This window comes from Glutamicibacter sp. Je.9.36 (assembly GCF_051129975.1).
Lineage (GTDB): Bacteria > Actinomycetota > Actinomycetes > Actinomycetales > Micrococcaceae > Glutamicibacter.
The window spans coordinates 168,581-224,616 of record NZ_JBCPSN010000005.1 but is presented as its reverse complement, the minus strand read 5'-3'; the positions used below and the strand labels follow the sequence as shown (position 1 = coordinate 224,616).

The following is a 56,036-nucleotide window of genomic DNA, read 5'->3' as shown; positions in this document are numbered from 1 at the left end:
GCGGGAGACCTTGCGCATGATGCTCTCCGGAGTTTTCACCCGGGAAGTGACGTGCTCAATTGGATTGTAATTGTGCAAATACAAGAACTCTTCACGCAAGATCGAGACCTTGGTCAGCACCTCGTCCACCGCAAACTGGTACTCCATCATGAAACGCTGGAAATCATGGCGGAAAGCCTGCGTCAATCGCTGCAGCTCGGCCGGCGAAGGGGCGGTCTCGGCAGCTGCGATGGCCACTGCACGAGTCTTGTCATCAAATGGGACAGAAATCCTGGATCACCTCAGCAGATTATGGCCCGGCCCGCGGTACGGTTCCGGTGCAGTTCCAGCCTAAGGGCTTCTCCTAGGAATTAGGCCAGAACGAATCGGGAATTCGTCCAGCAAACTTTCGGGCTGCAGGCTCCGGCCAACCTGCCTTGCAGGAGCTAGCCATGTCCGGTGAACTATCGTTGAAGAGGTAACTTCGAGGAAGGCATCGATGGAATTCGCCAGCGACCACCGGCAGCTCTGCCATGGCATCAGCTTCTCAGAGCATGAACGCGCCCCCATTCTCCGGCTTCGGCAAGCGGAAAAATGGAGCACCGAATACTTGGAATCCAACCGTTCACTAAGCTTGCGCATTGGCGAATTGAAATTCTGCCTGGGCTACATCACGATGAACAGCGATGGCTCCCGGAACACCTTGCCTTGCCCGAAGAACAAAGCGCTGCGTACCGGAACCCAGTGCGAACGCTGCCGGCGGCTGGATCATTCGAAGTTCATGCATCATTTCCACAAGACCGGCGAAGCCCCGGAGGGCATGCGCAAGTACCTGGAGCAGCCGCACTTCTTGTATGTCGCAAGCTTCGCCCATGGGGCGACCAAGGTCGGCACCACCTCGACCCAGAGCAAATGGACTCGCTTGGCGCAGCAGGGAGCGGTCATTGCCCGCTATGTTGCCCGCGCCGCTGATGGAGCCGCTATTCGAGTGCTCGAAGACCTGGTCACTGAACACGTGGGCCTGAGCCAGCAAGTCCGGCAGAAGTCCAAGATCAAGGGACTGGCCAGCTGGGAGCTGGACTACGCCCAGCTGGACCTGATCAACTCCGAAGCGGCAAGCCGGGCCCGGGCCTTCCTTGGCGCCCAGCGGGGCCTTGAGACCTACGGTGTGCAGCTGCGCGACGAGCTGTGGGAACAACCAGCCTTCGCCCGCCCGGTCGTTGACGCCTGGGATGCCCATGCGCTGCATGCCTGGAATACCGCGCTGGGCGGCAACACCGTGAATCTGCGCATTCGCGGCGTGCTGGGGCAAAGCATCCTCGCAGACAGCGGCGAAGGCACCACCGTGCGCCTGCTGGATGCCGCCGAGTTGAAGACCCGCGAGGTCGCCATCGTGGAGAACCGCGCAGATTTCAAGGAAGAGCAATCCGCCCTGTTCTGATGCAGGCCCAGCGTTGTCGGGGGAGTCACGGGGAAATGCCCCGGCTGCAATGAGCGGACACAGCCGGAGCTGAACTAGACTTGAACCATGACCAACACTCCTTGGGAATCGGCCTCACCACGCTATAAGAAGCTCGTCTTCGCTGCCATGGGCATCATGGGCGCAGGCATCATCTTGGCCATCATCGGCGCCAACATTCCATCGCTGCCAACGGTCTACACAGCAATCGGCATCATGGTCATCGGCATGCTCTGCCACATCGCCGGACTGGTTGTCCGCGCCAGGGATGCGCGCCAGTGGCGTATTGCCAATGGCCTGGCGGCCCCACGAGCCAAGAAGCGCCCGGCCGACGGGCAGGACTAGGGCTCCGCAAGAATTCCACCGTGTGACCGCTTGGCTGCGCCCGGGTCCCGTATCCGGCGGCAGCCTCGCCTGGCCACTTCCAACAACGTTCAGGAGAATCCATGGGCATCAACCCCGACCTGGTAGGGCGCATCTACCCTGCCGGCGAGTCCTACCAGGTAGGCCGCGAAAAGATCCGCGAATTCGCCAAGGCCACCAAGGCCGCCAACCAGGCGCACTACGATGTGCAGGCCGCTCGCGAGCTGGGCTATAGCGATGTCGTTGCCCCTCCGACCTTCGCGATCATCATCGCCCAGCGCGCTGACGCGCAGCTGATTGCCGACCCGGCCAGCGGCATCGACTTCTCCCGCGTGGTGCACGCCGACCAGCGCTTCACCCATCACCGTCCAATCGTTGCCGGCGATGAACTGCTTGCCGAGCTCTACGTGGACCAGGTCCGTGAAATGGGTGCCGGTGCCATGATCACCACCCGCGCGGAAATAACCACCGTGGCTGGCGAGAAGATCGCAACCACCGTTTCATCGCTACTGGTACGAGCTGAGGACTAAGCATGATTGAATTCGAAAGCCTCGAAAAGGGCCAGGTCATTGGCTCGCACACGGTGCAGGTCAACCGCGCGGACCTCGTCCGCTATGCAGGTGCCTCGGGCGATTTCAACCCGATTCACTGGAATGAGCGCTTCGCCAAAGAAGTGGAACTGCCATCGGTAATCGCCCACGGCATGTTCACCATGGGATCGGTCATCGACCTGGTCTCCCAGTGGGTCGGCAACCCGGGGGCCATCATCGACTACCAGACCCGCTTCACCAAGCCGGTAGTCGTCGAAGATCCCGAAGGAACCAATCCGGCGAATCACGAAGGTACCACCATTTCGGTGGAGGGCAAGGTCGGCGCCTTGGACTCCGAAGCCCGCACCGCCCGCATCGATTTGGCAGTCTCGGCCCATGACAGCAAGGTACTGCTCAAGTGCCAGGCCGTGGTGCAGCTCTAGGCATGCAACTTCCCGGTGAAGCGCAGAGGCCTGTAACCCAGTGGCGCAACGCGCTGATGGCCGCCTACCTGGCCAGTGGCCTGCTGATCTCGGCCCTGGTTTCGCGCTTGCCCGCAGTGCGTGATGCCCTGCAGCTGGACCACGCCAGCGTTGGACTGCTGTTGCTGTGCATGAGTGCAGGATCCTTCCTGTCCGTCTCGGTCTCAGGGCAACTGGTTCTGCGCCTTGGGGCCACCCGCGTCATGCGCATCGCCGCGACAATAGCCGGCTGTTCACTCATTCTTGTAGGCGTCGGCGCCGGAATCTTTGGCAGCGCCCTGATCTGCGGCATCTTCCTCTTCGCCCAGGGCCTGGGGACCGCATCATGGAATGTGGCCTCCAATGTCCAAGGCGCGGCCATGGAACGGGCCTTGGGCAAGAGCATCATGCCTGCCCTGCACGGTTTCTTCTCCATCGGCACCGTGATCGGTGCCGGCGCTGGTGCGCTAGGTGCCCGTCTGCAGATCCCGTTGCAGTACCACTACGGCTTCATGGGCCTGGTTATCGTCTTCACCGTGCTCTACAGTGCCCGATTCTACGGAGAAGACTACAGCCGGACCCCGCGCACCAGCAGCGGGACCTCGCTGAAGAAGGCATGGACCGAACCGCAGACCGTCCTCTTGGGCGTTCTGGTTCTGGGCATGGCCCTGGCTGAAGGCGCAGCCGGCGACTGGGTGGCCATGGCACTGGTGGATGGATACCACACGAAGGAAGGCGTGGGAGCCATCGGCTATGGCGTCTTCGTTACCGCCATGACCCTGACCCGGCTGCTGTCCGGCGATCTGATCTTGCGCCTGGGCCGCGTCGTCATGATCCGGGCCAGCGCCATCAGCGCCCTGGTCGGGGTACTGCTCTTCGCCTTTGGCAACAACCTGCCGCTGGCCTTCGTGGCCCTGGCCATCTGGGGCATGGGAGTGGCCCTGACCTTCCCGCTGGCCATGAGCGCGGCATCGGATGATCCTGTTCATGCCGCGACCCGCGTCTCGGTAGTGTCCACCATCGGCTACGGCGCCTTCCTCGGCGGCCCGCCGCTTCTGGGACTGCTGGCTGAAGTCATCGGCCTGCTACCTGCTTTGGGTTCCATTTCCATCCTGGTGGTCGTGGCCTTCTGCTTGTCCTCTAATGCCGCCGGAAACCGTACCGGCGGCGCAGGCAAAGCGTAGAACGCCGGCCGGCCGCACCCATTCGTTCCCATACGGAAAGTAAATTGAAGCAATGCTGAAGAATCTGACTACGACCCACGTTGGTGGGCCAGCCCAGCAATTGGTGACCGCTACCAGCGAAGCTGAACTGGCTCAAGCCGTTGCGGCAGCAGACGCCGCAGGGCACGACGTTCTGCTCATTGGCGGGGGTTCCAACCTGGTGATCTCCGACGAGGGGTACCCGGGCGTCGCAGTGCAGATCGCCACCCGCGGACTGCACCTGGACGAGCAGCCTAATGGCAAGGTGCTGCTGCGTGCTGCTGCCGGCGAGAACTGGGACACGACCGTTGAGTACAGCCTGGCTGAGGGCCTGAGCGGACTGGAAGCGCTCTCGGGCATCCCCGGGTGCACCGGTGCCACCCCGGTGCAGAACGTCGGGGCCTACGGGGCAGACATTTCCCAGACCCTGGCGTGGGTTCGTGCCTACGACCGCCAGAGCAACCAGGTACTCAAGCTGGATAACTCCGAGCTTGGTTTCGCCTACCGCGATTCGGTCATCAAGCGCACGAGCACCAACGGATCCCCACGCTACGTGGTCCTGGAAGTGGCCTTCCTGCTGACCCGTGAAAATGAATCGGCTCCTATCCGCTATGCAGAGCTGGCCCGCCGGCTCGGAGTTGAAGCTGGCGAACGCGCCGACGCGCTCGAAGTGCGCCAGACCGTTCTGGACTTGCGTCGTTCCAAGGGCATGGTCTTCGATGCCAGGGACGCCGACTCGCACTCCACCGGTTCCTTCTTCACCAACCCCATCGTTGAATCCAGCGTCATGGGCAAGCTTCCCGAGAACGCTCCGAGCTACCCGGCGGAACAAGCTGGCTTCCTCAAGCTGTCCGCCGCGTGGCTCATCGACCAGGCCGGTTTCGGCAAGGGCTACGGCTTGGAGGGGACCGAGGGGTTCGCGCTCGCTGGCGGCCGAGCTTCCCTGTCCACCAAGCACACACTGGCCATCACCAACCGCGGGGAAGCCACCGCCCAGGACATTGTGGCCATTGCCCGGGCAGTTCGTGCCGGCGTGCAGCAGCGTTTTGGCATTGAACTGGTCAATGAGCCGCTGCTGATCGGCGTAGCTCTCTAAGCGAGCAGCATGCCAGCCATCGCCGGAACACGGGGGGAAAACAAGGGTGCACTTGTCATTGCGAAAGCTCGGGCTGGAGGATATCGACCTGCTGGAAGCGAACTTCCAATCCGTGCAGGGTGCCGGTGAAGCCCAGTGGTTCGGCTTCTGGGATACGAATAAGCTGCGTGCCCGTGTCGGCCAGGACCAGTTGATCGGCAACGCCGATGGCGCGCTGGCGGTCTGCTTGGGGGAGCAGGTAATCGGCAAAGTCGATTGGTTCACCGTTTCGTCGTGGGGCCGGGCCAACACCTCGGCCTGCTGGGAAGTCGCCATCGGCATCTTTGCCCAGTACCGCGGCCAGGGCCATGGCACGCAGGCGCAGAAGATGCTCGTCGACTACTTGTTCACCCACTACCCCCGTCATCGGATCCAGGCTACGACGGCCGCAGAAAATGCGGCTGAGCAGAAGTGCCTGGAGAAGCTGGGGTTCACCCGCGAGGGGGTCATCCGCCAAGCGCAGTGGCGCGCCGGTGCGTGGCATGACCAGCTGATCTATTCGGTACTCCGGGATGAGTGGGCCCACTAGAGCTCATCCGCAGGGGAAATGGCCAAGCCCAGAACAGAAATTTCTGTTCTGGACTTGGCCATGGCTTTGCCTCGGAGGTGCCTAGAGGCGGCCCTGGGCGATAGCGAGCATGCGGCGCAGCGGCTCGGCAGCGCCCCACAGCAGCTGGTCTCCAACGGTGAAGGCCGAGATGTACTCCGGACCCATTTCCAGCTTGCGGATACGGCCGACCGGGATATCCAAGGTACCGGAAGCCGCGACCGGAGTCAGCTGGTCCATGGTGGCTTCCTTCTCGTTGGGAACGACCTTGGCCCACTGGTTGTCAGCTGAGAGCAGCGACTCGATTTCGGAGACCGGCAGGTCTTCCTTCAGCTTCAGCGTCAGTGCCTGCGAGTGCGAGCGCATGGCACCAATGCGGACGCACAGGCCGTCCATGATGATCTGCTTGTCGCCGGGGGTCTGCAGGATCTTGTTGGTCTCGACGCCTGCCTTCCACTCTTCGCGGGACTGGCCGTTGCCCAAATCAGCGTCGATCCATGGGATCAGCGAGCCGCCCAGTGGTACGCCGAATTGCGCGGCATCCAGGTTTCCGCGCTGGGTTTCCAGGACCTTGCGGTCGATTTCCAGGATGGCGCTGGCTGGATCAGCCAACTCGCTGCCCACCGACGCATTGATGTCGCCGAACTGGGTGAGCAGTTCGCGCATATGGCGTGCGCCGCCACCGGAAGCGGCCTGGTAGGTCATCGCGGTGCCCCACTCGACCAAGTTGTTCTTGAACAGCCCGCCCAAGCCCATGAGCATGCACGAGACGGTGCAGTTGCCGCCGATGTAGTCCTTGACGCCAGAGGCCAGGGATTCATCGATCACGGCTCGGTTGACCGGGTCCAGGACGATGACCGAATCATCATTCATGCGCAGCGAGGACGCCGCATCGATCCACAGGCCGTCCCAGCCGGACTTGCGAAGCTCGGTGTGGACCTTGGTCGTGTAGTCCCCGCCCTGGGCAGTGACGATGATCGGCAACTTGGACAGCGTTTCAATATCGAACGCGTCCTGCAGCGGCCCAGCACCCTCAGCGAATGCCGGGGCGTTGCCGCCGGCATTGGAAGTCGAGAAAAATACCGGGTCAATTTGGGCGAAATCGCCCTCGTCGAGCATGCGCTGCATCAGCACGGAACCAACCATGCCTCGGTAACCTACAAAACCAACAGATGAAGTCATGTCTCCATGGTAGGGGCGTTTATCCGGCAGAGCCCGGTTCGTTACACCAGTTAAAGCAGAATCACACCCAAGCCCCAGCAGGGTTCAGGTGTGATTCGGTGCAGCGAAAGATTTACTTTTCCTCAAGCAGCAGCTTGCGGTTCTTGATCGCCCACATGGCGGAGAAGATAAAGATCTGCGTCGGGACCAGCAGCATGATCAGGCCGAATGCCTTGTGGCCGCCGAGAACCATGAAGAAGCCGAGTACGGCCACCACCAAGGCCAGCAGCGGGAAGAGCATGTATCCGAGAATGAAGAGTGCTTCGGGGTGCTGCTTGAGCTCTCCGATGTATTTTTTCATGGTCGTTCTAGTCCTTTTGGCGAAGCCAGGTTTCAAAGCGGTAGCGGGTACCGGTGGAGGAAGTGTGCCAGTGGGCAGCTTCCGAATCTAGGGACGGATCGGATGCGCCCAGAGCGAAGCCAGTGGTGAGCTTCGGTGCGGAGGTATCTCCAGCAGGGGAGGCATCGAGCTTGGTAATCACCGCGACGTCCAGCAGCGCCAGTGCCTGGGCATAGACCTTTCCGCCGCCAATGATCCATACTTCTTCGCCGCCGGCGCTGCGCTGTGCCAACGCGATGGCTTCTTCCAAGCTGGAGACGGGGAGTGCGCCATCCTTGCGCAGCTGCGCGTGGGCATCAGCCTGCGTGGTCAGCACGATGTTGGTGCGTCCTGGCAAAGGGCGGAACTTTGCCGGGAAGGAATTCCATGTGGCACGACCCATGATCACTGGATGGCCAGCGGTCGTGCGCTTGAAATGGGCCAGGTCCTCGGGAACGTGCCATGGCATGGCGCCGTCAGCGCCAATAATGCCGTTCTCGGCTTGGGCCCAAATGGCGCCAATCAGCGGTTCAACGTCGTGTGCGTGGCGAGGCTTGGGAGTCATACGGCTACGGCTCCCTTGATCGTCGGGTGGTGCTGGTAGTCGTTGATGCTGAAATCTTCCAGCGTGTAGTCGAAGATCGACTCGGGCTTGGAATTGAAGCTGAGCGTCGGGTATGGGTAAGGATCGCGGGAGAGCTGCTCCTTGACCTGTTCCAAGTGGTTGGTGTAGATATGCACGTCGCCACCAGTCCAGATGAACTCGCCTGGCTCCAGATCTAGCTGGTGGGCAAGCATGCGCGTGAGCAGGGCGTAGGATGCGATGTTGAACGGCACACCCAGGAACATGTCTGCACTGCGCTGGTAGAGCTGGCAGGAGAGCTTGCCCTCGGCCACGTAGAACTGGAAGAACACGTGGCATGGAGGCAACGCCATATTCTGGATCTCTGCGACATTCCACGCCGAGACGATGTGGCGGCGGGAGTCCGGATTGTTCCGCAGCGAGTCGACCAGCTGGGAAATCTGGTCAATGTGGCCGCCATCGGGAGTTGGCCAGCTGCGCCACTGGACACCGTAGACCGGTCCGAGCTCGCCGGCTTCGTCAGCCCATTCATTCCAGATGCGCACGCCCTGGTCCTGCAGCCACTTCACATTGGATTCGCCGCGCAGGAACCATAATAGTTCTGCTGCCACGGATTTGAAGTGCACGCGTTTGGTGGTGACCAGCGGGAAAGAATCCTTCAGATCGAAGCGGATCTGGCGGCCGAATACCGACAGCGTCCCAGTTCCGGTGCGGTCTTCCTTGGAGGCGCCGTTCTCCAGCACGTCTCGAAGCAGATCTTCATAAGGGGTTGCGATTGGAGTCGTCATCATACCTGTCGTGCTGGTGGTCGGCGCTGGCATATTCACACGTCCCAGTTTAGATCAAACGGAAAGCTCCTGGAACTAAGCGCATTGATGATGCTGCTCGCACTCGAGCCTAGCTCGCAGCCACCATGTCGTTATACTCCGGGTAGCGGCGCAGGTAGTCCTGCACGTAGCTGCACTCCGGAATGATCTTCAGCCCCTTGTCGCGGAACTTGTCCAGGACCAAGGTCACCAGCGCGCGAGCGTATCCGCGACGGCCGAATTCCTCATTGACTATGGTGTGCTGGATGGTGGCGATGCCATCTTCTTCGTAGTAGCCGAGGAAACCGACAAAAGTGGAACCGTGCCACAGCGAATAGCGGCCGCGACTGGCATCGTGATCCAAACGCAGTCCATGGTGCACAATCTTCTCTACTGGCTGGTTCGGTTGCTGGGCAGTCATGGCATTACCTCATTCTTGGCTGTGACGTGTCTCCTATTCATAGTCTTATCCCTAATCGGAGGCAGATGCAACGGCTGGTGCCACGCCCTGAGAGAACACTGAAGCCCGGCATGCAATGCCGGGCTTCATCCGCATCAGGCTAATCGTGGTACGGCGTATGAATCTCAAAGGAGACAATTCGCGGGCTGCCGGATTGGACCTGCTGCGCAACAATCAGGGACCCCGGTTCCAAATAGGGATCCTTATCCGGCAGGGCCTTGGCCAGATCATCAGTGGAGTTCTGGGCAAGAACCTCCAGCACGAAGGGCAGCACCGGGCGATGGGTGCAAATCACCTGGGAACGATACTTGTCGAAGAGCTTCTGCACGGCCTTGCGTGCCCGCTCCGGATTGCGTGTCGCCGCATGTTCGGTCAGGGCTTTAACGCTCTTGAGCTTCAACGCGTGCAAGGCGGCATAGGGCGTGATCGTCTGGACGCATCGCATCCACGGGGAAGAGGCCACGTGCATCGGCTTCCAGGCTTCGAGCATCCGGGAAACTGCCTGCGCCTGGCGTCGCCCCGTCGCCGCCAGCGGGCGGTCTCCTTCGGCACGAGTCCAGTTGCCGCGAGGCTTGGCCTTGGCATGGCGGACAATGAGCACCGGGTGCGTATCGAGCACGCCGGCTTCATAGGCCAGGACCAGATCGGCCAGCGGCTGGTTGTCCGTGGCAATGGACAGCATTTTGGCAGCCTTCTTGGGACTGGTCCAAAGAGCCTCGTCGCATTCCGCGCCATCAGGCTCAATTACCGTCTGCGCATCGGTCTTGGCTGCCCAATAGTAGACAACCTTGGTTTTCTGGCCCACTGAGTAGGCGGTGGCTGAAAGCGGGATGCCCAGGGTGATGCGCAACCCGATTTCCTCGCGGACCTCGCGCAGCGCACACTCGGCGATGGATTCACCCTGATCCAGTTTGCCCTTGGGCCAGGACCAGTCATCGTACTTTGGGCGGTGGATCAGGAGAACTTGGAGTTTGCCGTCCTTCACGCGCCAGGGGATTGCCCCGGCGGCCACGATGTCATATTCGCCAAGGCGGATTTCCTCGGCATCTGCAGAACGGATGATGTCACGAGCCCTGGTGCGGGTATCGCGCAGCTCTGGTTCGGTCACTAGCTATTACGTCCACTGTTTCGTCGGCGGGCATGTTCTTCAACTAACCAGAACTGGACGTCCGAGAGCGCCTTGCCATCCTCGTCCTGGTAATGGCGAATCCAGTCGCCATCGGAGTTCAGGTGCCACGAAGCGGTCTTGTCGTCCATGTAGCGGGCCAGCAGGGTGATCATGCGATCGATGTCCTCCTGGTTGCGCAGCGAGACCAGGGCTTCCACTCGACGATCCAGGTTGCGGTGCATCATGTCGGCGGAGCCGATGTACACCAGCGGATCTCCGCCGTTTTCGAACATGAACACGCGGCTGTGCTCAAGGAACCGGCCCAAGATGGAACGTACTTCGATGTTCTCGCTCAGTCCCGGCACCCCCGGGCGCAGGGCGCAGATGCCGCGAACGATGACTTCCACCTTGACCCCTGCCTGGCTGGCCCGGTACAGCGCATCGATGATGGCTTCATCCACGATGGAGTTGACCTTGATGACGACCTTTGCCGGCTTGCCGGCAGCGGCGTTGACCATTTCCTTCTCGATATGCGCCAGCAACCCGGTGCGTACCGAGCGCGGAGCAACCAGCAGGCGGTTGTAGGTCGAGCGCGGGGCGTAGCCCGAGAGCTGGTTGAACAGCTTGGAGATATCCTCGCCAACTTCGTCGTCGCAGGTGAGCAGGCCGAAGTCTTCGTAGTAGCGCGCGGTGCGCGGGTGGTAGTTGCCGGTTCCGATGTGGCAGTAGCGGCGCAGCTTGTCGCCTTCGCGGCGAACCACCAAGGAGAGCTTGGAGTGGGTTTTCAGGCCCACGATGCCGTAGACCACGTGCACGCCCGCCTGTTCCAGCTTGCGCGCCCAGGAGATGTTGGCCTGCTCGTCGAAGCGGGCCTTGATTTCGACCAGGGCCAGGACCTGCTTGCCAGCTTCGGCCGCATCAATCAGCGCATCGACGATAGGCGAGTCGCCGCTGGTGCGGTACAGGGTCTGCTTGATGGCCATGACCTTCGGGTCAGCTGCGGCCTGTTCCAGGAAGGCCTGCACGCTGGTGGAGAAGGAATCATAGGGATGGTGAAGCAAGATGTCGCGGCGCCGGACGGCCGCGAACACATTGGCGGCTTTGGCAGTTTCTGATTCGTTCAGGTAGTTCGAGGTATGGCCAACATGCTTGGTGTAGTGAAGCTCTGAACGGTCCAGCGACGCAATAACGCCCAAACCGCGCAGGTCCAATGGGGTGGGAAGCTTGAAAACTTCGTCCTCTTCAACACCGAGCTCGCGGGTGAGCAGCTCCATGATTTCAGGGTTGATGTCATTGGCGACTTCCAGGCGAACGGGAGGACCAAAGCGGCGGCGCAGCAATTCCTTCTCCAGCGCCTGCAGCAGGTTCTCTGCATCGTCCTCTTCAACTTCCAGGTCCTCGTTGCGGGTGACACGGAAGAAGTGGTGCTCGACGATTTCCATCCCCGGGAACAACAGCTCCAGGTGCACCGCAATAAGTGCTTCGAGCGGGATGAACCGGGCCGTACGCAACGAAGAGTGCGCCGCGCGGGTGCCGTCGATGCTGATCAGGCGGGCGATGGTGTCTGGCACCTTCAAGCGGGCAAAGAGTTCCTTGCCGGTCAGCGGGTTGCGGACCACCACAGCCAGATTCAGCGACAGCCCGGAGATGTACGGGAATGGGTGAGCAGGGTCAACCGCCAGCGGAGTGAGTACCGGGAATACCTGGGAAACGAACCACTTGGAAAGCAGGTCACGCTCGGATGCCGAGAGGTCTTCCCAGGTGGTGATGCGGATACCCTGCTCGGCCAAATCCGGGTAGACCGAGTCGGCGAAGACTTTGGCATGGCGCGTCTGCAGCGCGTGGGCCGAGGAGAGCAGCAACTCCAACTGGTCTACCGGGTTCATTCCGTTAGCCGCCGGCACCGCCAGTCCAGCGTGGATGCGGCGCTTCAGCCCGGCAACGCGAACCATGAAGAACTCATCAAGGTTCGAGGCGAAGATGGACAGGAAGTTCACCCGTTCAAGCAAGGGCAGATCGGTGTCTTCGGCCAGCTCCAGAACGCGGGCGTTGAAATGCAGCCAGCTGAGCTCACGGTCAAGGAAACGCTCATTTTTGAATCCGCCATCAGGATGCAGATCCGGCAGCGAATCTGCTGGCTCTATACGATCTTCATTGACCTTCGAGGAAGGAACATCACGTAGCTGAGTACCAGTTTCCTTGGGGTAGCTATTCATCGGCTGAACTCACTTCTTTCCTGCAAGTGGACGCTAAAGACACCGCTGGCGGCAGTCCCGATAAATCAGGGACTGCCGGTACCCCTAGTCTATCTTCTGCGGACCGTACATAATGTCCGCATCCCAAAGTGTGAAGCCCAGCGAGCGGTAGAGCTTAACTGCAGCTTCATTATCGGCATCCACGTACAAGATCACCGCATCGACGCCCAGTTCCAGCAGGTAGTTGATGCCGGTGGTGGTCAAGGAACGGCCCAGGCCTAGTCCCTGCGCTTCGGGAACGACGCCGACAACGTAAACCTCGCCGGTGGGGCGGACCGCGTCTGCGGTAGCAGGATGGATTTTGGTCCAGTGGTAGGCGAGCAGATTCTCCTCCGCGTCAAAGGCCAGGAAGAAGCCGGATGGGTCGAACCAGTCCTCGGACATGCGCGCTTCGAGGTCATTGAGGGTCAGCGAACCTTGCTCGGGATGATGCACGAAGGACTTGGCGTTAGCTTCCAGCCATTGCGGCTCGTCCTCGCCAACACGGAAGGTGCGGACCGTAATCCGGCGATCAATCGCAGGCTCTTCAAGGTAATCGGTGCCTTCGCGGCGCATCCGGAACAGCTCGCGTACGCGGTCCAGGCCCACACCTGCGGCCAGCTTCTTGGCCGCATCGTGGTCGCCGTGCGCCCACGCTTGGATCTTCGAGAGATCCAGCAGCTCACCGAGCTTGCCCAGCAGGGCCCGGCCAATGCCAGCGCGGCGATGCTCGGGGTGGACTACCAGTTCCAGGACCCAAGGCTGATCCGGGGATTCCCGAACCGCGATGGCAACGCCGGCCAACGTCGACTCCGCGCCTTCGCCGGCTTCAGCCAGCAGGGCAAGCAGATTTTCGCTAGGCTCATCGGCTGCCAATGCCACCAGGGTCTGGTCGCTCAACGGCGGGTTGCCATCGGCTTGCTGCGCATCGAGGGCTAGCTGGCGCACGTCGGATAGCGCCCGTTCATCAAGCTCACCGGGGACGTGCTGGATGGAAACAGTGTTCTGTGGCAGTTCGCTCATGCATTTCACGATAGTCGTAAAATGTGCGAAGTGGGTAGGAGTTATCTGAAAGTTATTATTCGGTGTGGAAGCGGTAGCCGACGTTGCGCACCGTGCCGATGAGCTGTTCATGATCGGTGCCGAGTTTCGCGCGCAAACGTCGCACATGCACGTCTACGGTACGGGTGCCTCCGTAGTAGTCGTATCCCCACACTTCATGCAGCAGCTGTTCGCGGGTGAAGACTCGGCCGGGGAACTGTGCCAGGTACTTGAGCAGTTCAAACTCTTTGTACGTCAGGTCCAGCATGCGGTTATCGATACGGGCGGTGTAGCTCAACTCATCGATTCGCAGGCCCGAAGTGCTTTCAGCGGCCACCGGTGCGGGGGCGGGAACCGTTGCTCCCGAGAGCATCAGGCGGATGCGTGCATCAAGCTCGGCAGGGATGGCGGAAGGCAACAAGAAATCAGTCGCATACCAATCCGAGTTCAGAATGCCCAGTGCGCCTTCGCTGACAACCAGCAGCAAGGGCAGATTCAAATTGGCGTGCAATAGCTGCGCCAGGGAGCGCGCCGGAATGAGATCTGTACGGGCATCGAGGATGACCGCGTCGCACTCAGGGATTTGGCTCAGCGACTCCGTTGTTGCAGGGAAGAAGGAAATCTCGTGCAATAACAGTTCGAGTGCCGGAAGAACTTCAGCGGCATTTTCGGCATGATTACTTAATAGCAGTAGGTGAGCCAATCGGTCTTCCTCCTGCCAGATAGTTGCGAAAAAATCACTTTTACGTGTCACAGTATAAGGAATGAATCAGTTGAAGCACGCATGTGAACACGCAAGTGCGGACACATTACCGTCAGGAATCAGAATTTGAGAATCAAGGTTTTATTCAGTGGACTCGTTGCAGCGGCACTGCTTGTCGTTGTTGCAAGTCTGGATTCGATGAGCTGGCTGATGGGTGTGCTCACCGCGGTCTTGCAGCTGATTTTCGCCTATACCTGGCCACGAATGGTCCGCTCCGATGCGCCATGGCCGATCACCATCATCTTGGCGTTGTGCTCATTGGCGGCTACGGCTTCGACCATGTTCATGCCAGGCGGGTCGGTGATGTCACATAGTGTCGAAGCAATCGCCGTTGGCGTGCTTCTGGTATTTATCAGCCAGGTATTGCGCGGGGCAGAAGCCGAAGGCCGGCTGGCCGGTGTGGTTTCTGGCGTGACCGGCATAGTTCTGGGCGTGCTGGGTTCCGCCTGGGCCGCTAGTGCTTATGTGCCCTACGGCTTTGGGCTGGCCGTGACCACCGTGGTCGCTCTGCTTGGGGCTGGTGCGGTTGCCGTCACCCGCCTGCCAAACCGGATGACCATGACTCTGGCGCCTGTGGTCGCTGCCGCATTGGGCGCGGCCTCCAGCGCGCTGCCAATCGATATGCTCTGGTACCAAGGGGCGACCCTGGGACTGCTGACCGGCTTGCTGGTGGGTTCATTACGGGCATTGGCCTTGGTCAGCCGCAGCGTACGAAATATGAGTGGAATCCTTGGCCTTGCCTGCGCCATCTTGCTGATGAGCGGTGCGGTCAGCTGGTACGCGATGGAAGTGCTGGCTTTCATTTAGCGGTGAGCGGTTCAAATATGATGCTAGCTGCGTCACGCGTGTCGAAGTTCTCCTGCCTCCCGCGCTAAGATGAAGCCATGAATGAAAATTACCTTGCAATCGAAATTTTCTTCCAGGCACTTGTAGTGATCGCCGGTCTCGGAATGGCTGGGTTCGCAGGCTTGGTAGTGAAGCGCCTCTTCCAGGGCCAGAAGTAGAAACAGCGCACACAACAACGTGTGCGCTGTTTTCATTTCATCACTAACTGACTTAGGAGCGAGTAGTCCATGGCTTTTGACCTACCTACGGACCTCACCCCGGAACTTGTACCTTTCGCTTGGCTCATCGGCACCTGGGAAGGTGCTGGCCGTCTTGGCGAAGGCGAAGCCGAGGACGAGTTTTTCTGGCAGCAAGTCACCTTCCGTGACGTTGGCGGGCCGTACCTTGAATACCGCAGTGAAGCCTGGCTGACCGAAGCCGATGGCACGAAGCTGCGGATCCTAGCCGTTGAAACCGGCTTCTGGTCTTTGGACCGTGAACAGCAGGAAGCCGATGCCGGTCCTGGCATGGAGCCCGGTGACATCTTCCCGGTACTGCGCTCGGCCGACGATGTGCAGAAGCTGCATACAGAAGACGGTTTCAAGATCCAGGCGCAAATTGTCCGGCCAGACGGCATCTCAGAGCTGTATTACGGCCTGATTAATGGACCACGCATTCAGCTGGCCACCGAGAGCTTGCTGCGCAGCAAGAACGCTCAAGCCTACGCGTCCTCCACCCGGATCTACGGTCTGGTCAATGGCGAGCTGTTCTGGCGCTGGGATGTTTCCAAGGGCAATATGGATCTCCAAGCGCACGCCTCGGCGGCGCTCAAGCGTGTCACATCGGAAGGCACGGTGCACTAATCATGGCCACTGAATACCGTTCGGTCCTGCTGGACCGTGCTGCTGCAGTGGAAGCTGGCGGCGTAGATGCCGGCGTCGCAGCCCACTACGGCGCTCCTACCCGCGAAGCTCGCAAACTCGCTGAGGGCCAGGCAATTGCCGATCTGAGCCACTTCGATGTCGTGGAGATCCGCGGCGAAGACCGCCAGAGTTGGCTCGATACGCTCAGCAGCCAGCGCATTTCCAGCCTGAAGCCAGGAGACAGCACCCAGACACTGCTGCTTTCGGTTCAAGGACGCATTGAGCACGAAATGAAGGTGCTGGCCACCGCAGATCGCTTGCTGCTGATCGTTGAACCTGGTGCCGGAGCAGCGTTGGCGCAGTTCCTGAACTCAATGCGCTTCATGCTGCGCGTTGAGGTCAATGACCTTTCCTCGAGCTACGGCGTATTGGCGGCTACCCGCAAGATTGGCACTGCCGGGAGCCTGGTCTGGGAGAACCCATGGCCCGGAATCACCGACGGTGGATGGGCCTACTCCCGTGAGGATCACCCGGGCAAGGAACGTCCGTGGTTCTTGCATATCGTGGAGCTGGAGCAGCTTGCCGAAGCAGCAGCTGGCGAAGAGCTGTCCGGCATGATGGCTGTCGAGGCCTTGCGTATCGCCGCGTGGGAGCCGCGCTTCGGTGCCGAGATAGACGACAAGACCATTCCCCACGAGTTGGATTGGCTGCGTACCGCGGTGCACATGGACAAGGGCTGCTATAAAGGCCAGGAAACAATTGCCCGAGTGCACAACATCGGACACCCTCCGCGCCGCATGGTTTTCTTGGACCTCGACGGTTCCATGCACACGCTGCCTGCCACCGGCGCCGAAGTGAAGCTGGGGGAGCGCACGGTTGGCCGGATCACTTCCGCGACTTTGCACTATGAAGCCGGGCCAATCGCCTTGGCAGTGGTCAAGCGCAACGTTGACCCGGAAGCGGTCCTGTCCGTGGTGGACGGCGAAACGAGCTACCCGGCAACGCAGGAAGTCATTGTGGCGACCGACGCCGGCCAGGTCGCTGGGCGCTTTACCGGGTTTTTGAGAACCCCGCCGCAAGGCTAAAGGCCAAAGAGAAGGGCGTGGGTTGGAATGCTGTGAACAGCATTCCAACCCACGCCCTTGGTGTATCTCCAGGCCTAGCCGAAGAGCACGGCGGCCTCTTCGTAGCGTTCCATGGGGACACGCTTGAGGTTGTTCAATGCGGCACGCAGCGGTACGCGCAGCACCTTGGTGCCGTGCAACGCCACCATGGTGCCCCACGCCTCGGCATGGATGGAATCCACCGCAGCCATTCCCAAACGGGTGGCCAGGACACGGTCAAATGCGGTGGGGACGCCGCCGCGCTGAATATGTCCCAGCACGGTTGCACGCGTTTCAATGCCGGTACGTTCCTCAATGACCGGGGCGAGCATCTCCCCGATGCCGCCAAGGCGGGCGCGTCCGAAGGAATCGAGACCACGTACCGAGAACGCTTCTTCCATGCCTTCGGGCACAAAGCCTTCGGCCACAACCACCAACGGGGCGCGTCCGCGCTCATGGGCTTCGTTCACCCACTGGCAGATCTGCTCCATGGTGGTGGAAACCTCCGGGATGAGCACCGCGTGCGCACCGGAAGCCATCCCCGCGTGCAGTGCAATCCAGCCTACGTGGCGGCCCATTACCTCGGCCACCATGCAGCGGTGGTGGGAATCGCCGGTGGTGCGCAGGCGGTCAATGGCTTCGACCGCAATCTGGTTAGCGGTATCGAAACCGAAGGTGTAATCCGTGGCGTCCAAGTCATTATCGATGGTCTTGGGAACGCCAACGATAGGAAGGCCGGCTTCGCATAGACGCTGGGCGCCAGCTAAGGTGCCTTCGCCGCCGATGGCAATCAGCGCATCGATGCTATTGGATTTGAGAACCTTGGAAATGTTCTCGGCGCCACCAAGTTCCCCTTCAAACGCATTGGTGCGTGAGGTGCCCAAAATGGTGCCGCCCTGCTTGGCGATGCCGCGCACAGCGGTTCGCGGAAGGTCGAAGAAGTCGCCTTCCTTGACGCCGCGCCAGCCGTCGCGGAAACCGACGAATTCGTCGTCGTAGCTTTTGATGCCGTTCAGTACCGCACCGCGGATGACGGCGTTCAGACCGGGGCAGTCGCCGCCTGAGGTCATGATTCCAATGCGCATTGGCCCTCGCTTAGTAATGGGAAAGCCTTGTGCGACAGCTGGAGCGTGCAGGCCCCGTGATAACGCTGTAACAGCAAAGAGTTCCATTCGGATTTCAGTCAATATCCGCGCGCCATTGAGCATCTACTCTGCGTGCCATTGTACGTGCTTAAAGCCACTAGGGCGAGTCTCATGTCACGGAAGTGCACGAGCCTCGCCCTAGCCGGATAGCGATGCCAAGCATCGTTCCCGAGCAGGCCAGCCGGGAACGGTATTTAGAATTTGCGAAGCCAGTTCTGCAAGATGATGGTGTTGTCCTGTGCTGGGATCAGGAGCCACGCCAGGATATATGCGGCAACACCCATTACCGGAAGCAAGAACGAAAGCAGCAGCGCGATACGCACCAGGGTGACATCCCACCCGAACTTGTCGGCGATGCCCCCGGCGACGCCACCGGCCAATCGGCCTGGACCGCGACGAAGCGGCATGGAACGAAGCGAGTTGAAGAATGCGTCCATCAGAGAACTCCTAATTGTTGGAAAAGCTTGGAGGCTTAGAGATTGGGGTCGGTGGGAACCGGTGGTTCGGCTTCGGATTTGCGGGCTTTGCCGGCCGATGCCAATCCGGAGAAGATCATGGCTACGCCGGCCAAGGCGACGATAGCGATGAAGAACAGCGGCATGTCAAAGCTCCACTGCAAGACCAGACGGCTGAGCGATGCCAAGGCGACAACGATCAGTATCAGGCCGAAGACCAAGGTTCCGGTAGGGAATTTCCTAGCGGGAGTAGAAGAAGTATTCATGGGGCTCAGTCCTTAGAAGTCCGTGTTGCTGGGGTTCAGGATGCTGGGATCATCCACGGTCGTGGAGAACGAGGAGAAAACTCCGTCTACTTCAATGGTCAGCAATGGGGCATTTCCCGGCAAGGACCGCCGGTCCTGCGGCAGTTCCATATCCATTCCGGAAAGGAACGCGCCGTCGGTCTCGATCTTCACCGGAACATTCTCCGGCAGCAGCAGATCCATTCTGGAGAAGACCGAATCGATCTCCACGGTGGTGGGTTTGGTGATACTGCCCAGATGGGTCAGGTCAACCGTTGAGCTGCTGAAAACAGCGCTGTATTGGCTGTCGCTGCCGGTAGCCGATCGAACGAACCCGCGGGCCGAATCCTCGAAAGACGTAGCAGAGAAGATCACCGTCAGGACCAGCAACGGAATGGCCAAACCCAACAGGCCTCCACTGGTTCGCCCGGAGAGGGCTGCTAGGACAATGGTGATGCCAACAAGCAACAGGCCGCAAGCCAAGGCCACGGTCCAGCCCGAACCAGGCAAGGCCACGATCTCCAGGTAGTCAGCCAGCATGACCACGGCGACCACCAGCACGGTAACGCCGAAGACGGTGGTGCCAAGCCAACTCGGAATCGGGCGGCTGATCGGCTTGCGATTCGCCTTGGCACTGTAGGCCTTCGTGTATGCGGGATCCGGCGAATAGCTATTTTCGTACTGGCCCGCTGGGCCAGAATCACCTGAATTCATGGGGTGCTCCTTCATCGGCGCATCCGGGTAGTTCGCCCCGAACCCGCTAGCTGCGCTCGCATTGAAACTCTGGGTCTTTTCCTCACGCCAAGGATGCTCCAACGCGGTACTCTTGTCGGCAGCCCTGGGCGAGGCAGCAGAGCTGTCACCGGTCGCTGCCGGATTGCGGGCTTGGTCCGGACGCGCAAACCGGGTGTTCTTCCTGCTGAAGATAATGAATGCGATGGCCGCAACAATAGCCAGGGGCCACAGGACCGGTGCCAGCGAATCCAAGAACCAGGGAGCGGGGAAGACGCCCAGCGCAAAGATGATCACCGCGCCAGTCATGCCGCTGGTCCAGTTCCGATTCACGGCACTTTCCAGATGCATTTTGCCTCCCGCATCAGGAAGCAACGCCCAAGCCAGTCCATAGAGCACCATGCCCAAGCCGCCTAGGACACCGAGCACCACGAAGATGCCGCGGATCAGTACTACATCGACCTTGAAATAATCGGCAACACCAGTTGCAACGCCACCGAGCCACTGCGAGTCCTGGCGAGTGATCGGTGATTTGCGCAGCTGGTCGTAAAAGCCGCGACGACGTTGAGAGCCTTCGTTGTTCATAGTCCAATGTTCTCGTGTGGCAGGGGTCCCGCGCTATGAGGGGATACCCTGAACTTCCCCTAGGGGTGCCCCTAGATCCGGTGATCAACCGGGAAGAAACGACAAGAACGTGCTTGACTTAGAACTATGGAAAGTCCTGAACGGCGTTTGATGGTGCGCAGCGAGAATCGGCTTATTGCCGGCGTCTGCGGCGGCCTCGCGGAGCACCTGGGCATCCCGCTGGGGCACGTCCGTATTGGGTTCCTGGGACTGTCCGCACTGGGCGGCATCGGCATCCTGCTCTACGCGTGGCTTTGGGTATTCGTCCCGAGCGCCGAAGAGGCGCACGCTGACGAGCTTCGCTCCTGGGGCACCAGGTCACGCAGCCTTGCTGAGGAAATGAACCGGGTGCAGCAAGGCATCTTCCGTCCTCGCGAAGGTTGGGAAAGGAACTCCACCTGGCGTGACACGCTGATCGGTGCGGGCCTGCTGGCGCTCGCCGTTCTGGCTTATGGACAGTGGACCGGCTGGAATATCCGCTGGGATCTGATCTGGCCTACCTTGGGCGTGATTGCCGGTATTGTGCTGGCTTGGATCCAGTTCGATGAAGGTATCACCGAGCACAAGAAGCGCCCGTCATTGCCTTTCCTGCTGCGCCTGGCTTTTGGCCTGGTCCTGGTCATCGGCGGTCTGCTGGCCCTGCTGGGCAATACTGTCGGAGCCGCAGAACTGCTCGGCGGCCTGTGGGCGGCCTTGGCGATCATTGTCGGCGCAGTCGTGGTCTTGCTTCCCTGGGGCACTCGGCTTTGGCGCGATTTCATCGCTGAACGGAGCTCGCGCCAGGCGGCGGCCCAACGTGCAGAGTTCGCGGCCCACCTGCACGACTCGGTCTTGCAGACCTTGGCCGTGATTCAAAAACGCAGTGAAGACCCAGCGGCGGTGAGAACCTTGGCACGCGTCCAAGAGCGTGAACTGCGCCAATGGCTGTACGGCAACCATGACCTTGATGACGAAGATGTAATCGTTGAGATCCAACACGAGGCCAGCCACATCGAACAGCTGCTACTGCGTGATGTAGAAGTCATATCCGTAGGCAATGCTCAGGGCTTTGCCGGGCAGCAGGCACTGGTGGCCGCTAGCCGCGAGGCGATGATGAACGCAGCGAAGCATGCCGAGGGCAAGATTTCGGTATTCATCGAATGCTCGGCCGAACAAGTAGAAGTGTATGTGCGTGACCGCGGCACCGGTTTTGAAGTAGCTGGAATACCGGCGGACCGGCACGGCGTCAGGGAATCAATCATTGGCCGCATGGAACGCGCAGGTGGCATGGCGCATATCCGGAGCGGTGAATCCGGAACTGAGGTGCAGCTGAGCATGCCACTGAACATGGAGGAAGAATAGAAACATGAACGCTGAGAACACCATCGAGAACTACCGTGTAGTGCTGGTGGACGACCACGCCATCTTCCGTTCCGGTTTACGTGCCGATTTGGCCCAGGACATCCAGATTGTCGGGGAAGCTGGCACCGTGGAAGGAGCCATCGAGGTGATCACCGAACAGCAACCGGATGTGGTGCTCCTGGATGTGCACCTGCCCGGTGGCCGTGGCGGCGGCGGGGCCGAAGTGCTCAAGGGGTGCACCGGGCTGCTGGGATCCACGCGTTTCCTGGCATTGAGCGTTTCCGACGCAGCACAGGACGTAGTGACGGTCATCCGTTCCGGTGCTCGCGGGTATGTCACCAAGAGCATTTCCGGGGCCGAAATTTCCGATGCAGTACGTCGCGTAGCCGGGGGAGATGCCGTGTTCTCGCCACGGTTGGCCGGGTTCGTCCTGGACGCCTTTGGCAGCAGCGGACCGGTGGCAGAAATCGATGAAGAGCTGGATTTGCTCTCTGACCGCGAATTGCAAGTCATGCGTCTGATTGCCCGGGGATACAGCTATAAGGAAGTAGCCAAGGAACTGTTCATTTCGGTGAAGACCGTGGAATCTCATGTGTCCAATGTGCTGCGCAAGCTCCAGCTATCCAACCGCCACGAACTTACCCGTTGGGCTGTGGACCGCAAGATCCTCTAAGCGGCACTGCGGCAAAAGCACAGAAGCCGGGCAGTCCATCATGGACTGCCCGGCTTCTTTGGCGGCGCGGTTTTTCTACTTGGCTTCGCCCAGCAGCTTGGCCATCCGTGCGACGCCTTCTTCAAGGTCAGCATCACCCAGTGCATATGACATGCGGATATAGCCTGAAGGCCCGAATGCTTCACCTGGAACGACGGCAACTTCTGCCTGTTCCAGGATGAAAGCAGCAAGTTCTGCACTGGTGTTGTTCACAACGCCGCGGATTTCGCGACCCAGCAGGCCTCGAACATCCGAATACGCGTAGAACGCGCCTTCCGGAGTAGGGCAGTGCAGGCCGTCAATCGCGTTCAGTGATTCGACGATGGCCAAGCGGCGACGGTTGAAGGCAACCTTCATGTCGTTCACGGCATCCAGCGGCCCGGCAACAGCAGCCAGGGCGGCTCGCTGCGATACGTTGGAAACGTTCGAGGTGGCGTGGGACTGCAGATTGGTGGCGGCCTTGATGACATCCAGCGGACCTGCCATCCAACCCACGCGCCAGCCGGTCATTGCGTAGGTCTTTGCCACGCCGTTGAGGATGACAACTCGGTCTTCGAGCTCTGGGACCAAGGTCGCGATGGAGCTGAAAGTTGCATCGCCGTAGGTCAAGTGCTCGTATATCTCATCGGTAACAACCCACAGGCCCTTGGAAGCAGCCCACTGGCCGATCTCGCGGACCTGCTCCGGGGTGTATACAGCACCGGTGGGGTTCGAAGGAGAAACGAACAGCAGCACCTTGGTGCGTTCAGTCAGTACGGATTCGAGCTGTTCAACGGAGACCTTGTAGCCCTGCTCCGGGCCGGCAAAGACCGATACGGCCTTGCCTCCGGCGAGCTGGATGGCTTCGGGATAGGTGGTCCAGTACGGAGCCGGAACGATGACCTCGTCACCTGGATCAAGCAAGGTTGCGAAGGTGTTGTACACCGCCTGCTTGCCGCCATTGGTGACCAGAACCTGGTTGGCCTTGAGCTCGTAGCCCGAATCGCGCATGGTTTTGGCGGCGATTGCTTCGCGTAGCTCGGGAAGGCCGGCTGCAGGGGAGTAGCGGTGGTTCTTTGGATCCTGGGCCGCCTTGACTGCTGCTTCGACAATGTAGTCAGGGGTTGGGAAGTCAGGTTCACCGGCACCGAAACCGATTACTGGTCGACCTGCTGCTTTAAGAGCCTTCGCCTTGGCATCTACTGCGAGAGTCGCGGATTCGGAAATTGCGCCGATGCGGCGAGAAATGCGAGACATTGGGGATTCGTCCTGAAGTCTATGGGGACAGCTGTTACACCTCAGTTTAGTTCGCAACCTTGCACTTCAGCATCACAATTTTGAAAATGACACAATAAGGTGCGCAACGAGGCGCGGGAATGCGTTCTGCGCCACACCGGAGGTTGTCAGTTCGACATTTCCGATTTCGTTGCGTAAAGTTATTTCTCGTTGCCGAGACATCGAAACGGACGAAGCTGAATGTTTTATCCGCTAAGATGTTCTAGGTGGGAGCGGTAAAAAGCTCCGAAGGGTAGTGGCGCAATTGGTAGCGCAGCGGTCTCCAAAACCGCAGGTTGCAGGTTCGAGTCCTGTCTGCCCTGCGCAATAGCGATTTATCGCTTAGCGAATTATCTCATCACGGTGTGTTGCAGTCGAATAGACTATGGCACACCGTGATTGTTTCAACTGGCCAAATTTTTGAAACGAGGAAGAACATGACCGAATCTGCTCTCAGCTCCGGTAAGGGTGGACAGAAGTTGGGTTTCTTTGCCCGGATCTTCTTGTTTTTCCGCCAGGTAATCGCAGAACTTAAGAAGGTCGTCACCCCGACCCGCAGTGAACTAGTGAATTATTTCCTGGTTGTTGTCGGTTTCGTGGTCGTGGTGATGCTGATCGTGACGGCCCTGGACTTCGTCTTTGGGCAGGGTTCGATCCTCCTGTTCACCAACAAGGTCGAACAGTAATTTTGTTGCCTCGGAGGTATGATTACCCCGAGGCAATTTAGTGTCATTCAGTCAAAGAAAGCAGGAGCTGCAGTGTCCGACAAGGAACTCGAACCGCAGATTAATGACGAGGTCGAAAACGAGTTCGTTGAAGCCGCCGGCGATCAGGTTGAGCCAGCTGTAGAAGCTGACGTCGACCCAACCGAAGCACCAGCACAGGACGCTGAAGACGCTCAGGTAATCGAAGGCGCAGCTGAAGAAGCTGAAAGCGAAGACAACGAAGCCGAAGCTGAAGAAGCCGAGGGCGAAGACAACGTAGCCAAGCTCAAGGAAGAATTCCGCGCTAAGCTCCGTCGTCTTCCAGGTGACTGGTTTGTCATTCACACCTACGCTGGTTACGAAAACCGCGTGAAGGTCAATCTTGAGACCCGTATCCAGACCCAGGACATGGATGAGTTCATCTTCGATATCCAGGTTCCGATGGAAGAGGTCGTCGAGGTCAAGAACACCCAGCGCAAGATCGTTCGCCGCGTGCGCATCCCGGGCTATGTCCTGGTCCGCATGGAGCTGACTGACGCGTCGTGGGGTGTTGTTCGACACACTCCAGGTGTCACTGGATTCGTTGGCAACGCCCACGATCCAAACCCGCTGAGCCTTGACGAAGTGTTCTCCATGCTTGAGCACACCATCGTTGATCCAGTAGAGCAGCCATCGGCGTCCAAGCCAGGCCGTGCTCCAATTACTGAGGTCACCGTGGACTTCGAAGTCGGCGAATCGGTTATCGTCAATGACGGACCGTTCGAAACGATGCCGGCAACCATCTCGGAGATCAAGCTGGATGCCGCACAGCTGGTTGTACTGGTTTCGATCTTCGAACGTGAAACCCCAGTGACCCTGAACTTCAACCAGGTCACCAAGATCCAGTAGTATTAAGTCTTCGTGCCCCGCATCGGTCGCTTATCGATGCGAGGGTACGCTTGGCTGTCGCGCCACGATAGCCAGATCCCCGTGCCACGCTCCTGTGCCACGGGAAACGCAAGAGTAAGAAGGACCCGACATGGCCCCAAAGAAAAAGGTCACCGGACTCATCAAGCTGCAGATCCAGGCAGGTGCTGCTAACCCAGCTCCTCCAATCGGTCCAGCCCTTGGTCAGCACGGCGTCAACATCATGGAATTCTGCAAGGCTTACAACGCAGCGACCGAGTCGCAGCGCGGTAACGTTGTTCCAGTTGAGATCACCGTATACGAAGACCGTTCGTTCACTTTCATCACCAAGACTCCTCCTGCAGCTGAGCTGATCAAGAAGGCAGCTGGCATTGCAAAGGGTTCGGGTGTTCCGCACACCGACAAGGTTGCTAACCTGACCCAGGCTCAGGTTGAGGAAATCGCCACCACCAAGATGGCTGACCTGAACGCAAATGACCTGGCTGCTGCAGCCAAGATCATCGCCGGCACCGCCCGCTCCATGGGCGTGACCGTAGAAGGCTAATCCCGCCTTCCGCTGTTCACACGCTGGATAGCACTCAAGAATTCAATCTAAGGCGAAACGGTCATCCGATCGATTCGCCCGTGGCAGGACCCCGCGCGGTCCATATGACCACGACTGCATAAGGAGAAAACGCAGATGGCAAAGCGCAGCAAAGCATACGTAGCCGCCGCGGCTAAGATCGATGCCGACAACAACGTCTACGCTCCAGCCGAGGCAATTGCCCTGGCTAAGGAGACCGCAGGCGATAAGACCAACTCGACCGTTGAGGTTGCTTTCCGCCTGGGTGTTGACCCACGTAAGGCTGACCAGATGGTTCGCGGTACCGTAAACCTTCCACACGGCACCGGCAAGACCGCCCGCGTGGTTGTTTTCGCTAACGGTGACAAGGCAGAAGCAGCTCGCGAAGCTGGCGCCGACTTCGTTGGCTCGGACGACCTGATCGAAAAGATCCAGGGCGGCTGGACCGACTTCGACGCAGCAGTTGCAACCCCTGACCTGATGGGCAAGGTTGGCCGCTTGGGTAAGGTACTGGGTCCTCGTAACCTGATGCCAAACCCTAAGACCGGCACCGTGACCATGGATGTGGCCAAGGCTGTAACCGACATCAAGGGCGGCAAGATCGACTTCCGCGTCGACAAGCACTCGAACCTGCACTTCATCATTGGCAAGGTTTCGTTCGACGCAAAGCAGCTGACCGAGAACTACGCAGCAGCTCTGGAAGAGGTTATGCGCCTGAAGCCTTCGGCTTCGAAGGGTCGCTACATCTCGAAGGCAACCATCGCTACCACCTTCGGTCCAGGTATTCCTGTTGACGCGAACGTAACCCGCGTTGAGGCCTAAGTCTAGTAGCTAACTAGCTTGGGGGAGCATGCCGATAATCGGCATGCTCCCTTCCTTTTTAAACGAGGAATCTGCGCGATGGCCACGGCTCCTGGCAAGCGTATTCATGTTTCGTACCAGCCGGTAGCCGATGATAAGCTTTGACTACCGAGTATCTCGGTCATCCGCGTATGGATCCCCCAAGGCCCTACGCGGATGAGATATGAAAGTTTCCCCAAAACTTTTGTATCGGCGGGACTTACTACTAGCGTTCCCCAAGCGTTGGTAAATGAGTCCCGCCATTCTAATTTAATTCCCCTAGTGACCAGGATCATGAGATTGGCTCCGGCTTCGATTTGCTGTGGGCTGGAGTGCTCCTATAAACTAGAAATACCGAAGACCGTCGGTCGAGCATTTGGTTTCCAACTGCTCCTAAAGATCCGCAAGGATGACCAACGCAGGTTACATAGATTTTTTGACTTTGAATAAGTTGAAACGCCCTGTGCTCCTGCGCGGGGCTATTTTTATGGCCTCGCCGGTTTTGAAACGGTACCGAACAAATCCCCGGAAGGAGTGTTATGGCAACCCCAAGCAAGACTGCAGCGATTGAAGAAATCACCGCGGAATTCAATGATTCGTCGGCGGCTGTCTTGACCGAATACCGTGGGCTTACCGTTGCACAGCTCAAGGATCTGCGCCGCTCGCTTGGTCAGGAGACCAAGTACGCAGTCGTAAAGAACACCTTGACCGCAATCGCAGCGAAGAACGCTGGCATCGATGCTTTCGATGAACAGCTTTCTGGTCCAACCGCAATCGCCTTCATTAAGGGCGATGCAGTTGCTGCCGCTAAGAGCCTCACGGAATTCGCCAAGACTAACGAAAAGCTGGTCATCAAGACCGGTTGGTTCGAAGGTAAGGCACTGGACCAGAGCGGCATCGCTGCTTTGGCTGCGCTGGAATCCCGCGAAACTCAGCTCGCCCGCGTTGCAGCAGTGCTGCTGGCTCCAGCTTCCGCTGCTGCCCGCGCTGTCGAAGCTCTGCGTGCAAAGCTCGACGAGAACGGTGGCGAAGCTGCCGAGGAAGCTCCGGCAGAAGCCTAAGCTTTCGAGTTCTCTCGCAACGTAAACCCAAATTCATCGGCCCTCAAGGCCAAAAACCGAAAGGACGCCCACCATGGCGAAGCTCAGCAACGAAGAGCTGCTTTCCGCATTCAAGGAAATGACCATCATCGAACTGTCCGAGTTCGTTAAGGAATTCGAAGAGACCTTCGACGTAACCGCTGCTGCTGTTGCAGTTGCTGGTCCAGCTGCAGGCGGCGAAGCTGCTGCTGAAGAGAAGACCGAATTCGACGTAGTCCTCGAGTCGGCTGGCGACAAGAAGATCGCAGTTATCAAGGAAGTTCGTGCACTGACTTCCCTGGGCCTGAAGGAAGCTAAGGAGCTCGTTGACGCTGCTCCAAAGGCTCTGCTTGAGGGTGTTGCAAAGGACGCTGCCGAGAAGGCTAAGGAAGCTCTGGAAGCTGCCGGCGCTACCGTCACCGTTAAGTAAGTACAGCGGTCACTCGCAACTTATTGCCAAAGGTCCACAGACGAAAGTCTGTGGGCCTTTGGTCGTTAAGCTGGGAAGTCCATAGCAATTGTTTTATAACGTTTCTATTAACAGCGTTTATTCAAGTTCATTGTTTACAGTGAAAATGTGTCAAAAACCGTAGCTACCCAGAACCAGAAACCAGCACCGCGGCTAGGGCTCCTAGACGCATTGAGGATTACAGCTGCGCTAATTGTCGTCCTGTACCACTACACCGCATGGGGACATGATCACTGGGGGAGGCAGGCGGCAGAGTTCTGGCCAGTACTCTCCGAATTCACCCGCTACGGACAGCTGGGTGTGCAGCTATTCTTCCTCATCTCGGGCTTCGTTATCCTGATGTCCCTCCAGGGAAAGCACGTCATTGGTTTCATCGGCTCGCGTGTGGGCCGTCTCTACCCGGCCTACTGGCTCGCGGTACTCGCAGCAACAGTACTCTCGCTTGGGATCTGGCCCTCCGGCAACGAGGGACGCTCGGCCAGTGATATTCTGCCCAACCTGAGCATGATGCAGGCTGGATTCGGTGTCACCGATATGGACGGTGTCTATTGGACGCTATGGGTCGAGTTGCGTTTTTACGTGTTGCTCGCAGTGCTCTTGTCCATGGGCTTCGTGAAGAACAAGCACATCCTCATGCTCTCTGCCATTTGGCCCGCTCTGGGCCTGTATCTGCATTTCACGAGCTTGGACAAGCTGCAGGAATGGATTGCCGGGCAGTATGCGGCCCTGTTCGCAGCCGGCATGGTGCTCTTCTTGATCTATCAAAGCGGCCACAGCATTCTGCGGTGGTCCATGGTCGCAGGCAATACTGCCATCGCCGCATTTTTCACCGGCATCAAGGGGCGCAGTGACGCGGACTTGCTCTCCGGGATGGATATCCCGGCCTGGCATTTCCAGCTGCTGACCGTCCTGTGCGTAGTTCTGCTGGCGGTGTGCACCCTGACTCCGCTCAAGAACGTCCAGGGCAAATGGCTGGCTGTGGCCGGTTCATTGACTTACCCGCTGTACCTGGTGCACCAGTTGTGGGGTTGGTGGCTGATCAACCAGCTGCACGGTTTCGTGAACAAGTACGTGCTGCTGGCCGGTTTGCTGGTGCTGATGCTAGGAATCGCCTACCTTGTGGCACGCTTCGTCGAGCAGCCGCTGGGTCTGCCGCTGCGCAACGCGACGATCAAGGGATTGACCAAGTCGCAGGCCTGGGCCAAGAAGGCATTGGCTAAGCCAGGGCTGGTTATTCCGGAATCGAAATATCAGCAATCGTGGCATCAAATCCGCTAACCAAATCCTTGGCGCGAACCAGCAGTCCATGGGCTCGGTCCCCGCTGCCCAGTCCTATCTGTTCCGATACGGGCTCTTCGAAGACGCTGGCATCGATGTAGACAGGCAGTACCGTGTGCGAGCCGAAAGGTGTAATGGTTCCGCTCTCGTAGTGCGTGACATCCCAAGCGATATCTGAAGATGGCAGGGAGAGCTTATTGACGCCCATGACTCCGCGCAGCTTCGCCCAGTCAAGTTGCCGCCCGCCCGGGATCAGCGCGAAGACGAAGGTGCCGTCTGCGCGTTTGATAACCAGCGTCTTGAGCAAGGCCGAGGCCGAGATTCCCAAGGCGTCCGCAGCCTCTTCCAGCGAGCGGACCTTGTCGCGCGGCACAATCTCGATCGGGATGTTCCGGCGCGAGGCGTCCAGGGTAACTCGGGTCAGTGCTTCATCTGACTGCAGCTTATTCACTTCGTCTCCTAACCGTGGATGTTTGCTCGATCATAGCTAGTGGCGAAAGAAGAAGCCACCGGACACACGAGGTCGCAAAGGCTTATATCTGCTGGGGGAGCGCGTAGCTTCCAGCCTCCCGGATATTCCGGAAAAAATCTCCAAGAACGTTCGCCATGCGGCTGGAACGGAGAAAAATTGGGGTTTCTGATGCCCGCTGAGGAGAATGTGACAGAAAGCATAACGTTGCCTGATGCCCGGAATCCGGAGACTGCGTTCAGCGGGCCGAGACCTTTGGCAATTCGCAAGAATCCGCGAAAACAAGGGAATCAGTTGGGAAAATGCACGCACTTTTCGGTACGCGGTACGACCGGGTTGCGCGCTGGCGCGGTGCTTGGAAACCTGAGTGGCAGCCCGCGCCAAAGTGGGGGCGAAAACTATAGCACGAATTTCTGCACCGAGTATCGACAACCGGATTTTCCTCCGGTAGAGTAGAAATTTGCGCCTTGCTGTTTGCGCGCGCGGCCTTCATATAGCGGTGGGTTCGTGCGGACGAAAAAAGAGGAACTGTCCTATGGCAGGAACCTTAGCACGGTAAGCGTTCGGAAACCTGACGGTCTTTGGAAGGATCCATCTTGGTCGCCTCGAGCAACCCTAACAACCAAACCGCTAGTTCGGCTCGCGATGCTGCATACGCTGGCCGACTTTCTTTTGCAAAGATTCACGAACCCCTTGAAGTGCCTAACCTGCTGGCATTGCAGACCGAGAGCTTTGACCGCCTCGTCGGCAACCAGAACTGGGTAGAGCGCCTGGCCAAGGCAGAAGCCGCTGGTGACTTCAGCGTGCCCAACACCTCGGGCCTGGCAGAAATCTTCGAGGAAATCTCCCCAATCGAGGACTTCCAGGACACCATGTCCTTGAGCTTCTCGGATCCGGAGTTCGCTGATCCTAAGTACTCGATCGCAGAGTGCAAGGACCGCGACGCCACCTACGCGGCACCGCTGTATGTCAAGGCCGAATTCATGAACAATGAAACCGGCGAAATCAAGCAGCAGACCGTGTTCATGGGCGATTTCCCGCTGATGAGCGAAAAGGGCACCTTCATCATCAACGGCACCGAGCGTGTCGTTGTGTCCCAGCTGGTTCGCTCCCCAGGTGCGTACTTCGAGTCCACGCCGGACAAGACCAGTGACAAGACGATCTTCTCGGCACGTATCATCCCATCGCGTGGTGCATGGTTCGAGCTGGAAATCGACAAGCGCGACCAGATCGGCGTACGCCTTGATCGCAAGCGCAAGCAGTCGGTCACCGTTTTGCTCAAGGCCCTTGGCTGGAGCGAAGAGCAGATCCTGTCCGAGTTCGGCCAGTACGATTCGATGCGCGCAACCTTGGAAAAGGACAGCATCAAGGATCAGAACGAAGCCTTGCTGGACATCTACCGCAAGCTGCGTCCAGGCGAGCCTCCTACGGTTGAGGCCGCCCAGGCACTGCTGAAGAACATGTACTTCGAGCCCAAGCGCTACGACCTGGCAAAGGTTGGCCGCTACAAGATCAACCGCAAGCTGGGCGTGGAGACTCCGGTCAACGCCGAGAACGCTTCGGTGCTCTCGCTGGACGACCTGGTAGCGATGATCCGCTACCTCGTTGCGCTGCACGCTGGCGAGAAGACTGTTCAGGGCACCCGCAAGGGCGAGATCGTTGACGTTCCTGTCAACGTCGACGACATCGACCACTTCGGCAACCGCCGCATCCGCGCAGTGGGCGAACTGATCGAGAACCAGGTCCGCACCGGCCTGTCCCGCATGGAGCGTGTTGTGCGCGAGCGCATGACCACCCAGGACGTCGAGGCGATCACCCCGCAGACCCTGATCAACATCCGCCCTGTCGTGGCTGCCATCAAGGAGTTCTTCGGAACCTCGCAGCTTTCGCAGTTCATGGACCAGAACAACCCGCTGGCCGGCCTGACCCACAAGCGCCGCTTGTCGGCTCTGGGCCCAGGCGGCCTGTCCCGTGACCGCGCAGGCATGGAAGTACGAGACGTCCACCCGTCCCACTACGGACGCATGTGCCCAATTGAAACCCCGGAAGGCCCGAACATCGGCCTGATCGGTTCGTTGGCTACCTACGGACGCATCAACTCCTTCGGCTTCATCGAAACCCCGTACCGCCGCGTCGCCAATGGCGTCGTGTCCAACGAGGTCGACTACCTGACCGCCGATGACGAGCTGCAGCACTACATCGCACAGGCCAACGCGCCACTGGATGAGAACGGCCGCTTCGTTGAAGAGACCGTTCTGGTTCGCGAAAAGGGCGGTGGCGGCGAGCCTGTTATCGTCGACTCCGCTGAAGTGACCTTCATGGACGTTTCGCCGCGCCAGATGGTTTCGGTGGCAACCGCGCTGATTCCATTCCTCGAGCACGACGACGCCAACCGCGCACTGATGGGCGCCAACATGCAGCGCCAGGCTGTGCCGCTGCTGAAGTCCGAGCGTCCGCTGGTGGGTACCGGCATGGAGAAGTTCGCCGCGGTTGACGCCGGCGACTCCGTTGTCGCCGCCAAGCCAGGCGTGGTCACCGAGGTATCTGCTGACCTGGTTGTCGTCATGAACGATGACGGCACCGAGTCGATGTACCCGATCATGAAGTTCGCCCGCTCGAACCAGGGCAACGCCTACAACCAGCGCGTTCGCGTGTCCGAAGGCGACCGCCTGGAGTACCAGTCGATCATCGCTGACGGTCCTTCGACCGACTCCGGCGAGCTCTCGCTGGGCAAGAACCTGCTCGTGGCATTCATGTCCTGGGAAGGCTACAACTACGAGGATGCGATCATCCTCTCCCAGCGCATGATCTTCGACGACGTGCTCACCTCGATTCACATCGAAGAGCACGAAGTCGACGCTCGCGACACCAAGCTCGGTGCCGAGGAAATCACCCGCGACATCCCGAATGTCTCGGAAGACATCCTCTCCCAGCTCGATGACCGCGGCATCGTCTACATCGGTGCCGAGGTCGAGGCCGGCGACGTGCTGGTAGGCCGTGTCACCCCTAAGGGCGAGACCGAGCTGACCCCGGAAGAGCGCCTGCTGCGTGCCATCTTCGGTGAGAAGTCGCGCGAAGTGCGCGACACCTCGCTGAAGGTTCCGCACGGCGAGTCCGGCACCGTCATTGGTGTTCGCATCTTCGACCGCGACAACGACGATGACCTTTCCCCTGGTGTCAACCAGCTGGTCCGCGTCTACGTTGCCCAGAAGCGCAAGATCTCGATCGGCGACAAGCTCGCAGGTCGCCACGGTAACAAGGGTGTCATCTCGCGCATCATGCCGCTGGAGGACATGCCATTCCTGGAAGACGGCACCCCGCTGGATGTCATCCTGAACCCGCTGGGTGTGCCAGGCCGCATGAACGTCGGCCAGGTTATGGAAATCCACCTGGGCTGGGCTGCCAAGCAGGGCTGGAAGATCGAAGGCGAGCCTGAATGGGTCCGCGATCTGCCGAACCTGCCACGCGAGTCCGGTTCCACCACCGTGGCAACCCCGGTCTTCGATGGCGCTTCCGAAGAGGAAATCCGCGGCATCCTGGATTCGACCAGCAAGACCCGTGACGGTGTGCGCCTGATTGGCAACTCCGGCAAGGCGAAGCTGTTCGACGGCCGCTCCGGCGACCCGCTGCCGGATCCGGTTTCCGTGGGCTACATGTACATCTTGAAGCTCCACCACCTGGTGGACGACAAGATCCACGCCCGTTCCACCGGTCCATACTCCATGATCACCCAGCAGCCACTGGGCGGTAAGGCCCAGTTCGGTGGCCAGCGCTTCGGCGAGATGGAAGTTTGGGCACTGGAAGCATACGGTGCCGCTTACACGCTGCAGGAAATCCTGACCATCAAGTCGGATGATATCCACGGCCGCGTGAAGGTCTACGAAGCTATCGTCAAGGGCGAGAACGTTCCAGAGCCTGGTGTTCCAGAATCGTTCAAGGTGCTCATCAAGGAAATGCAGTCGCTGTGCTTGAACGTCGAGGTACTCGGTACCGACGGCAACACTATCGAAATGCGTGAGTCGGACGAGGAATCGTTCCGCGCCGCTGAAGAGCTGGGCATCGACCTTTCACGGTCGGAGCCGAACTCCGTAGAGGAAGTGTAATCTGGCGCCCTGCCTGCAGGACCTGCAGGCAGCGGCGGCAAATTCCCACCCTCATTCGTATCGACTTCAGACACCACAGAAGAGAGAAAAGGACCATATGTCCAGCGATTCCTCATTCGGCCTCATGCGAATCAACCTTGCCACCGCGGATGAAATCCGTGGATGGAGCTACGGCGAGGTCAAGAAGCCGGAAACCATTAACTACCGCACCCTGAAGCCGGAGAAGGACGGTCTTTTCTGCGAAAAGATCTTCGGCCCTTCCCGCGACTGGGAATGCTACTGCGGCAAGTACAAGCGCGTGCGCTTCAAGGGCATCATCTGCGAGCGTTGCGGCGTCGAGGTGACCCGCGCGAACGTACGCCGTGAGCGCATGGGCCACATCGAGCTGGCAGCTCCTGTGACCCACATCTGGTACTTCAAGGGCGTTCCATCGCGCTTGGGCTACCTGCTCGATCTGGCTCCGAAGGACCTCGAAAAGGTCATCTACTTCGCTGCCTACATGATCACCGGTGTCGACGAAGCACGCCGCCACGCCGAAATGCCTAACCTGCAGGCCCAGCACGACCTGGAACTGCGCAACCTTGCGAACAACTCGGAAGCTGACAAGAAGGCTGTTGCAGCCGACCTGGAAGCCGAGCTGGAGCGCATGGAAGCTGACGGCGCCAAGAATGCCGAGCTGAACAAGGCCCGCACCTTGGCCGAGAAGACTGTTCTGCAGATCGACAAGCGCGCCAAGGCCGAGGCCGAGCGCCTGCGTGCGGTCTGGGAGCGCTTCAAGAACCTGAAGGTCGCCGACCTCGAGGGCGACGAAGGCCTGTACCGCACCATGCGTGAGAAGTACGGACTGTTCTTCGAAGGCTCCATGGGTGCAGAAGCTATCCAGAAGCGCCTTGAGAACTTCGATCTGGCGGCTGAAGCTGAAGAGCTGAAGACCATCATCGAAAACGGCAAGGGCCAGAAGAAGGCTCGTGCGCTCAAGCGCCTGAAGGTCGTCAACGCGTTCCTCGTCAACGGCAACTCGCCTAAGGGCATGGTCCTTGACGCCGTTCCGGTGATCCCGCCAGAACTGCGCCCGATGGTCCAGCTCGACGGTGGCCGTTTCGCTACCTCGGATCTGAACGACCTGTACCGCCGCGTGATCAACCGCAACAACCGCCTCAAGCGCCTGCTTGATCTCGGTGCGCCAGAGATCATCGTGAACAACGAAAAGCGCATGATGCAGGAAGCTGTTGACTCGCTGTTCGATAACGGCCGTCGTGGCCGTCCGGTGACCGGTCCAGGCAACCGCCCGCTGAAGTCCCTGAGCGACATGCTCAAGGGCAAGCAGGGTCGTTTCCGCCAGAACCTGCTGGGCAAGCGCGTTGACTACTCGGGCCGTTCGGTCATCGTTGTCGGCCCGCAGCTGAAGCTGCACCAGTGCGGTCTGCCAAAGCAGATGGCCCTGGAGCTGTTCAAGCCTTTCGTGATGAAGCGCCTGGTAGACCTCAACCACGCACAGAACATCAAGTCGGCTAAGCGCATGGTCGAGCGTTACCGCCCGCAGGTTTGGGATGTTCTCGAAGAGATCATCACCGAGCACCCGGTACTGCTCAACCGTGCACCTACCCTGCACCGCTTGGGTATCCAGGCCTTCGAACCACAGCTGATCGAAGGCAAGGCCCTGCAGCTGCACCCATTGGTTTGCGGCGCGTTCAACGCTGACTTCGACGGTGACCAGATGGCAGTCCACCTGCCGCTGAGCCCAGAAGCACAGGCTGAAGCCCGTATCTTGATGCTGTCCTCGCACAACATCTTGAAGCCTTCCGATGGCCGCCCAGTGGCACAGCCTTCGCAGGATATGATCATCGGCTTGCACCACTTGACCACCAAGCGTGCAACCGAAAAGGGCGCCGGCCGCGTGTTCGCTACCGTATCCGAGGCCATCATGGCCAAGGATCTGGGCGAACTGCACCTGAACGCACCGATCAAGGTCCGCGTGGAGAACTTCGTTCCTTCCGCAGACCAGCCAGCCCCTGAGGGCTGGGAGCCAGGTACCCCGGCATTGCTGGATACCTCGCTTGGCCAGGTGCTGTTCAACGACACCCTGCCTGCGGACTACCCATGGGTAGCCACCGTAGCGGGCAAGGATGCGCTCTCGGAGATCGTCAACGATCTGGCAGAGCGCTACCCGAAGATCATTGCCGCAGCTACCCTGGATAACCTGAAGGACGCCGGTTTCTACTGGTCGACCCGCTCGGGTGTCACCGTGGCGATCTCGGACATTACCTCGAACATGGATAAGGCAGCCATCTTGGCTCCTTACGAGGTAAAGGCCGCCAAGGTCCAGGCTTCCTACGACAAGGGCCTGATTGCAGATACCGAGCGCCGCCAGGACCTGATCGACATCTGGACCAAGGCTACCGACGAGGTTGCCGAGGCGATGAAGAACGGCATGGAAGAGCTGAACACCATTAACCGAATGGTGACTTCCAAGGCTCGTGGTAACTACCTGCAATTGCGTCAGATCGCGGGTATCCGTGGTCTGGTGTCCAACCCTAAGGGTGAAATTATTCCTCGCCCGATCAAGTCTTCCTACCGTGAAGGCCTGTCGGTTCTGGAGTACTTCATCGCGACCCACGGTGCCCGCAAGGGCCTGGCGGATACCGCGCTGAAGACCGCTAACTCGGGTTACCTGACCCGTCGTCTGGTGGACGTTTCGCAGGATGTTATCGTTCGCGAAGAGGACTGCGGCACCAAGCGCGGCTTGACCGTTGCCATTGCAGATAACTCTGCCGGCATCCGCGTCAAGCACGAGACCGTGGAGAACTCGGCGTACACCCGTACGCTGGCTACCGACGTCAAGAACGCTGAAGGCACCGTGCTGGCTACCGCCGGTTCGGATGTCGGCGACGTGCTGATCGACGAGCTGTACGCTGCAGGCGTGGATGAAATCCGCGTTCGCTCCGTGCTGACCTGCGACTCGGCTGTTGGAACCTGTGCTCTGTGCTACGGCCGTTCGCTGGCCAGCGGCAAGACCGTGGACATCGGCGAGGCTGTTGGCATTATCGCCGCGCAGTCCATCGGCGAGCCTGGTACCCAGCTGACCATGCGTACCTTCCACACCGGTGGTGTAGCGTCGGCTGACGATATCACCCAGGGTCTGCCTCGTATCCAGGAACTGTTCGAAGCCCGTACCCCTAAGGGTGTGGCTCCGATGTCCGAGGTTGCCGGTCGCGTGTCGATCGAAGACGACGAGAAGCAGCTGCGTGTTGTAGTTACTCCAGACAACGGCGACGAGAAGCAGGCCTACCCGGTTCTGCGCCGTGCTCGCCTGTTGGTTGAAGAGGGCGAAAGCATCGTTGCCGGTACCCAGCTCACCAGCGGTACCTTGGATCCGAAGCAGGTTCTTCGAGTCCTCGGCCCACGTGAGGCACAGAAGTTCCTGGTCCGCGAGGTCCAGGATGTGTACCAGTCCCAGGGTGTAGGCATCCACGATAAGCACGTGGAAGTCATCGTCCGCCAGATGCTGCGCCGCGTCACCGTCATCGAGTCCGGCGAGACCGACTTGCTGCCAGGCGAGTTGGCCGATCGTTCGCGCTTCACCGCTGCGAACCGCAAGGCTGTTTCGGAAGGCCAGCGTCCAGCTGCCGGCCGTGACGAGCTGATGGGCATCACCAAGGCATCGCTGGCCACCGATTCGTGGCTGTCGGCTGCTTCCTTCCAGGAAACCACTCGCGTGCTGACCCAGGCTGCGATGGAAGGCAAGGAAGATCCACTGCGCGGTCTGAAGGAAAACGTGATCATCGGTAAGCTGATCCCGGCCGGTACCGGTCTGGATCGCTACACCCAGGTCAACGTCGAGCCAACCGATGAAGCAAAGGCAACTTTGTTCACCGGCACCTCGGCCTTCTCTTCGGGCCTGTACGACGATGCGCTGGAAGGCGGGCTGTCGCCTGAATTCCGTGCCATCTCGATGGACGACTACGACCACGGCTCGGACTTCCGCTAAACCGGAAGCACTGGCACCGTAAGGTAGTTTGACCCAATGCCTGCCCGCACACTGTGCGGGCAGGCATTGGGCGTTTAACCGTCACGGGGCGAAAATAGTAGTCGATGAATCCACTGGGAGATTTAGGAACTAGTATTTGCCATGAAGCGGATCCGCTGGCAAGCCGGCAGCGGCCATCCGCGGATTCAGGTGCTTTTCATCTGGCGGTCCCGCGGCGTTCAGCTGGGGTCGATAGCGTAGTCACTACCCAAACCGTCTCGATGGCAGCGGGGGCCAAGAGTGGCCTGGTCGGTGAGATAGCTTACTGTACATGGTGGCCCGGTGGATTAATGCTAGACTGAGATCAATTGTTTTATGTGTGGCAAAATGGACTCCGTCCGGGTTGCGGGTAGGTTGCGCAACGAATGCCACACTTTCGCACGCCTAGGGACTTTTGATTCTGAGTGCGCGGTAAAGCAAGCAGCTAGCTACATTGCGAAGCGCTAAAACTTTTCTAGGCTTAGGCGTTTTCGTCGTGTTGCCGAAGAACTTAGACAATGGAAGGACACGAAAGTGCCTACTATTCAGCAGCTGGTCCGCAAGGGCCGCTCGCCTAAGGTCGTCAAGACCAAGGCCCCTGCCCTTAAGGGCAACCCAATGCGCCGTGGCGTGTGCACCCGTGTGTACACCACCACCCCGAAGAAGCCAAACTCGGCTCTGCGTAAGGTCGCACGTGTGCGCCTTGCCGGTGGTGTCGAAGTGACCGCTTACATTCCAGGTGTCGGACACAACCTGCAGGAACACTCCATCGTGCTCGTTCGCGGTGGTCGTGTTAAGGACCTTCCAGGTGTTCGCTACAAGATTGTTCGTGGTGCTCTGGATACCCAGGGTGTGAAGGATCGTAAGCAGGCTCGTTCCCGCTACGGTGCAAAGAAGGATGGTAAGTAATGCCTCGTAAGGGTCCGGCGCCAAAGCGCCCACTAGTTTCTGATCCAGTCTTCGAATCCCCATTGGTCACCCAGCTGATCAACAAGGTTCTCGTAGACGGCAAGAAGTCCACTGCAGAGCGCATTGTTTACGGTGCACTCGAAGGTGCCGCAGCAAAGTCCGGCGCCGACGCTGTTTCGACCCTCAAGAAGGCTATGGACAACATCCGTCCAGCCCTCGAGGTTCGTTCCCGCCGTGTCGGTGGCGCTACCTACCAGGTTCCTGTTGAGGTCAAGCCAGGCCGTGCAACCGCACTGGCTCTGCGCTGGCTGGTTGGCTACTCGAAGGCTCGCCGCGAGAAGACCATGATCGAGCGTTTGATGAACGAGATCCTGGACGCATCGAACGGTCTGGGTGCCGCTGTGAAGCGTCGCGAAGACACTCACAAGATGGCCGAGTCCAACAAGGCCTTCGCACACTACCGCTGGTAAGAACCGCTCGAAAAAGCTGGGCATCAACCGATGCCCAGCAATTCCGGCCTCACCTTATAGGGAGACAACGTGGCACAGGACGTGCTTACTGACCTTAACAAGGTCCGCAATATCGGCATCATGGCTCACATCGATGCCGGTAAGACCACTACTACTGAGCGCATCCTTTTCTACACGGGTGTGAACCACAAGCTCGGTGAAACCCACGACGGTGCTTCGACCACCGACTGGATGGAACAGGAAAAAGAGCGCGGTATCACCATTACCTCCGCTGCTGTTACCTGCTTCTGGAACAAGAACCAGATCAACATCATCGACACCCCGGGCCACGTTGACTTCACCGTTGAGGTGGAGCGCTCGCTGCGCGTGCTCGATGGCGCCGTTGCCGTCTTCGATGGCAAGGAAGGCGTTGAGCCTCAGTCCGAGACCGTTTGGCGCCAGGCTGACAAGTACGACGTTCCACGTATCTGCTTCGTCAACAAGATGGACAAGCTGGGCGCTGACTTCTACTTCACCGTAGATACCATCATCCAGCGCCTTGGTGCCAAGCCGCTGGTTATGCAGCTGCCAATCGGCTCCGAGTCCGAGTTCACCGGTGTCGTTGACCTGCTGTCCATGAAGGCATTCGTTTGGGAAGGCGACTCCAAGGGTGACGTCACCATGGGCGCTGCTTACGAAACCCGCGAAATCCCTGCCGACTTGGTTGAGCGTGCTGAAGAGTACCGCGCCAAGCTGGTTGAAGATGTCGCTGAGGCATCCGAAGAGCTCATGGAGAAGTACCTCGAAGGCGAAGAGATCTCGATCGAGGAACTGAAGGCTGGCATCCGCAAGCTGACCGTGAACTCGGAAGCTTACCCAGTATTCTGTGGTTCCGCCTTCAAGAATCGCGGCGTTCAGCCAATGCTGGATGCAGTCATCGACTTCCTGCCGAACCCACTGGACGTTGGCGCCACCATCGGTCACGATCCGAAGGACGAAGAAGTTGAGCTGACCCGCGAGCCTTCGGAGGACGCACCGTTCTCGGCACTTGCGTTCAAGATCGCCGCTCACCCGTTCTTCGGCCAGTTGAACTTCATCCGCGTTTACTCCGGCAAGGCAGAGTCCGGCGCACAGCTGCTGAACTCCACCAAGGGCAAGAAGGAACGCGTAGGCAAGCTCTTCCAGATGCACTCCAACAAGGAGAATCCGGTAGAGGAGATCCACGCAGGTCACATCTACGCTGTGATCGGCCTGAAGGCCACCACCACCGGTGACACCCTATGTGATCCAGCCCACCCAATCGTTCTCGAGTCGATGAGCTTCCCGGATCCAGTGATCTCTGTGGCCATCGAACCAAAGACCAAGGGTGACCAGGAAAAGCTGTCGACCGCTATCCAGAAGTTGTCGGCGGAAGATCCAACCTTCACCGTGTCCCTGAACGAAGACACCGGCCAGACCGTCATTGGCGGTATGGGTGAGCTTCACCTGGACATTCTGGTTGACCGCATGAAGCGCGAATTCCGTGTGGAAGCAAACGTTGGCAAGCCACAGGTTGCATACCGCGAAACCATCAAGAAGGCTGTGGAGAAGGTTGACTTCACCCACAAGAAGCAGACCGGTGGTTCGGGTCAGTTCGCAAAGGTCCAGGTCTCGTTCGAGCCTCTGGAAGTTGTCGACGGCGTCACCTACGAGTTCAAGAACGCCGTGACCGGTGGTCGTGTTCCTCGTGAGTACATCCCATCCGTTGACGCTGGTATCCAGGACGCAATGCAGTACGGTATCCTCGCAGGCTACCCACTGGTCGGTGTCAAGGCTACCCTCATCGATGGTGCTTACCACGATGTCGACTCCTCGGAAATGGCCTTCAAGATCGCTGGTTCGCAGGTATTCAAGGAAGGCGCACGCCGCGCTAACCCTGTTTTGCTTGAACCGCTGATGGCTGTTGAAGTCCGTACCCCGGAAGAGTACATGGGCGACGTTATCGGCGACCTGAACTCCCGTCGTGGTTCGATCAGCGAGATGTCCGACGCTGCTGGCGTCAAGGTCATCCGCGCTGGTGTGCCACTGTCGGAAATGTTCGGTTACATTGGTGACCTGCGTTCGAAGACCCAGGGTCGCGCAGTTTACTCGATGACCTTCGACAGCTACTCTGAGGTCCCGAAGGCAGTTGCCGACGAGATCATCCAGAAGTCCCGCGGCGAGTAATCGTCTCGGTATAAAAACCTGGCCGTGACCCCCTTAGCGGGGAAGTGGCCGATCGCGGGCCGGTTCCGTTGAAAAACGGAGCCGGCACCGCAAACGGCCAACGAGGGATTTGCATCACAATGCAGGCCCCGCAGAGGACCGGAATTTCCTAAATTATCCAAGCCCCCAGTAGACTATTTCTAGTTCGTTTGCGAACCGCGCAGACGAAGAATGTCTTCTGTAAATGTTTCTAGGAGGAACTTGTGGCAAAGGCAAAGTTCGAGCGCAACAAGCCGCACGTCAACATTGGTACCATCGGTCACGTTGACCACGGTAAGACCACTCTGACCGCGGCAATCTCCAAGGTTCTGGCTGACAAGTACCCAGACCTGAACGAACAGCGCGACTTCGCTAACATCGACTCGGCACCGGAAGAGCGCCAGCGCGGTATTACCATCAACATCTCGCACATCGAGTACCAGACCGAGAAGCGCCACTACGCACACGTAGACGCTCCAGGTCACGCTGACTATGTCAAGAACATGATCACCGGTGCTGCTCAGATGGACGGCGCAATCCTCGTTGTTGCCGCTACCGATGGCCCGATGGCTCAGACCCGCGAGCACGTTCTGCTGGCCCGCCAGGTTGGTGTTCCAACCCTGATGGTTGCACTGAACAAGTCGGACATGGTTGATGACGAAGAGCTGCTCGAGCTCGTGGAGATGGAAGTTCGCGAACTTCTGTCCTCGCAGGGCTTCGATGGCGATGACGCTCCAGTGATCCGCGTTTCGGGCCTGAAGGCTCTGGAAGGCGACGCAAAGTGGGTTGCAGCTATCGAGGAACTGATGGAAGCAGCTGACAGCTTCATTCCAGACCCAGTTCGCGACCGCGACAAGCCATTCCTGATGCCAATTGAAGACGTCTTCACCATCACCGGCCGCGGTACCGTTGTTACCGGTCGCGCCGAGCGTGGCACCCTGGCTATCAACTCGGAAGTTGAGATTGTTGGCATCCGCCCAATCCAGAAGACTACCGTTACCGGTATCGAGATGTTCCACAAGCAGCTCGACGAAGCATGGGCTGGCGAGAACTGTGGTCTGCTGCTTCGCGGTCTGAAGCGCGACGATGTTGAGCGTGGCCAGGTTATCGTAGCCCCAGGCTCGATCACCCCGCACACCAACTTCGAAGCTAACGTCTACATCCTGTCGAAGGACGAAGGCGGACGTCACAACCCGTTCTACTCGAACTACCGTCCGCAGTTCTACTTCCGCACCACCGACGTAACCGGCGTTATCACCCTCCCAGAGGGCACCGAAATGGTTATGCCTGGCGACAACACCGAAATGTCGGTTGAGCTGATCCAGCCAATCGCCATGGAAGAGGGCCTCGGCTTCGCAATTCGCGAAGGCGGCCGCACCGTTGGTTCGGGCAAGGTAACCACCATCACCAAGTAGTCTCTACTTGATGAGGTAGTTCCCTAGTGAACTGAAAAGAATCCCCCAGCACTTTTGTGCTGGGGGATTTTTTTCGTTAAATACGAGCCCCAGCTAGTGAATATATCTAGAAGGTGGTCTAATTGGAGGGCGCGACAATTCGCTAAGTTGGGGGAGTGGCATCAATGATGGGCTGGATCATCGTTTCTATCATCTTGGTCCTGTTGGCTTTCGGCCTCGGCCGGCGCCAAGGGAGTCGGGATAAATCGCAAAGCCAGCAGCAGCTTGATGCGCTGGGCGAAGCGTGGCAGCAAGGCTACGACGAGGCAGTGAAGTACCTGGGGCAACCCGGGCCGCCGGGTGCCTCGGCACCGGCTGCTGCCCAAGCGCCGGGGGTCCCCGCACAGCCGCTCGAAGCGCAGCCTGCAAGCCGCAAAGATGCAGCGCCGGCCGCATCGATGGCGCCTTCCAGCCAGCCATACCTCCAGCCAGCGGCGGCCGGTGCTGCCCCCGCGTACCGCGCGCCGCTCCCCACGGCCACCCTCCAGCCCACTGCACCGGCTAAGCCAATCAAGGTGCTCACCAAACGCGAGCGCGAACTGCGCAACATCAACATCACGCTGTACGTCGCGGCCCTGATGATCGTTGCCGCTGGCGCACTCTTCCTGAGCTTCGCGCTCCCGCCGCTGTCAAAGCTCATCGCCTTATTCCTGCTGTCAGCCGCTTTCTACGGCGGCGGCCTGGTCACCTTCGCAGTGAAACCGTCCTTGCGTCCGGCAGGAGCCGCCTTTGCCGGCACCGGGCTGGCTTTATTGCCGCTGTGCGCCATCGCTACCTACAGCACGGTGAATATATCCGGCCCGGCGACCTGGCTGGTTTTCTCAGCCATCGGCACATTAGCTGTGGGCTACGCAACACTGACGTTCAAGTCCCGTATTCTGGCGTGGGTTGCCGTGCTGATTCTGGTCAGCACCGCCATGGCCGGCGCGGCCGCGATGCAGCGTGGCGTCCTGTACTACATGCTGATCCTGCTGGTGCTCTCTATTGCGCTGATGCTCTTGGCGGTACGCAGCGAAAGGATCCGCCACTCAATCTTCTTCCGGGCCCTGCACGGCACCGCGCAGCTGCTGCCTGCGTTTGTTTTTGCGCTGTCGGTGATCCTCTTGGAGATGCTCGACAGCCGGGATCTGTTCTGGATCTTCGCGTTGCTCACCGCCCAGTTGCTGCTCAGCGTCAGGCTGTTGCCCAACCTGCGGCTGCTGCGCACCTACGCCGCCCGCGCTGCTTTCATGGCGATGCTCGTGGCCGGCTGCAGCTACCTCGGTTTCTCCGCAACGAGCAGCTGGCTGGTGCTCGCCTTCGCCTTCGGGCTCCAAGCGGTAGCGGTATTGCTCTGCTCCACCGGCTACCAGCAGAGGCTGGGATTGGCGCGCAGGCACCTGCAAGGTGAACGTGCGGTGCTGTGGTGCTTAGCGGTCGCTTCGGTGATCGGCGCGTTTCTCTCCGCGCAGGGCTTCGAGGCCTTCGTGCTCTGCTACATCGCGGTTCCCATCTTCATGGCGCTGGGCATTCCCGGCTTGCTGCGCAGCGCCAAGCTGGAAACGGGAGTCATCGCGGTTCTTCCCCTGGTGGCGCTGGTCGATATGCAGAACCACAGTTGGCGCCCGCTGGTGGTATTCGCCCTGGCCCTGCTCGGGCTTTCGCTGGCTCAGCGCAACGCCCGGAACCTGCGCAAGGAAATGACGCTCCATGCGCGCTGGGTTCTTACCCTGGTTGGCGCAGGCGTGCTCGGTGCTGCGCTTGATGAGCTCACGGCTGGGGACTACGGAAATCCTGACGGCTCAGCCCCGTTGATTGCGGTGCTCTTCGTGCTGTTCATCTTGTGGGCGGCGAATCTGGCGAGCCGTGCCGTGCTGGATTCCGGCATGGTGCAGGGGCACCGGCTGGGACGGGTGGGCGCTTCGGCTTTGCTTGGCGTGGTGCTGCTCTTCAGCCTGCGCCTGCTGTCAACCGCTGGCGACTATTCCTACGCCAGCGAAAGCACCGTGGTGTTCCTGGGCATCGGCGGGCTGGCGTGGTTCATCACTGGCCTTGTGCTCGCAGTTGGCCTGGTCATTGCCTCGGGTTGGCGGCTCCGCGATATTCCTGCACAGCGCCCCGAGCTGGAACAGCCCATCAACGTCGCTGCGGCCTGCCTGCTGATGGGGCTTTATGCGCTCAGCTTCGGCAAGGAGATCTGGCCGCTGGCAATCCTCATCGGGGCGGCAACCTTGGGCTATTTCATCTGGAGCTTGCGCCGCAGCACCAATACGCGGTGGAAGATCCTCTATGCAGCGTTGGCCCAAGTGCTCTTCAGCTCCATGGTGTGGTGGATTGCCTACAGCATGGAATTCGACATCCACGGCCGGTTCTGCCTGCTGCTGGTTTCGATAGCCGTCCCGCAGCTGCTCCGCTTGCTGGCCAGCATCCGCGAAGGCAAAGCTCTGCGCAGGGAATTGCGCTGGATGGCGGTGGGACTGCTGGCTGGCATTCCACTGGCGACGCTGGCCTACGGGCAGTTCGCGGGCGGCATGGATCGGGGAACGATCCTCTTGGCCTGCTTGTTCTTCGGGCTGCACGGGCTGGCAGCGTTCAAGGCCGAGACCAGCTTGACGGTGGCCAAGCGACAGTTCTATCTATTTGCCCCGATCCTGGCACTGATCCTGCTGATCAGCATTCCGGCACTGGCCATGGAAGATGCGACCGGATGGGTCCGCTCTACGTGGTGGAGTTCCCAGATTGCTTGCGCCATGCTGCTGGCCCTGAGCCTGGCGGCACTCGTGCTTGAATGGCGGTTGCGCGCCAACAAGTCGTACTCGATAGCCCTGGGCCTGGCCATCTTCCTTCCGGCGGCGTGGGCCGCCGCGTGGCAGGCGGGGTCGTGGTGGGCAGTGGGTGCGCACCTGCTGCTGGCCCTCGGCTTCATCCTGCTGGTGCACACGCGAAAGAGCGCCTGGTACGCGGCTGGAGCCGCCATCATGCTGTGCGTCGCGATCTTGCGTGCAGTCTTCGAGGTGCGGCAAGCCGGTGGGGCAGTGGTGCTAGCACCGATGGATGCCGCATGGTCGCTGGTTGGCGCGGGCCTCGCGCTGTACCTGCTGGCAATCTTCCATGGGCGAATGAAGGATCCAATTCCCGGCTATCCGGAATTCGGCTACCTCCATGCCGATCCGCCCGGCAGCGCCTCGCGCTTGTATTTCGCGGCAATGCTCCTGTCCCTGTTGCTGGCCGGTGGCATCGCCCATCTGGATGGCGGTGCGATTTGGCAGGTGGCCGGCGGAGCGCTGCTGGTCTTCGGCGTTGCGGTGCTGGTGCGGCTCTTTGAACTTCCACGGCGGCTGGTGCCCTACGCGGTGGACGGCTTCATCCTCCTGGGCGCGGTGCTGGCGCTGGGCAGCTATGCCCAGATCCTTGGCACACCGCGGGCCAGCAACTTGGCGGCCTACGCCTGCATTGTTGCAGTAGTGCTGGTCGCGTGGCGCAATATCAGGGCCAACGCGCGATTGGAGAGGGCATACCTGCTGGCCGCCTCGGTGGCCGGCAGCCTGGCCTTGCTCGCCGCACTGGTCCAATCCAATGGTGTTGCGCAGGCGATCGGCCTGGTCTTCTTCGGTGGATTGGTGGCCTGGGGCTTGAAGCTGGGGGAGCGGTTGTTCATTTGGTGGGGTGCGGCGGCTATCACCTTGTCCGTCTTGTGGTTCCTGCGCGATTTGGCATTCCTCTGGCTGGTGGTCATTGGCTTGGGGCTGATTGCGGCCGCGGTCTTCAAGCTGGTGAAGGTCGACAAGCAGAATTCGCTGCCCGTGAGGCCGCAAAACCCTGTTGATCCACCGATCCCCGCGGGGCAGGAGCCGTCCGGGCAGGACGGGTCACGCGAGGTGTGAGGTCAAGATCACGGGCGCGGATAGGCATAAAAGATTTGCGCGATCGTTGCCGACCTGTCAGACTAGATAAGTTGCTTCAATGCAACCCGGTCCCCATTTATGGGGTAACCGGTCTGGTTTGAACGACCGGGATCGACTCTCACGCAGGATAATGCCTGGGGTTCGGGATCGATACGACTGCTTCAAACTATAAGGCCCTTCGATAAAGTGAAAACTTTGTGGGAGTGTTGTGACTGAAAATTTCACGACACGCCCGAGCGCGGGGGTCGGAGCCTCCTGCGGGTGAGGAACCCGGATCTGATCCGGATTCAGCCGCAGAGCAAGGCGTGCCGGTCTGCAAGGACCCGTATATAGGCACAGAAACTTTAGATAGTGCTAACAGAAAGAGGCATGACGCCATGGCGGGACAGAAAATCCGCATCCGGCTGAAGTCGTATGACCACGAGGTCATTGACGTTTCGGCCCGGAAGATCGTTGAGACGGTCACGCGCGCAGGCGCAACCGTAGTCGGCCCAGTGCCGCTGCCAACGGAGAAGAACGTGTACTGCGTTATCCGTTCGCCACACAAGTACAAGGACAGCCGTGAGCACTTCGAAATGCGCACGCACAAGCGTCTGATCGACATCGTCGATCCGACCCCGAAGGCTGTTGATTCGCTGATGCGTCTCGACCTGCCAGCGGATGTCAACATCGAAATCAAGCTTTAAGGGGAGGTGGCGAGAAAACTATGACCGCAACCCGTAATTTCAAGGGCCTGCTGGGCACGAAGCTCGGCATGACCCAGGTTTGGGATTCGAACAACAACCTGATCCCTGTCACCGTCGTGCAGGCTGATAGCAACGTTGTCACCAAGCTCATCAACGAAGAGCGCGATGGCTACACCGCAGTTCAGATCGGCTACGGCCAGATCGATCCTCGCAAGGTCACCAAGCCACTGGCTGGTCACTTCGAGGCTGCTGGCGTCACCCCACGTCGCCACTTGGTAGAACTGCGCACTGCAGACGCTGCCGAGTACACCGCAGGCCAGGAACTTTCCGTAGAGGTCTTCGAAGCCGGCCAGAAGGTCGACGTCGTAGGCACCTCGAAGGGTAAGGGCTTCGCCGGCGTTATGAAGCGTCACAACTTCCACGGTGTTGGCGCATCGCACGGTGCTCACAAGAACCACCGTAAGCCAGGTTCCATCGGCGGCGCATCGACCCCAGGTCGCGTTTTCCGTGGACAGAAGATGGCTGGTCGCATGGGTGCTGAGCGTGTTACCACTCAGAACCTGACCATTCACGCTATCGACGCTGAGAAGAACCTCCTGCTGATCAAGGGTGCCGTTCCAGGCGCCCGCGGCCGCGTCGTTCTCGTACGCAACGCCGTGAAGGGAGCATAAGTAAATGACTAAGGCACTTAACGTCGAACTGCCTGCAGAGATCTTCGACGTACAGACCAACGTCCCGCTGCTGCACCAGGTTGTCGTTGCACAGCTTGCTGCTGCCCGCCAGGGTACCCACAAGACCAAGGACCGCTCCGAGGTTTCGGGTGCAGGTCGCAAGCCGTTCAAGCAGAAGGGTACCGGCCGCGCCCGTCAGGGTTCGATCCGTGCTCCGCACATGACCGGCGGTGGCATTGTCCACGGTCCAACCCCACGTGATTACTCGCAGCGTACCCCGAAGAAGATGAAGGCTGCTGCACTGCGCGGCGCCCTGTCTGATCGCGCACGCTTCGATCGCGTTCACGTGATTGAGAACTTGGTTGCTGGCGAAACGCCTTCGACCAAGGATGCTCTGGCTACCTTGCGTTCGCTCACCGAGCGCAAGAACCTGCTTGTCGTCATCGATCGCGCCAACGATGTTGCAGCCCTTTCGGTTCGCAACCTCGTCAATGTGCACGTTCTGTACGTCGACCAGCTGAACACCTACGATGTTCTGGTTTCGGATGACGTAGTCTTCACCAAGGCTGCCTTCGATGCCCTGGTCCAGAAGGAGGAAGCCAAGTGAGCGCGTTCTCAAAGGCTCCACACGACGTGGTCATCGCACCTGTCGTATCGGAAAAGAGCTACGGTCTGATCGATCAAGGTCAGTACACCTTCGAGGTGGCACCAAGCTCCAACAAGTCGGAAATCAAGTACGCCGTTGAAGCGATCTTCAACGTCAAGGTTGACTCCGTAAACACCATCAACCGAGCTGGTAAGCGCAAGCGCACCCGCTTCGGGTGGGGATCGCGCAAGAGCACCAAGCGCGCCATCATCACCTTGAAGGACGGCTCGATTGACATCTTCGGCGGTCCGCTTTCCTAAGCGGAGACCACTTTAACGAGGAATATTAATAATGGGAATTCGTAAGTACAAGCCGACTACCCCGGGCCTTCGCGGCTCGTCGGTAGCCGACTTCGCAGAAATCACCCGATCGACTCCGGAAAAGTCGTTGGTTCGTCCCCTGACCAAGTCAGGCGGCCGTAACAACACCGGTAAGATCACCACCCGTCACAAGGGTGGCGGACACAAGCGCGCCTACCGTGTTATCGACTTCCGTCGTCACGACAAGGACGGCGTTCCGGCAAAGGTCGCTCACATCGAGTACGACCCGAACCGTACCGCTCGTATCGCACTGCTCCACTACGTGGACGGCACCAAGCGCTACATCATCGCACCGAACAACCTCAAGCAGGGTGACCCAATTGAGGCCGGCGCAAGCGCCGACATCAAGCCAGGCAACAACCTGCCACTGCGTAACATCCCGGTTGGTACCGTGATTCACGCTGTTGAGCTTCGCCCAGGCGGCGGCGCTAAGATGGCTCGTTCCGCTGGTGCATCGATCCAGCTGGTAGCCCGTGAGGGCCGCTACGCCCAGCTGCGTTTGCCTTCGGGTGAAATCCGCAACGTTGATGTGCGCTGCCGCGCAACCATCGGCGAAGTTGGCAACGCTGAGCAGATCAACATCAACTGGGGCAAGGCCGGCCGTATGCGCTGGAAGGGCGTACGCCCAACCGTTCGCGGTGTTGTCATGAACCCAGTTGACCACCCGCATGGTGGCGGTGAGGGCAAGACCTCCGGTGGTCGTCACCCGGTCAACCCTAACGGTAAGCGTGAGGGACGCACCCGTCGTCCAAACAAGGAAAGCGACAAGCTCATTGTGCGTCGCCGCAAGACCGGCAAGAACAAGCGATAGGAGCCTGGAAACATGCCACGCAGCCTGAAGAAAGGCCCCTTCGTCGATCAGCACCTGTTCCTAAAGGTCGTTGCTGAAAACGATAAGGGCACCAAGAACGTCATCAAGACGTGGTCCCGCCGTTCGATGATCATCCCGGACATGCTGGGACACACCATCGCCGTACACGACGGTCGCAAGCACATTCCTGTGTTCGTAACCGAATCGATGGTTGGACACAAGCTCGGAGAGTTTGCCCCAACCCGTACGTTCCGTGGCCACGTGAAGGACGACAAGAAGGGCAAGCGCCGCTAGGCCCCGCAAGGGTACTAGTATCGCTTAGCACTTCTTCGATAGACGAGAGAAGGATAGCAATGGAAGCCAAGGCAATTGCGCGTCACATCCGCGTAACGCCTATGAAGGCCCGGCGCGTCGTCAACCTTGTTCGTGGTCTGCAGACCAACGAAGCACTGGCCATCTTGAAGTTTGCCCCACAGGCAGCTTCGGAGCCGGTATACAAGGTTGTCGCATCGGCAGTGGCTAACGCCCGTGCCGCCGCGGACCGCGCAGGTGAAGCATTCAATGAGGACGAGCTGTTTATCAGCGAAGCGTTTGTTGACGAAGGTCCGACCATGAAGCGGTTCCAGCCGCGTGCACAGGGTCGCGCATTCCAGATCAAGAAGCGCACCAGCCACGTGACTGTGGTTGTTTCAACCACGCAGAAGGGTGGGGAGAACTAAATGGGACAGAAGATTAACCCGAACGGTTTCCGTCTCGGCATCACCACCGATCACGTTTCCCACTGGTTCGCTGATTCCAGCAAGCCAGGCCAGCGTTACGCTGACTACGTGAAGGAAGATGTCCAGATCCGCGCCCTGCTGTCTAACGGCATGGATCGCGCTGGCATCGCACGCGTCGAGATCGAGCGTACCCGTGACCGCGTACGTGTGGATATCCACACTGCACGTCCAGGTATCGTCATTGGTCGTCGCGGTGCAGAAGCTGACCGTATTCGTGGCGAGCTGGAAAAGCTCACCAAGAAGCAGGTTCAGCTGAACATCCTCGAGGTCAAGAACCCTGACATGGAGGCCATGCTGGTCGCCCAGGGCATCGCCGAGCAGCTTGCTTCCCGCGTGGCTTTCCGCCGTGCGATGAAGAAGGCAATGCAGTCGGCAATGCGCGCTGGTGCCAAGGGCATCCGCGTTCAGTGCTCCGGTCGACTTGGCGGCGCAGAAATGTCCCGCAAGGAGTTCTACCGCGAAGGCCGTGTGCCACTGCACACCCTGCGCGCGAACATCGACTTCGGCAAGTTCGAAGCCAAGACCACCTTCGGCCGTATCGGCGTGAAGGTCTGGATCTACAAGGGTGACGTAACCGCCAAGGAACTGGCTGCACAGCAGGCTGCTGCTCCAGCTCGTGGCGGCCGCGGTGGCGGCAACGACCGTCCACGTGGCGGCGAACGCCGTCGTCGTAACGATCGCAAGGGCGCTGCAGCTCCGGCTGCGGAAGGAGGACAGGCTTAAATGCTTATCCCACGTCGTGTGAAGTTCCGCAAGCAGCACCACCCAAAGCGTTCGGGTGCTGCCAAGGGCGGTACCACCGTTGCTTTCGGTGAGTACGGCATCCAGGCGTTGACCCCGGCTTACGTGACTAACCGTCAGATCGAAGCCGCTCGTATCGCCATGACCCGTTACATCAAGCGTGGCGGTAAGGTCTGGATCAACATCTACCCAGACCGTCCGCTTACCAAGAAGCCTGCCGAAACCCGCATGGGTTCCGGTAAGGGTTCGCCGGAGTGGTGGGTCGCCAACGTAAAGCCAGGACGAGTCATGTTTGAACTCGGTGGCGTCAGTGAAGAGGTAGCTAAAGAGGCATTGCGTCTTGCAATCCACAAGCTGCCAATGAAGGCACGCATCGTGCGTCGTGAAGGTGGTGAATAGGGATGTCTATCGGCTCGAAAGACCTTAGCATTGAGTCCCTGGACGGCTTCGATACCGCTCGTTTGAACGAGGAATTGAAGAAGGCCAAGGCAGAACTGTTCAACCTGCGTTTCCAGTCGGCTACCGGCCAGCTGGATTCCCACGGGAACCTGAAGACCATCAAGCGCGATATTGCACGCATTTACACTGTGCTGCGCGAGCGCGAGCTGGGCATTCGTCAGGATGTCGTTGTTCCGGTTGAAGAAACCAAGAAGGATTCCAAGTAATGAGCGAGAAGGAGAACGGTGTGGATAACGCTACCGAGCGTAACGACCGCAAGACCCTCCGTGGTTACGTGGTATCTGACAAGATGCAGAAGACCATCGTCGTAGACGTTGAGGACCGTGTTAAGCACGCCCTTTACGGCAAGGTCATGCGTCGCAACAAGAACGTGAAGGCTCACGACGAGAACAACGACGCCGGCATCGGCGACTTGGTTGTCATCGCTGAGACCCGCCCGCTGTCTGCTGACAAGCGCTGGCGTCTCGTTGAGATCGTGGAGAAGGCTAAGTAAGCTTTCGCTTCGATTTCACGGATCTCGTGATTGAAGAATGCCCCGAACACTTCGCAAGAAGAGTTCGGGGCATTTCTGTCTTAAAAAGCAGTGAATAAAATGCCTCACTGGACTATGGAACAGATCAGGAAACTGCGTCCCGCTGGCCTTGTCAACTCTCCAGCTTTCAGCCACGTAGCCATCGTCCCGCCGGGTGCCACGACTTCTATGTTGGAGGGCCGAACGCCGTAGACGGCACAGGGCAGCTGATCGGATGCGGGGACGCCGCAACGCAGGCGACCAAGGCACTGGGAAGCGCCAAGCTCGCACTGGCGGCGGCCAGCGCGGGATTCCAGGATGTAGTGCAGTGGAACGTGCTGCTGGTGGAACGAACCGACGTCAACAGCGTCTATGGAGCCATCGGTGAACAGTTGGCAGCCACTGAACCACCCCTGGTGTCTGCAGCCTTCGTCGCGAAGCTCGGTGTGCCAGGTGCGCTGGTTGAAATCAGTGCCGTGGCGGCAGTACTGCCAGACTAGGCTCTGCCCTTTCGATAGGTAACAGGGGACTTGGGTTTCTACTGCGAAAACGCAGATGAGGTGGTGGCCAGGGCCGAGGCTGCCGGTTCCAGTATCCGAGAACCACTGGGCAACTTCGTCTCGGGTGACCGCTTCGCTTCGATTCTGGAGTCCTTTGGTGTGCGCTGGTCCATCATGTCCAGGGTGGAAGACCTGTCGCTGGAAGAGAGCGCCCAGCGCGTCGCGCAGTGGGCCTCGCAGCAGTCATGAAGAAAGCAAGGGCAGTCGCAATCGCATCGAGCCGTTATCGAACCTAGGCGGAAGTGTCCTTGCCGGAATTGTCGTCTGCTTCGAATAGGCTCGGATGATGATGACGATGACGCGTGCCCGAAAACCTTCCCTAGGATGGCCTATGGGTACGCTTCTTGTTGCTTCCCTAGCTATTGGCATTCTCCCGTATCTGGGTTTCCCCGGTGCAGGATTGATTCCCAAGCTTCAGGCATTCCAGCCATATCTGTTGCTCTTCCCGGCAGTGGTTCTGGTTATCGGGCTACTGCGCAAGCGATGGCTCATCAGCGGGTTCGTGCTGGTGTTCCTGCTCTGCGGTGCACTGCCCAACGTGCAATTGAGTTCTCCCGCTGGCCAGAGTGGAAACGGCAGCTCCGAGCTGGTTCTCCTATCGTTCAATGCCCTGAAGGCAGGAGCTAACCCGGCGCAGCTAGCTGAACTGATCAGGGACACGGATCCGCAGATTCTCGTCCTTGTTGAAACCAGCGAACCAATGCACCAGCAGCTCGCAGGGCTGGACGCGCTGGATGGATTTGGCTATCGGAGCCAAGAGGCACCCGCCGGGGGAGAACGGGATACCGTGATTTTCTCAAAGTACCCATTGCAGGAACGCTCCACCGATCTGGATTCAGCGGACACCGGCTGGTACTCCTTGCCGGTTGCCGATGTGCAGGCACCCGGTGGGATCGTACGGGTGGCCGGCATCCACGTCTATCCGCCGGTTGGCGATGCGCAACGATGGAGCCAGGGCTTGGAAGCAGTCATCGACTGGTCGAATCAGCAGCGGGATCATCCCGTTATCCTTGCTGGCGACTTCAACTCCGTTCGCTCCCATCCAGGATTCCGTGCCCTGGGGGACGGGTATGCGCAGGCTGATGGAATCTGGCCCCGCGCGACCTGGCCAGCCAGCCGGAGCTTCCCGCCATTGATCGGCATTGACCATATCGTGGCGAAGGGCCTGTCCATCACGGACTCCTCTTCTCACATCATCGACGGCTCGGATCACCTTGCGGTGAGCGCCACGGTCGAATTCCGTCGCTGAGCAATCATTCCTGCCGGTGACGGCCAGATGCTGGCGCAGTCCAAGGCTGACCGAAAAATAATTTCACTTTTGGCGATCCAGCCGCTTTTCATCCACGGCGGCGCATGGGCTACCCCGAATTGCACCCTGATGCCGTCGCAAGCGACCAGTTGCCCAGCTGGATGACAGCACCAAAACCCCGAAATTCAGCGAATCTGCGGTGTCCTTGGTGTGACGAACGACGCTCGCTTTTCTCTTACCACACCATTTCGGATTCGCGCCACTCTAGGCTAGACTTAAGAATCTGTGCGCATCATGCCCGGGGACTATCCACCTTCGACATAATGCAGTGCGGTCCAAATCCGTTTGGCCGCGCAAGTGCAGCCTCGATATTTTACGCCTCGGCCCTGCCGGCATTTGGGATCAGCATTCGGTGCGCCCGCGCCAGTGGGGGTAAGCGATACGTATCGTGGAGACCATATCCGTTCCGCAAGGCTCATTCATGAGAACCAGCGAGACGACAGGAGTAAGAAGTGATTCAGCAGGAGTCGCGACTTAAGGTTGCCGATAACACTGGTGCTAAGGAAATCCTTACCATTCGTGTTCTTGGTGGCTCGAAGCGTCGCTACGCAAGCATTGGCGACACCATTGTCGCTACCGTCAAGGATGCAATTCCTGGCGGCAACGTAAAGAAGGGCGACGTCGTAAAGGCAGTCGTCGTTCGCACCAAGAAGGAAATTCGTCGTGCAGACGGTTCCTACATCAAGTTCGACGAGAATGCTGCAGTTATCCTCAAGGGTGACGCTGCCGATCCTCGTGGTACTCGTATTTTCGGCCCAGTGGGCCGCGAGCTTCGTGACAAGAAGTTCATGAAGATCGTTTCGCTGGCTCCGGAGGTGCTGTAACCATGGGCGCAAAGATCAAGAAGGGTGACCTGGTTCAGGTCATCGCTGGCAAGGAACGTGGCTTGCAGGGCAAGGTCCTGAAGGTCATTACCGAGTCCAACCGAGTGCTGGTCGAAGGCGTTAACCGCGTCACCAAGCACACCAAGGCAGGTCAGACCGAATCCGGTTCGACCACCGGCGGCATCGAGGTTGTCGAGGCTCCAGTGCACGTTTCCAACGTTGCAGTGGTTGACCCAGAGACCAAGAAGCCAACCCGCGTCGGCTTCCGCGAGGAAACCGTAGAAAAGAACGGCGTGTCCAAGACTGTACGCGTTCGTTACGCCAAGGCTTCCGGAAAGGATCTGTAATGACTGAAGCAGCCACCAAGATCCAGCCACGTCTGAAGGCTAAGTACGCAGCTGACATCCGCCCTGCCCTGCAGGAGCAGTTCAACTACGCCAACCCAATGCAGGTACCATCCCTGACCAAGGTTGTCGTGAACATGGGTGTTGGCGAAGCAGCCAAGGACTCGAAGCTCATTGAAGGCGCCGTACGCGACCTGACTGCAATTACCGGTCAGAAGCCAGTGGTTACCAAGGCCCGCAAGTCGATCGCACAGTTCAAGCTGCGCGAAGGCATGCCAATCGGTACCCACACCACCCTGCGTAACGATCGCATGTGGGAATTCGTCGACCGCCTGATCACCCTGGCACTGCCTCGTATCCGCGACTTCCGCGGCTTGAGCGACCGCCAGTTCGATGGCAATGGCAACTACACTTTCGGTCTGACCGAACAGTCGATGTTCCATGAAATCGATGTGGACAAGGTTGACCGCGTACGTGGTATGGACATCACT

General features: G+C 59.3%; 58 protein-coding genes, 1 tRNA gene and 1 pseudogene (2 of these 60 running past the window's edge). 44 read left to right on the top strand and 16 right to left on the bottom strand.

All coding sequences use genetic code 11. The annotated features are described in order from the left end of the window. Window positions 1-237 carry the start of a GTP pyrophosphokinase gene (locus AAZQ98_RS13855; protein WP_434693034.1) on the bottom strand. The gene continues 540 nt to the left of window position 1, outside the view, so 237 of the gene's 777 nt are visible here — the first part of the coding sequence; its start codon is at window positions 235-237; the stop codon falls past the left edge of the window. 241 nt (window positions 238-478) lie between these two features. Between AAZQ98_RS13855 and AAZQ98_RS13850 the strand changes: the two genes are divergently transcribed. The 7 genes from AAZQ98_RS13850 (at window position 479) to AAZQ98_RS13820 (ending at window position 5,658) form a co-directional block, all read left to right on the top strand. Further along, window positions 479-1,420: a DUF2797 domain-containing protein gene (locus tag AAZQ98_RS13850; RefSeq protein WP_434693033.1), complete on the top strand. Its 942-nt coding sequence runs from the start codon at window positions 479-481 to the stop codon at window positions 1,418-1,420. An 87-nt stretch (window positions 1,421-1,507) separates the two neighbouring features. Then, entirely contained in the window at window positions 1,508-1,783 is a 276-nt protein-coding gene (locus AAZQ98_RS13845; RefSeq protein ID WP_105656889.1) for a hypothetical protein, read from the top strand. A 101-nt stretch (window positions 1,784-1,884) separates the two neighbouring features. Continuing rightward, complete coding sequence (locus AAZQ98_RS13840) at window positions 1,885-2,331, top strand: MaoC family dehydratase N-terminal domain-containing protein (protein ID WP_105656888.1); 447 nt, start codon at window positions 1,885-1,887, stop codon at window positions 2,329-2,331. 2 nt (window positions 2,332-2,333) lie between these two features. After that, complete coding sequence (locus AAZQ98_RS13835; protein ID WP_133833607.1) at window positions 2,334-2,774, top strand: MaoC family dehydratase; 441 nt, start codon at window positions 2,334-2,336, stop codon at window positions 2,772-2,774. A gap of 2 nt (window positions 2,775-2,776) precedes the next feature. Beyond that, the gene (locus AAZQ98_RS13830; RefSeq protein ID WP_105656886.1) at window positions 2,777-3,976 is read left to right on the top strand and encodes an MFS transporter; all 1,200 of its coding nucleotides are present in this window, start codon (window positions 2,777-2,779) and stop codon (window positions 3,974-3,976) included. A gap of 52 nt (window positions 3,977-4,028) precedes the next feature. After that, the gene (locus AAZQ98_RS13825; RefSeq protein WP_434693028.1) at window positions 4,029-5,090 is read left to right on the top strand and encodes a UDP-N-acetylmuramate dehydrogenase; all 1,062 of its coding nucleotides are present in this window, start codon (window positions 4,029-4,031) and stop codon (window positions 5,088-5,090) included. A gap of 52 nt (window positions 5,091-5,142) precedes the next feature. After that, on the top strand, window positions 5,143-5,658 hold the full coding sequence (locus tag AAZQ98_RS13820) for a GNAT family N-acetyltransferase (RefSeq protein WP_434693025.1): 516 nt from the start codon (window positions 5,143-5,145) through the stop codon (window positions 5,656-5,658). Window positions 5,659-5,739: 81 nt separating this feature from the next. On the opposite strand, the gene asd is transcribed toward AAZQ98_RS13820, so the two are convergent. The 9 genes from asd to AAZQ98_RS13775 form a co-directional block, all read right to left on the bottom strand. Then, entirely contained in the window at window positions 5,740-6,858 is a 1,119-nt protein-coding gene (gene asd, locus AAZQ98_RS13815) for an aspartate-semialdehyde dehydrogenase (RefSeq protein WP_332594903.1), read from the bottom strand. A 112-nt stretch (window positions 6,859-6,970) separates the two neighbouring features. Continuing rightward, window positions 6,971-7,198 (bottom strand): NF038396 family protein, encoded by a 228-nt coding sequence (locus tag AAZQ98_RS13810; protein WP_434693021.1) that lies wholly within the window; start codon window positions 7,196-7,198, stop codon window positions 6,971-6,973. 7 nt (window positions 7,199-7,205) lie between these two features. Continuing rightward, on the bottom strand, window positions 7,206-7,781 hold the full coding sequence (locus AAZQ98_RS13805) for a dihydrofolate reductase (RefSeq protein ID WP_434693020.1): 576 nt from the start codon (window positions 7,779-7,781) through the stop codon (window positions 7,206-7,208). Then, the gene (locus AAZQ98_RS13800) at window positions 7,778-8,587 is read right to left on the bottom strand and encodes a thymidylate synthase (RefSeq protein WP_105657074.1); all 810 of its coding nucleotides are present in this window, start codon (window positions 8,585-8,587) and stop codon (window positions 7,778-7,780) included. Before AAZQ98_RS13800 ends, AAZQ98_RS13805 begins: the two co-directional genes overlap by 4 nt. Before the next feature lie 109 nt (window positions 8,588-8,696). Beyond that, a complete protein-coding gene (locus AAZQ98_RS13795) occupies window positions 8,697-9,026 on the bottom strand; it encodes a GNAT family N-acetyltransferase (protein ID WP_105656880.1) in 330 nt (109 codons plus the stop codon). A 139-nt stretch (window positions 9,027-9,165) separates the two neighbouring features. Beyond that, a complete protein-coding gene (locus AAZQ98_RS13790) occupies window positions 9,166-10,173 on the bottom strand; it encodes an NUDIX hydrolase (protein WP_434693018.1) in 1,008 nt (335 codons plus the stop codon). Continuing rightward, window positions 10,173-12,389, bottom strand: coding sequence for an RNA degradosome polyphosphate kinase (locus AAZQ98_RS13785; RefSeq protein WP_434693015.1), 2,217 nt, complete (start codon window positions 12,387-12,389; stop codon window positions 10,173-10,175). The genes AAZQ98_RS13790 and AAZQ98_RS13785 overlap by 1 nt, the downstream gene beginning before the upstream one ends. Window positions 12,390-12,473: 84 nt before the next feature. Beyond that, window positions 12,474-13,430, bottom strand: coding sequence for a mycothiol synthase (mshD, locus tag AAZQ98_RS13780; protein WP_434693013.1), 957 nt, complete (start codon window positions 13,428-13,430; stop codon window positions 12,474-12,476). Between the two features lie 55 nt (window positions 13,431-13,485). Continuing rightward, window positions 13,486-14,151 (bottom strand): winged helix-turn-helix domain-containing protein, encoded by a 666-nt coding sequence (locus AAZQ98_RS13775; RefSeq protein WP_434693010.1) that lies wholly within the window; start codon window positions 14,149-14,151, stop codon window positions 13,486-13,488. A gap of 126 nt (window positions 14,152-14,277) precedes the next feature. Here AAZQ98_RS13775 and AAZQ98_RS13770 point away from each other — a divergent pair, with 126 nt between their 5' ends. The 3 genes from AAZQ98_RS13770 (at window position 14,278) to AAZQ98_RS13760 (ending at window position 16,984) form a co-directional block, all read left to right on the top strand. Continuing rightward, the gene (locus AAZQ98_RS13770) at window positions 14,278-15,018 is read left to right on the top strand and encodes a hypothetical protein (protein WP_434693008.1); all 741 of its coding nucleotides are present in this window, start codon (window positions 14,278-14,280) and stop codon (window positions 15,016-15,018) included. 266 nt (window positions 15,019-15,284) lie between these two features. Beyond that, the gene (locus AAZQ98_RS13765; protein WP_133833614.1) at window positions 15,285-15,899 is read left to right on the top strand and encodes an FABP family protein; all 615 of its coding nucleotides are present in this window, start codon (window positions 15,285-15,287) and stop codon (window positions 15,897-15,899) included. Window positions 15,900-15,901: 2 nt separating this feature from the next. Beyond that, a complete protein-coding gene (locus AAZQ98_RS13760; protein ID WP_434693005.1) occupies window positions 15,902-16,984 on the top strand; it encodes a YgfZ/GcvT domain-containing protein in 1,083 nt (360 codons plus the stop codon). A gap of 74 nt (window positions 16,985-17,058) precedes the next feature. On the opposite strand, the gene AAZQ98_RS13755 is transcribed toward AAZQ98_RS13760, so the two are convergent. The 4 genes from AAZQ98_RS13755 to AAZQ98_RS13740 form a co-directional block, all read right to left on the bottom strand. After that, window positions 17,059-18,087 (bottom strand): 6-phosphofructokinase, encoded by a 1,029-nt coding sequence (locus AAZQ98_RS13755; RefSeq protein WP_105656872.1) that lies wholly within the window; start codon window positions 18,085-18,087, stop codon window positions 17,059-17,061. 254 nt (window positions 18,088-18,341) lie between these two features. Continuing rightward, window positions 18,342-18,584, bottom strand: coding sequence for a PspC domain-containing protein (locus AAZQ98_RS13750; RefSeq protein ID WP_434693003.1), 243 nt, complete (start codon window positions 18,582-18,584; stop codon window positions 18,342-18,344). Window positions 18,585-18,619: 35 nt separating this feature from the next. Continuing rightward, window positions 18,620-18,868: a hypothetical protein gene (locus AAZQ98_RS13745; RefSeq protein ID WP_133833616.1), complete on the bottom strand. Its 249-nt coding sequence runs from the start codon at window positions 18,866-18,868 to the stop codon at window positions 18,620-18,622. Window positions 18,869-18,880: 12 nt separating this feature from the next. After that, the gene (locus AAZQ98_RS13740; protein WP_434693002.1) at window positions 18,881-20,203 is read right to left on the bottom strand and encodes a PspC domain-containing protein; all 1,323 of its coding nucleotides are present in this window, start codon (window positions 20,201-20,203) and stop codon (window positions 18,881-18,883) included. 126 nt (window positions 20,204-20,329) lie between these two features. Here AAZQ98_RS13740 and AAZQ98_RS13735 point away from each other — a divergent pair, with 126 nt between their 5' ends. Together AAZQ98_RS13735 and AAZQ98_RS13730 are read left to right on the top strand one after the other, a co-directional pair. Next, window positions 20,330-21,583: an ATP-binding protein gene (locus AAZQ98_RS13735; protein ID WP_434693000.1), complete on the top strand. Its 1,254-nt coding sequence runs from the start codon at window positions 20,330-20,332 to the stop codon at window positions 21,581-21,583. 4 nt (window positions 21,584-21,587) lie between these two features. After that, a complete protein-coding gene (locus AAZQ98_RS13730) occupies window positions 21,588-22,256 on the top strand; it encodes a LuxR C-terminal-related transcriptional regulator (RefSeq protein WP_434692999.1) in 669 nt (222 codons plus the stop codon). Window positions 22,257-22,331: 75 nt separating this feature from the next. Here AAZQ98_RS13730 and AAZQ98_RS13725 read toward each other — a convergent pair whose 3' ends face one another. Continuing rightward, window positions 22,332-23,531: a pyridoxal phosphate-dependent aminotransferase gene (locus tag AAZQ98_RS13725; RefSeq protein WP_434692996.1), complete on the bottom strand. Its 1,200-nt coding sequence runs from the start codon at window positions 23,529-23,531 to the stop codon at window positions 22,332-22,334. A gap of 268 nt (window positions 23,532-23,799) precedes the next feature. Between AAZQ98_RS13725 and AAZQ98_RS13720 the strand changes: the two genes are divergently transcribed. The 8 genes from AAZQ98_RS13720 (at window position 23,800) to AAZQ98_RS13685 (ending at window position 29,387) form a co-directional block, all read left to right on the top strand. Continuing rightward, window positions 23,800-23,872, top strand: a tRNA-Trp gene (locus AAZQ98_RS13720). 114 nt (window positions 23,873-23,986) lie between these two features. Then, on the top strand, window positions 23,987-24,235 hold the full coding sequence (gene secE, locus AAZQ98_RS13715; protein ID WP_038992215.1) for a preprotein translocase subunit SecE: 249 nt from the start codon (window positions 23,987-23,989) through the stop codon (window positions 24,233-24,235). Window positions 24,236-24,307: 72 nt separating this feature from the next. Next, window positions 24,308-25,141, top strand: coding sequence for a transcription termination/antitermination protein NusG (gene nusG, locus AAZQ98_RS13710; RefSeq protein ID WP_434692993.1), 834 nt, complete (start codon window positions 24,308-24,310; stop codon window positions 25,139-25,141). A 130-nt stretch (window positions 25,142-25,271) separates the two neighbouring features. Continuing rightward, window positions 25,272-25,703, top strand: coding sequence for a 50S ribosomal protein L11 (rplK, locus tag AAZQ98_RS13705; RefSeq protein WP_105657674.1), 432 nt, complete (start codon window positions 25,272-25,274; stop codon window positions 25,701-25,703). A gap of 135 nt (window positions 25,704-25,838) precedes the next feature. Next, window positions 25,839-26,543 carry a 50S ribosomal protein L1 gene (gene rplA / locus AAZQ98_RS13700; RefSeq protein ID WP_105661540.1) on the top strand — a complete coding sequence of 235 codons (705 nt, stop codon included), beginning with the start codon at window positions 25,839-25,841 and terminating at the stop codon, window positions 26,541-26,543. Between the two features lie 557 nt (window positions 26,544-27,100). Next, complete coding sequence (gene rplJ / locus AAZQ98_RS13695) at window positions 27,101-27,622, top strand: 50S ribosomal protein L10 (RefSeq protein WP_105657672.1); 522 nt, start codon at window positions 27,101-27,103, stop codon at window positions 27,620-27,622. Between the two features lie 73 nt (window positions 27,623-27,695). After that, window positions 27,696-28,070, top strand: a complete 375-nt coding sequence (rplL, locus tag AAZQ98_RS13690; RefSeq protein WP_133833621.1) for a 50S ribosomal protein L7/L12 — start codon at window positions 27,696-27,698, stop codon at window positions 28,068-28,070. A gap of 147 nt (window positions 28,071-28,217) precedes the next feature. Next, window positions 28,218-29,387 (top strand): acyltransferase family protein, encoded by a 1,170-nt coding sequence (locus AAZQ98_RS13685; protein ID WP_434692988.1) that lies wholly within the window; start codon window positions 28,218-28,220, stop codon window positions 29,385-29,387. Here AAZQ98_RS13685 and AAZQ98_RS13680 read toward each other — a convergent pair. Next, window positions 29,341-29,838, bottom strand: a complete 498-nt coding sequence (locus AAZQ98_RS13680; RefSeq protein WP_434692985.1) for an aminoacyl-tRNA deacylase — start codon at window positions 29,836-29,838, stop codon at window positions 29,341-29,343. The two genes, AAZQ98_RS13685 and AAZQ98_RS13680, sit on opposite strands and share 47 nt — an antisense overlap. 614 nt (window positions 29,839-30,452) lie before the next feature. Between AAZQ98_RS13680 and AAZQ98_RS13675 the strand changes: the two genes are divergently transcribed. The 24 genes and pseudogenes from AAZQ98_RS13675 to rplE form a co-directional block, all read left to right on the top strand. Continuing rightward, a complete protein-coding gene (locus tag AAZQ98_RS13675) occupies window positions 30,453-33,959 on the top strand; it encodes a DNA-directed RNA polymerase subunit beta (RefSeq protein WP_105657689.1) in 3,507 nt (1,168 codons plus the stop codon). A gap of 97 nt (window positions 33,960-34,056) precedes the next feature. After that, on the top strand, window positions 34,057-37,947 hold the full coding sequence (locus AAZQ98_RS13670) for a DNA-directed RNA polymerase subunit beta' (RefSeq protein WP_105657668.1): 3,891 nt from the start codon (window positions 34,057-34,059) through the stop codon (window positions 37,945-37,947). A gap of 552 nt (window positions 37,948-38,499) precedes the next feature. Next, window positions 38,500-38,874, top strand: coding sequence for a 30S ribosomal protein S12 (rpsL, locus tag AAZQ98_RS13665; protein ID WP_013349694.1), 375 nt, complete (start codon window positions 38,500-38,502; stop codon window positions 38,872-38,874). Next, complete coding sequence (rpsG, locus tag AAZQ98_RS13660) at window positions 38,874-39,344, top strand: 30S ribosomal protein S7 (protein ID WP_096256908.1); 471 nt, start codon at window positions 38,874-38,876, stop codon at window positions 39,342-39,344. The genes rpsL and rpsG overlap by 1 nt, the downstream gene beginning before the upstream one ends. Window positions 39,345-39,413: 69 nt before the next feature. Continuing rightward, window positions 39,414-41,528, top strand: a complete 2,115-nt coding sequence (gene fusA, locus AAZQ98_RS13655) for an elongation factor G (RefSeq protein WP_434692982.1) — start codon at window positions 39,414-39,416, stop codon at window positions 41,526-41,528. A gap of 242 nt (window positions 41,529-41,770) precedes the next feature. Further along, window positions 41,771-42,961, top strand: a complete 1,191-nt coding sequence (gene tuf, locus AAZQ98_RS13650) for an elongation factor Tu (protein ID WP_434692979.1) — start codon at window positions 41,771-41,773, stop codon at window positions 42,959-42,961. 155 nt (window positions 42,962-43,116) lie between these two features. Further along, entirely contained in the window at window positions 43,117-46,863 is a 3,747-nt protein-coding gene (locus tag AAZQ98_RS13645; protein ID WP_434692976.1) for a hypothetical protein, read from the top strand. Between the two features lie 398 nt (window positions 46,864-47,261). After that, window positions 47,262-47,570 carry a 30S ribosomal protein S10 gene (rpsJ, locus tag AAZQ98_RS13640; RefSeq protein ID WP_013349689.1) on the top strand — a complete coding sequence of 103 codons (309 nt, stop codon included), beginning with the start codon at window positions 47,262-47,264 and terminating at the stop codon, window positions 47,568-47,570. Window positions 47,571-47,590: 20 nt separating this feature from the next. Beyond that, complete coding sequence (rplC, locus tag AAZQ98_RS13635; protein WP_013349688.1) at window positions 47,591-48,241, top strand: 50S ribosomal protein L3; 651 nt, start codon at window positions 47,591-47,593, stop codon at window positions 48,239-48,241. 4 nt (window positions 48,242-48,245) lie between these two features. Beyond that, window positions 48,246-48,848 (top strand): 50S ribosomal protein L4, encoded by a 603-nt coding sequence (rplD, locus tag AAZQ98_RS13630; protein ID WP_105657664.1) that lies wholly within the window; start codon window positions 48,246-48,248, stop codon window positions 48,846-48,848. Further along, window positions 48,845-49,147, top strand: a complete 303-nt coding sequence (gene rplW / locus AAZQ98_RS13625) for a 50S ribosomal protein L23 (protein ID WP_013349686.1) — start codon at window positions 48,845-48,847, stop codon at window positions 49,145-49,147. The genes rplD and rplW overlap by 4 nt, the downstream gene beginning before the upstream one ends. Before the next feature lie 31 nt (window positions 49,148-49,178). Beyond that, window positions 49,179-50,018 carry a 50S ribosomal protein L2 gene (gene rplB, locus AAZQ98_RS13620; protein ID WP_105657663.1) on the top strand — a complete coding sequence of 280 codons (840 nt, stop codon included), beginning with the start codon at window positions 49,179-49,181 and terminating at the stop codon, window positions 50,016-50,018. 12 nt (window positions 50,019-50,030) lie between these two features. Then, window positions 50,031-50,312: a 30S ribosomal protein S19 gene (gene rpsS, locus AAZQ98_RS13615; RefSeq protein WP_013349684.1), complete on the top strand. Its 282-nt coding sequence runs from the start codon at window positions 50,031-50,033 to the stop codon at window positions 50,310-50,312. Between the two features lie 59 nt (window positions 50,313-50,371). After that, entirely contained in the window at window positions 50,372-50,737 is a 366-nt protein-coding gene (rplV, locus tag AAZQ98_RS13610) for a 50S ribosomal protein L22 (RefSeq protein ID WP_013349683.1), read from the top strand. Beyond that, on the top strand, window positions 50,738-51,520 hold the full coding sequence (gene rpsC, locus AAZQ98_RS13605; RefSeq protein WP_013349682.1) for a 30S ribosomal protein S3: 783 nt from the start codon (window positions 50,738-50,740) through the stop codon (window positions 51,518-51,520). Continuing rightward, complete coding sequence (gene rplP, locus AAZQ98_RS13600) at window positions 51,521-51,937, top strand: 50S ribosomal protein L16 (protein ID WP_105657662.1); 417 nt, start codon at window positions 51,521-51,523, stop codon at window positions 51,935-51,937. 2 nt (window positions 51,938-51,939) lie between these two features. Further along, window positions 51,940-52,203, top strand: coding sequence for a 50S ribosomal protein L29 (gene rpmC, locus AAZQ98_RS13595; protein ID WP_105657661.1), 264 nt, complete (start codon window positions 51,940-51,942; stop codon window positions 52,201-52,203). Beyond that, the gene (gene rpsQ, locus AAZQ98_RS13590; protein ID WP_105657660.1) at window positions 52,203-52,490 is read left to right on the top strand and encodes a 30S ribosomal protein S17; all 288 of its coding nucleotides are present in this window, start codon (window positions 52,203-52,205) and stop codon (window positions 52,488-52,490) included. Before rpmC ends, rpsQ begins: the two co-directional genes overlap by 1 nt. Before the next feature lie 107 nt (window positions 52,491-52,597). After that, a complete protein-coding gene (locus AAZQ98_RS13585) occupies window positions 52,598-53,008 on the top strand; it encodes a RidA family protein (RefSeq protein ID WP_434693195.1) in 411 nt (136 codons plus the stop codon). 30 nt (window positions 53,009-53,038) lie between these two features. Next, window positions 53,039-53,257, top strand: a pseudogene (locus AAZQ98_RS13580) (VOC family protein); the annotation flags it as partial. 142 nt (window positions 53,258-53,399) lie between these two features. After that, entirely contained in the window at window positions 53,400-54,317 is a 918-nt protein-coding gene (locus AAZQ98_RS13575) for an endonuclease/exonuclease/phosphatase family protein (RefSeq protein ID WP_434692968.1), read from the top strand. 512 nt (window positions 54,318-54,829) lie between these two features. Continuing rightward, the gene (rplN, locus tag AAZQ98_RS13570; RefSeq protein WP_013349674.1) at window positions 54,830-55,201 is read left to right on the top strand and encodes a 50S ribosomal protein L14; all 372 of its coding nucleotides are present in this window, start codon (window positions 54,830-54,832) and stop codon (window positions 55,199-55,201) included. Window positions 55,202-55,203: 2 nt separating this feature from the next. Then, window positions 55,204-55,548, top strand: a complete 345-nt coding sequence (gene rplX / locus AAZQ98_RS13565; RefSeq protein WP_013349673.1) for a 50S ribosomal protein L24 — start codon at window positions 55,204-55,206, stop codon at window positions 55,546-55,548. Continuing rightward, window positions 55,548-56,036, top strand: the 5' portion of a protein-coding gene (gene rplE / locus AAZQ98_RS13560) for a 50S ribosomal protein L5 (RefSeq protein WP_038992189.1). The gene runs 81 nt beyond the window's last position; the window shows 489 of its 570 coding nt (coding positions 1-489); the start codon lies at window positions 55,548-55,550; its stop codon lies beyond the right edge, outside the window. The genes rplX and rplE overlap by 1 nt, the downstream gene beginning before the upstream one ends.

Excerpts from the sequence above, each read along its gene's own strand:
- secE (WP_038992215.1), top strand. The coding sequence starts at position 23,987 with ATGACCGAATCTGCTCTCAGCTCCGGTAAGGGTGGACAGAAGTTGGGT.
- rplX (WP_013349673.1), top strand. The coding sequence starts at position 55,204 with ATGGGCGCAAAGATCAAGAAGGGTGACCTGGTTCAGGTCATCGCTGGC.
- rplD (WP_105657664.1), top strand. The coding sequence starts at position 48,246 with ATGACTAAGGCACTTAACGTCGAACTGCCTGCAGAGATCTTCGACGTA.
- AAZQ98_RS13810 (WP_434693021.1), bottom strand. The coding sequence starts at position 7,198 with ATGAAAAAATACATCGGAGAGCTCAAGCAGCACCCCGAAGCACTCTTC.
- rplP (WP_105657662.1), top strand. The coding sequence starts at position 51,521 with ATGCTTATCCCACGTCGTGTGAAGTTCCGCAAGCAGCACCACCCAAAG.
- AAZQ98_RS13850 (WP_434693033.1), top strand. The coding sequence starts at position 479 with ATGGAATTCGCCAGCGACCACCGGCAGCTCTGCCATGGCATCAGCTTC.
- rplC (WP_013349688.1), top strand. The coding sequence starts at position 47,591 with ATGACCGCAACCCGTAATTTCAAGGGCCTGCTGGGCACGAAGCTCGGC.
- AAZQ98_RS13745 (WP_133833616.1), bottom strand. The coding sequence starts at position 18,868 with ATGAATACTTCTTCTACTCCCGCTAGGAAATTCCCTACCGGAACCTTG.
- AAZQ98_RS13805 (WP_434693020.1), bottom strand. The coding sequence starts at position 7,781 with ATGACTCCCAAGCCTCGCCACGCACACGACGTTGAACCGCTGATTGGC.
- rpsC (WP_013349682.1), top strand. The coding sequence starts at position 50,738 with ATGGGACAGAAGATTAACCCGAACGGTTTCCGTCTCGGCATCACCACC.
- AAZQ98_RS13755 (WP_105656872.1), bottom strand. The coding sequence starts at position 18,087 with ATGCGCATTGGAATCATGACCTCAGGCGGCGACTGCCCCGGTCTGAAC.
- AAZQ98_RS13760 (WP_434693005.1), top strand. The coding sequence starts at position 15,902 with ATGGCCACTGAATACCGTTCGGTCCTGCTGGACCGTGCTGCTGCAGTG.
- AAZQ98_RS13725 (WP_434692996.1), bottom strand. The coding sequence starts at position 23,531 with ATGTCTCGCATTTCTCGCCGCATCGGCGCAATTTCCGAATCCGCGACT.
- AAZQ98_RS13795 (WP_105656880.1), bottom strand. The coding sequence starts at position 9,026 with ATGACTGCCCAGCAACCGAACCAGCCAGTAGAGAAGATTGTGCACCAT.
- rpmC (WP_105657661.1), top strand. The coding sequence starts at position 51,940 with ATGTCTATCGGCTCGAAAGACCTTAGCATTGAGTCCCTGGACGGCTTC.
- AAZQ98_RS13825 (WP_434693028.1), top strand. The coding sequence starts at position 4,029 with ATGCTGAAGAATCTGACTACGACCCACGTTGGTGGGCCAGCCCAGCAA.
- rplB (WP_105657663.1), top strand. The coding sequence starts at position 49,179 with ATGGGAATTCGTAAGTACAAGCCGACTACCCCGGGCCTTCGCGGCTCG.
- rpsS (WP_013349684.1), top strand. The coding sequence starts at position 50,031 with ATGCCACGCAGCCTGAAGAAAGGCCCCTTCGTCGATCAGCACCTGTTC.
- AAZQ98_RS13750 (WP_434693003.1), bottom strand. The coding sequence starts at position 18,584 with ATGGACGCATTCTTCAACTCGCTTCGTTCCATGCCGCTTCGTCGCGGT.
- AAZQ98_RS13735 (WP_434693000.1), top strand. The coding sequence starts at position 20,330 with ATGGAAAGTCCTGAACGGCGTTTGATGGTGCGCAGCGAGAATCGGCTT.
- rplL (WP_133833621.1), top strand. The coding sequence starts at position 27,696 with ATGGCGAAGCTCAGCAACGAAGAGCTGCTTTCCGCATTCAAGGAAATG.
- AAZQ98_RS13840 (WP_105656888.1), top strand. The coding sequence starts at position 1,885 with ATGGGCATCAACCCCGACCTGGTAGGGCGCATCTACCCTGCCGGCGAG.
- rplA (WP_105661540.1), top strand. The coding sequence starts at position 25,839 with ATGGCAAAGCGCAGCAAAGCATACGTAGCCGCCGCGGCTAAGATCGAT.
- rpsJ (WP_013349689.1), top strand. The coding sequence starts at position 47,262 with ATGGCGGGACAGAAAATCCGCATCCGGCTGAAGTCGTATGACCACGAG.
- AAZQ98_RS13800 (WP_105657074.1), bottom strand. The coding sequence starts at position 8,587 with ATGACGACTCCAATCGCAACCCCTTATGAAGATCTGCTTCGAGACGTG.
- rplJ (WP_105657672.1), top strand. The coding sequence starts at position 27,101 with ATGGCAACCCCAAGCAAGACTGCAGCGATTGAAGAAATCACCGCGGAA.
- asd (WP_332594903.1), bottom strand. The coding sequence starts at position 6,858 with ATGACTTCATCTGTTGGTTTTGTAGGTTACCGAGGCATGGTTGGTTCC.
- AAZQ98_RS13835 (WP_133833607.1), top strand. The coding sequence starts at position 2,334 with ATGATTGAATTCGAAAGCCTCGAAAAGGGCCAGGTCATTGGCTCGCAC.
- AAZQ98_RS13730 (WP_434692999.1), top strand. The coding sequence starts at position 21,588 with ATGAACGCTGAGAACACCATCGAGAACTACCGTGTAGTGCTGGTGGAC.
- AAZQ98_RS13830 (WP_105656886.1), top strand. The coding sequence starts at position 2,777 with ATGCAACTTCCCGGTGAAGCGCAGAGGCCTGTAACCCAGTGGCGCAAC.
- AAZQ98_RS13785 (WP_434693015.1), bottom strand. The coding sequence starts at position 12,389 with ATGAATAGCTACCCCAAGGAAACTGGTACTCAGCTACGTGATGTTCCT.
- AAZQ98_RS13740 (WP_434693002.1), bottom strand. The coding sequence starts at position 20,203 with ATGAACAACGAAGGCTCTCAACGTCGTCGCGGCTTTTACGACCAGCTG.
- AAZQ98_RS13845 (WP_105656889.1), top strand. The coding sequence starts at position 1,508 with ATGACCAACACTCCTTGGGAATCGGCCTCACCACGCTATAAGAAGCTC.
- rpsG (WP_096256908.1), top strand. The coding sequence starts at position 38,874 with ATGCCTCGTAAGGGTCCGGCGCCAAAGCGCCCACTAGTTTCTGATCCA.
- AAZQ98_RS13765 (WP_133833614.1), top strand. The coding sequence starts at position 15,285 with ATGGCTTTTGACCTACCTACGGACCTCACCCCGGAACTTGTACCTTTC.
- AAZQ98_RS13575 (WP_434692968.1), top strand. The coding sequence starts at position 53,400 with ATGGGTACGCTTCTTGTTGCTTCCCTAGCTATTGGCATTCTCCCGTAT.
- rpsQ (WP_105657660.1), top strand. The coding sequence starts at position 52,203 with ATGAGCGAGAAGGAGAACGGTGTGGATAACGCTACCGAGCGTAACGAC.
- rplV (WP_013349683.1), top strand. The coding sequence starts at position 50,372 with ATGGAAGCCAAGGCAATTGCGCGTCACATCCGCGTAACGCCTATGAAG.
- rplK (WP_105657674.1), top strand. The coding sequence starts at position 25,272 with ATGGCCCCAAAGAAAAAGGTCACCGGACTCATCAAGCTGCAGATCCAG.
- AAZQ98_RS13670 (WP_105657668.1), top strand. The coding sequence starts at position 34,057 with ATGTCCAGCGATTCCTCATTCGGCCTCATGCGAATCAACCTTGCCACC.
- mshD (WP_434693013.1), bottom strand. The coding sequence starts at position 13,430 with ATGAGCGAACTGCCACAGAACACTGTTTCCATCCAGCACGTCCCCGGT.